At 61.2% G+C, this 55,779-nt stretch carries 54 protein-coding genes and 3 pseudogenes (2 of these 57 running past the window's edge); 21 read left to right on the forward strand and 36 right to left on the reverse strand.

The features are described 5' to 3' along the window. The 3 genes and pseudogenes from ACQ4MJ_RS25610 to ACQ4MJ_RS25620 all read right to left on the reverse strand — a co-directional run. On the reverse strand, positions 1-724 hold the 5' portion of the coding sequence (locus ACQ4MJ_RS25610; RefSeq protein WP_431153397.1) for an IS91 family transposase. The gene continues 443 nt to the left of window position 1, outside the view; the window shows 724 of its 1,167 coding nt (coding positions 1-724); its start codon is at positions 722-724; the stop codon falls past the left edge of the window. Then, a complete protein-coding gene (locus ACQ4MJ_RS25615) occupies positions 721-1,113 on the reverse strand; it encodes a tyrosine-type recombinase/integrase (protein ID WP_431173720.1) in 393 nt (130 codons plus the stop codon). Before ACQ4MJ_RS25615 ends, ACQ4MJ_RS25610 begins: the two co-directional genes overlap by 4 nt. Before the next feature lie 72 nt (positions 1,114-1,185). Beyond that, positions 1,186-1,482, reverse strand: a pseudogene (locus ACQ4MJ_RS25620) (helix-turn-helix domain-containing protein); the annotation flags it as partial. Between the two features lie 38 nt (positions 1,483-1,520). On the opposite strand from ACQ4MJ_RS25620, the gene ACQ4MJ_RS25625 reads away from it, so the two are divergent. The 10 genes from ACQ4MJ_RS25625 (at position 1,521) to ACQ4MJ_RS25670 (ending at position 12,851) form a co-directional block, all read left to right on the forward strand. Next, positions 1,521-2,339, forward strand: coding sequence for a hypothetical protein (locus ACQ4MJ_RS25625; RefSeq protein WP_431153395.1), 819 nt, complete (start codon positions 1,521-1,523; stop codon positions 2,337-2,339). Positions 2,340-2,679: 340 nt separating this feature from the next. Continuing rightward, complete coding sequence (locus ACQ4MJ_RS25630) at positions 2,680-4,563, forward strand: ATP-binding protein (RefSeq protein WP_431153394.1); 1,884 nt, start codon at positions 2,680-2,682, stop codon at positions 4,561-4,563. A gap of 4 nt (positions 4,564-4,567) precedes the next feature. Further along, positions 4,568-5,911, forward strand: a complete 1,344-nt coding sequence (locus ACQ4MJ_RS25635; RefSeq protein ID WP_431153393.1) for a hypothetical protein — start codon at positions 4,568-4,570, stop codon at positions 5,909-5,911. A gap of 874 nt (positions 5,912-6,785) precedes the next feature. Then, positions 6,786-7,271, forward strand: a complete 486-nt coding sequence (locus ACQ4MJ_RS25640; RefSeq protein WP_431153392.1) for a hypothetical protein — start codon at positions 6,786-6,788, stop codon at positions 7,269-7,271. Further along, a complete protein-coding gene (locus tag ACQ4MJ_RS25645; protein WP_431153391.1) occupies positions 7,264-8,355 on the forward strand; it encodes a hypothetical protein in 1,092 nt (363 codons plus the stop codon). The genes ACQ4MJ_RS25640 and ACQ4MJ_RS25645 overlap by 8 nt, the downstream gene beginning before the upstream one ends. Further along, complete coding sequence (locus ACQ4MJ_RS25650) at positions 8,345-9,028, forward strand: YkgJ family cysteine cluster protein (protein ID WP_431153390.1); 684 nt, start codon at positions 8,345-8,347, stop codon at positions 9,026-9,028. Before ACQ4MJ_RS25645 ends, ACQ4MJ_RS25650 begins: the two co-directional genes overlap by 11 nt. A gap of 8 nt (positions 9,029-9,036) precedes the next feature. After that, complete coding sequence (locus ACQ4MJ_RS25655) at positions 9,037-9,240, forward strand: hypothetical protein (protein WP_431153389.1); 204 nt, start codon at positions 9,037-9,039, stop codon at positions 9,238-9,240. Next, complete coding sequence (locus ACQ4MJ_RS25660) at positions 9,237-10,274, forward strand: SMEK domain-containing protein (RefSeq protein ID WP_431153388.1); 1,038 nt, start codon at positions 9,237-9,239, stop codon at positions 10,272-10,274. The genes ACQ4MJ_RS25655 and ACQ4MJ_RS25660 overlap by 4 nt, the downstream gene beginning before the upstream one ends. Positions 10,275-10,283: 9 nt before the next feature. Further along, complete coding sequence (locus ACQ4MJ_RS25665; protein WP_431153387.1) at positions 10,284-10,709, forward strand: DUF6283 family protein; 426 nt, start codon at positions 10,284-10,286, stop codon at positions 10,707-10,709. A gap of 12 nt (positions 10,710-10,721) precedes the next feature. Next, positions 10,722-12,851, forward strand: a complete 2,130-nt coding sequence (locus ACQ4MJ_RS25670) for a tyrosine-type recombinase/integrase (RefSeq protein ID WP_431153386.1) — start codon at positions 10,722-10,724, stop codon at positions 12,849-12,851. A 20-nt stretch (positions 12,852-12,871) separates the two neighbouring features. On the opposite strand, the gene ACQ4MJ_RS25675 is transcribed toward ACQ4MJ_RS25670, so the two are convergent. The 6 genes from ACQ4MJ_RS25675 to ACQ4MJ_RS25700 form a co-directional block, all read right to left on the reverse strand. Beyond that, the gene (locus ACQ4MJ_RS25675) at positions 12,872-13,183 is read right to left on the reverse strand and encodes a hypothetical protein (RefSeq protein WP_431153385.1); all 312 of its coding nucleotides are present in this window, start codon (positions 13,181-13,183) and stop codon (positions 12,872-12,874) included. A gap of 467 nt (positions 13,184-13,650) precedes the next feature. Then, the gene (locus tag ACQ4MJ_RS25680; protein WP_431173719.1) at positions 13,651-14,352 is read right to left on the reverse strand and encodes a hypothetical protein; all 702 of its coding nucleotides are present in this window, start codon (positions 14,350-14,352) and stop codon (positions 13,651-13,653) included. Between the two features lie 37 nt (positions 14,353-14,389). Then, on the reverse strand, positions 14,390-14,941 hold the full coding sequence (locus ACQ4MJ_RS25685; protein ID WP_431153383.1) for a hypothetical protein: 552 nt from the start codon (positions 14,939-14,941) through the stop codon (positions 14,390-14,392). Positions 14,942-14,995: 54 nt separating this feature from the next. Next, entirely contained in the window at positions 14,996-15,229 is a 234-nt protein-coding gene (locus ACQ4MJ_RS25690; RefSeq protein ID WP_431153382.1) for a hypothetical protein, read from the reverse strand. A gap of 200 nt (positions 15,230-15,429) precedes the next feature. After that, positions 15,430-16,233 carry a hypothetical protein gene (locus ACQ4MJ_RS25695; RefSeq protein ID WP_431153381.1) on the reverse strand — a complete coding sequence of 268 codons (804 nt, stop codon included), beginning with the start codon at positions 16,231-16,233 and terminating at the stop codon, positions 15,430-15,432. A gap of 1,083 nt (positions 16,234-17,316) precedes the next feature. After that, entirely contained in the window at positions 17,317-20,181 is a 2,865-nt protein-coding gene (locus ACQ4MJ_RS25700) for a Tn3-like element IS1071 family transposase (protein ID WP_236749979.1), read from the reverse strand. Here ACQ4MJ_RS25700 and ACQ4MJ_RS25705 point away from each other — a divergent pair. Further along, positions 20,077-20,334 (forward strand): hypothetical protein, encoded by a 258-nt coding sequence (locus ACQ4MJ_RS25705; protein WP_040214134.1) that lies wholly within the window; start codon positions 20,077-20,079, stop codon positions 20,332-20,334. The two genes, ACQ4MJ_RS25700 and ACQ4MJ_RS25705, sit on opposite strands and share 105 nt — an antisense overlap. Here the strand turns inward: ACQ4MJ_RS25705 and ACQ4MJ_RS25710 are convergent. Continuing rightward, the gene (locus ACQ4MJ_RS25710) at positions 20,331-21,239 is read right to left on the reverse strand and encodes a TetR family transcriptional regulator (protein WP_031942798.1); all 909 of its coding nucleotides are present in this window, start codon (positions 21,237-21,239) and stop codon (positions 20,331-20,333) included. The two genes, ACQ4MJ_RS25705 and ACQ4MJ_RS25710, sit on opposite strands and share 4 nt — an antisense overlap. Before the next feature lie 215 nt (positions 21,240-21,454). On the opposite strand from ACQ4MJ_RS25710, the gene ACQ4MJ_RS25715 reads away from it, so the two are divergent. Genes ACQ4MJ_RS25715 through ugpC form a run of 5 tightly spaced genes read left to right on the forward strand, consistent with a single transcriptional unit; the run spans position 21,455 to position 27,082 of the window. Then, positions 21,455-22,735 carry a hypothetical protein gene (locus tag ACQ4MJ_RS25715; protein WP_066784141.1) on the forward strand — a complete coding sequence of 427 codons (1,281 nt, stop codon included), beginning with the start codon at positions 21,455-21,457 and terminating at the stop codon, positions 22,733-22,735. 37 nt (positions 22,736-22,772) lie between these two features. Then, positions 22,773-24,074: an ABC transporter substrate-binding protein gene (locus tag ACQ4MJ_RS25720; protein WP_121423154.1), complete on the forward strand. Its 1,302-nt coding sequence runs from the start codon at positions 22,773-22,775 to the stop codon at positions 24,072-24,074. Between the two features lie 44 nt (positions 24,075-24,118). Next, positions 24,119-25,051: a carbohydrate ABC transporter permease gene (locus ACQ4MJ_RS25725; RefSeq protein ID WP_121423153.1), complete on the forward strand. Its 933-nt coding sequence runs from the start codon at positions 24,119-24,121 to the stop codon at positions 25,049-25,051. A gap of 1 nt (position 25,052) precedes the next feature. Beyond that, positions 25,053-25,928: a carbohydrate ABC transporter permease gene (locus ACQ4MJ_RS25730; protein WP_121423152.1), complete on the forward strand. Its 876-nt coding sequence runs from the start codon at positions 25,053-25,055 to the stop codon at positions 25,926-25,928. Positions 25,929-25,966: 38 nt separating this feature from the next. Beyond that, entirely contained in the window at positions 25,967-27,082 is a 1,116-nt protein-coding gene (gene ugpC, locus ACQ4MJ_RS25735; protein WP_121423151.1) for a sn-glycerol-3-phosphate ABC transporter ATP-binding protein UgpC, read from the forward strand. Between the two features lie 101 nt (positions 27,083-27,183). Here ugpC and ACQ4MJ_RS25740 read toward each other — a convergent pair whose 3' ends face one another. Further along, positions 27,184-28,920 (reverse strand): hypothetical protein, encoded by a 1,737-nt coding sequence (locus tag ACQ4MJ_RS25740; RefSeq protein ID WP_121423150.1) that lies wholly within the window; start codon positions 28,918-28,920, stop codon positions 27,184-27,186. A gap of 152 nt (positions 28,921-29,072) precedes the next feature. On the opposite strand from ACQ4MJ_RS25740, the pseudogene ACQ4MJ_RS25745 reads away from it, so the two are divergent. Continuing rightward, a pseudogene (locus ACQ4MJ_RS25745) lies at positions 29,073-29,273 on the forward strand (class II glutamine amidotransferase); the annotation flags it as partial. Positions 29,274-29,417: 144 nt separating this feature from the next. On the opposite strand, the gene ACQ4MJ_RS25750 reads toward ACQ4MJ_RS25745, so the two are convergent. From ACQ4MJ_RS25750 to ACQ4MJ_RS25810, 13 genes and pseudogenes are all read right to left on the reverse strand, one after another. Continuing rightward, complete coding sequence (locus ACQ4MJ_RS25750; protein WP_008344252.1) at positions 29,418-32,120, reverse strand: Tn3 family transposase; 2,703 nt, start codon at positions 32,118-32,120, stop codon at positions 29,418-29,420. 159 nt (positions 32,121-32,279) lie between these two features. Continuing rightward, a pseudogene (locus tag ACQ4MJ_RS25755) lies at positions 32,280-32,561 on the reverse strand (IS21 family transposase); the annotation flags it as partial. A 514-nt stretch (positions 32,562-33,075) separates the two neighbouring features. Next, on the reverse strand, positions 33,076-33,804 hold the full coding sequence (locus ACQ4MJ_RS25760) for a class I SAM-dependent methyltransferase (protein WP_031942805.1): 729 nt from the start codon (positions 33,802-33,804) through the stop codon (positions 33,076-33,078). Positions 33,805-34,504: 700 nt separating this feature from the next. Then, positions 34,505-35,296, reverse strand: a complete 792-nt coding sequence (locus tag ACQ4MJ_RS25765) for a phosphodiesterase (protein ID WP_431153380.1) — start codon at positions 35,294-35,296, stop codon at positions 34,505-34,507. Between the two features lie 15 nt (positions 35,297-35,311). After that, positions 35,312-36,574, reverse strand: coding sequence for an ABC transporter substrate-binding protein (locus tag ACQ4MJ_RS25770; RefSeq protein ID WP_431153379.1), 1,263 nt, complete (start codon positions 36,572-36,574; stop codon positions 35,312-35,314). A gap of 18 nt (positions 36,575-36,592) precedes the next feature. Beyond that, on the reverse strand, positions 36,593-37,426 hold the full coding sequence (locus tag ACQ4MJ_RS25775) for a carbohydrate ABC transporter permease (RefSeq protein ID WP_121423147.1): 834 nt from the start codon (positions 37,424-37,426) through the stop codon (positions 36,593-36,595). After that, entirely contained in the window at positions 37,423-38,295 is an 873-nt protein-coding gene (locus tag ACQ4MJ_RS25780) for a carbohydrate ABC transporter permease (protein WP_278535074.1), read from the reverse strand. The genes ACQ4MJ_RS25775 and ACQ4MJ_RS25780 overlap by 4 nt, the downstream gene beginning before the upstream one ends. A 9-nt stretch (positions 38,296-38,304) precedes the next feature. Next, positions 38,305-39,447 (reverse strand): ABC transporter ATP-binding protein, encoded by a 1,143-nt coding sequence (locus ACQ4MJ_RS25785; protein ID WP_029309264.1) that lies wholly within the window; start codon positions 39,445-39,447, stop codon positions 38,305-38,307. Beyond that, the gene (locus ACQ4MJ_RS25790; protein ID WP_051723375.1) at positions 39,440-40,153 is read right to left on the reverse strand and encodes an HAD family hydrolase; all 714 of its coding nucleotides are present in this window, start codon (positions 40,151-40,153) and stop codon (positions 39,440-39,442) included. The genes ACQ4MJ_RS25785 and ACQ4MJ_RS25790 overlap by 8 nt, the downstream gene beginning before the upstream one ends. Before the next feature lie 346 nt (positions 40,154-40,499). Next, positions 40,500-43,202: a Tn3 family transposase gene (locus tag ACQ4MJ_RS25795; protein ID WP_008344252.1), complete on the reverse strand. Its 2,703-nt coding sequence runs from the start codon at positions 43,200-43,202 to the stop codon at positions 40,500-40,502. A 114-nt stretch (positions 43,203-43,316) separates the two neighbouring features. Continuing rightward, positions 43,317-43,631: a DNA-binding protein gene (locus ACQ4MJ_RS25800; protein ID WP_431153378.1), complete on the reverse strand. Its 315-nt coding sequence runs from the start codon at positions 43,629-43,631 to the stop codon at positions 43,317-43,319. After that, positions 43,628-43,981, reverse strand: coding sequence for a type II toxin-antitoxin system RelE/ParE family toxin (locus tag ACQ4MJ_RS25805; protein WP_431153377.1), 354 nt, complete (start codon positions 43,979-43,981; stop codon positions 43,628-43,630). Before ACQ4MJ_RS25805 ends, ACQ4MJ_RS25800 begins: the two co-directional genes overlap by 4 nt. Further along, positions 43,978-44,364 carry a hypothetical protein gene (locus tag ACQ4MJ_RS25810; protein ID WP_431153376.1) on the reverse strand — a complete coding sequence of 129 codons (387 nt, stop codon included), beginning with the start codon at positions 44,362-44,364 and terminating at the stop codon, positions 43,978-43,980. Before ACQ4MJ_RS25810 ends, ACQ4MJ_RS25805 begins: the two co-directional genes overlap by 4 nt. A gap of 194 nt (positions 44,365-44,558) precedes the next feature. On the opposite strand from ACQ4MJ_RS25810, the gene ACQ4MJ_RS25815 reads away from it, so the two are divergent. After that, positions 44,559-45,134: an antitoxin Xre/MbcA/ParS toxin-binding domain-containing protein gene (locus tag ACQ4MJ_RS25815; protein WP_431153375.1), complete on the forward strand. Its 576-nt coding sequence runs from the start codon at positions 44,559-44,561 to the stop codon at positions 45,132-45,134. After that, positions 45,131-45,607, forward strand: a complete 477-nt coding sequence (locus ACQ4MJ_RS25820; protein WP_431153374.1) for an RES family NAD+ phosphorylase — start codon at positions 45,131-45,133, stop codon at positions 45,605-45,607. The genes ACQ4MJ_RS25815 and ACQ4MJ_RS25820 overlap by 4 nt, the downstream gene beginning before the upstream one ends. Positions 45,608-45,762: 155 nt before the next feature. Here ACQ4MJ_RS25820 and ACQ4MJ_RS25825 read toward each other — a convergent pair whose 3' ends face one another. The 9 genes from ACQ4MJ_RS25825 to ACQ4MJ_RS25865 all read right to left on the reverse strand — a co-directional run bounded on the left by ACQ4MJ_RS25825 (position 45,763) and on the right by ACQ4MJ_RS25865 (position 50,454). Further along, on the reverse strand, positions 45,763-46,227 hold the full coding sequence (locus ACQ4MJ_RS25825) for a hypothetical protein (protein WP_431153373.1): 465 nt from the start codon (positions 46,225-46,227) through the stop codon (positions 45,763-45,765). A gap of 4 nt (positions 46,228-46,231) precedes the next feature. Continuing rightward, positions 46,232-47,059, reverse strand: coding sequence for a DUF932 domain-containing protein (locus tag ACQ4MJ_RS25830; RefSeq protein WP_431153372.1), 828 nt, complete (start codon positions 47,057-47,059; stop codon positions 46,232-46,234). Positions 47,060-47,264: 205 nt separating this feature from the next. Beyond that, a complete protein-coding gene (locus tag ACQ4MJ_RS25835) occupies positions 47,265-47,459 on the reverse strand; it encodes a hypothetical protein (protein WP_431153371.1) in 195 nt (64 codons plus the stop codon). A 170-nt stretch (positions 47,460-47,629) separates the two neighbouring features. Then, positions 47,630-47,809, reverse strand: a complete 180-nt coding sequence (locus ACQ4MJ_RS25840) for a hypothetical protein (protein ID WP_431153370.1) — start codon at positions 47,807-47,809, stop codon at positions 47,630-47,632. A 36-nt stretch (positions 47,810-47,845) separates the two neighbouring features. Further along, positions 47,846-48,094, reverse strand: coding sequence for a hypothetical protein (locus ACQ4MJ_RS25845; RefSeq protein ID WP_431153369.1), 249 nt, complete (start codon positions 48,092-48,094; stop codon positions 47,846-47,848). 181 nt (positions 48,095-48,275) lie between these two features. Further along, the gene (locus tag ACQ4MJ_RS25850) at positions 48,276-48,569 is read right to left on the reverse strand and encodes an H-NS family nucleoid-associated regulatory protein (protein WP_431153368.1); all 294 of its coding nucleotides are present in this window, start codon (positions 48,567-48,569) and stop codon (positions 48,276-48,278) included. A 271-nt stretch (positions 48,570-48,840) separates the two neighbouring features. Further along, positions 48,841-49,194 (reverse strand): hypothetical protein, encoded by a 354-nt coding sequence (locus ACQ4MJ_RS25855; RefSeq protein ID WP_431153367.1) that lies wholly within the window; start codon positions 49,192-49,194, stop codon positions 48,841-48,843. Beyond that, positions 49,191-50,123 (reverse strand): recombination-associated protein RdgC, encoded by a 933-nt coding sequence (locus tag ACQ4MJ_RS25860; RefSeq protein ID WP_431173715.1) that lies wholly within the window; start codon positions 50,121-50,123, stop codon positions 49,191-49,193. Before ACQ4MJ_RS25860 ends, ACQ4MJ_RS25855 begins: the two co-directional genes overlap by 4 nt. Positions 50,124-50,256: 133 nt before the next feature. After that, entirely contained in the window at positions 50,257-50,454 is a 198-nt protein-coding gene (locus ACQ4MJ_RS25865) for a hypothetical protein (protein ID WP_431153365.1), read from the reverse strand. A 199-nt stretch (positions 50,455-50,653) separates the two neighbouring features. Between ACQ4MJ_RS25865 and ACQ4MJ_RS25870 the strand changes: the two genes are divergently transcribed. Together ACQ4MJ_RS25870 and ACQ4MJ_RS25875 are read left to right on the forward strand one after the other, a co-directional pair. Next, on the forward strand, positions 50,654-53,116 hold the full coding sequence (locus ACQ4MJ_RS25870; RefSeq protein WP_431153363.1) for a DNA topoisomerase: 2,463 nt from the start codon (positions 50,654-50,656) through the stop codon (positions 53,114-53,116). A gap of 231 nt (positions 53,117-53,347) precedes the next feature. Next, positions 53,348-54,685 carry a DUF1071 domain-containing protein gene (locus ACQ4MJ_RS25875; RefSeq protein WP_431153362.1) on the forward strand — a complete coding sequence of 446 codons (1,338 nt, stop codon included), beginning with the start codon at positions 53,348-53,350 and terminating at the stop codon, positions 54,683-54,685. Positions 54,686-54,822: 137 nt separating this feature from the next. Here ACQ4MJ_RS25875 and ACQ4MJ_RS25880 read toward each other — a convergent pair whose 3' ends face one another. The 3 genes from ACQ4MJ_RS25880 to ACQ4MJ_RS25890 all read right to left on the reverse strand — a co-directional run. Continuing rightward, positions 54,823-55,149: a hypothetical protein gene (locus ACQ4MJ_RS25880; RefSeq protein ID WP_431153361.1), complete on the reverse strand. Its 327-nt coding sequence runs from the start codon at positions 55,147-55,149 to the stop codon at positions 54,823-54,825. Positions 55,150-55,157: 8 nt separating this feature from the next. Next, the gene (locus ACQ4MJ_RS25885; RefSeq protein ID WP_431153360.1) at positions 55,158-55,550 is read right to left on the reverse strand and encodes a hypothetical protein; all 393 of its coding nucleotides are present in this window, start codon (positions 55,548-55,550) and stop codon (positions 55,158-55,160) included. A gap of 160 nt (positions 55,551-55,710) precedes the next feature. Then, positions 55,711-55,779, reverse strand: the end of a protein-coding gene (locus ACQ4MJ_RS25890) for a hypothetical protein (protein WP_431153358.1). It continues 3,651 nt past the right edge of the window; the window shows 69 of its 3,720 coding nt (coding positions 3,652-3,720); its start codon lies beyond the right edge, outside the window; its stop codon occupies positions 55,711-55,713.

Raw genomic sequence — 55,779 nt, forward strand, 5'->3', positions numbered from 1 at the left:
GCGCGGCCTGCCCGTCGCCCACGGCCTTGCAGTCCACCACCCAGCGCTCGGGCACGTCAGGCGGCAGCGTGAGACCTGCCTCAGCCAGCGCCGCACGCACCTTGGCCGCAAACACCTTGCCCAGCGCCTTGTGGCTGAACAGGTAGCCACCGCGTGCGGGCTGTGCGCTGCCCGGCGTCTTGCCCAGCTCCACCTTGGAGCGCCACAGCCGCTCTTTGGCGTTGAGCGCTGCTGCGGGCATACACACATGCACATGCGGATGGAACCCGAGTTGGCGGTTGTGCGTGTGCAGCACCGCCAGTGCGCCGGGCGTGCCCGCGAGCTTGGGGTCGTTCTGGCTGAAGGTGTTGAGGGTGTCCCAGGCGGCGCCCATCAAAGCCTCGTAGACCACACGCTGGTGCGACCAGGCCAGGGTGCGAAGCTGGGCGGGCAGCGTGAAGGTGACGAGGAAGTAGGTGGCGGGCACCAGGGCTTTGAGTTGGCGCTGCAGCCACGCCTGGCTCTCAAAGTGTTGGCAGTGCGGGCAGGCGCGGGGGCCGCAGGAGTGCGGCAGGCAGGCCTGGGTGTGGCAGCCCGCGCAGGCCGCGAGCATGTGGGGCGCAAAGCGGGTGCGGCAGGTGCCCAGCGCGCTCAATGCCTGGCGGTGGCTGGGCAGCAGCCGATGGGCGTAGCGCTGCAGCAGCTCGGGCTCGAACTGTTTGATCAGCTCGGCCAGGCGCATCATGGCTGCGCTCCTGGCTGCGCTCCCTTTGCTGCACTCGTTGCCGATGGCCAGCCAATCCGGTAACCATTCATCAATGCGTTCAGGCGCTCGCTGCAAGCGTCAGCGGTGTGGCTGGTGAGGTGGGTGTAACGCGCGGTGGTCAGGATGCTGTGGTGGCCCAGGATCTGTTGCACCTGCAGCAGATCGACCCCGGCCTCGATTAGGTGCGTGGCGTAGCTGTGGCGCAGGCTGTGGGGAGAAATCTTTTTTTGAGGCCGAGTTCGCGGGTGACGCGCGCGAGGGTGCGCTGCACGCCGCCGCGGTCCAGCGGGCTGCTGGCGCGGTGGGCCCCGGAGAGCCCGGCGGCGCGGTTGGGGAACAGCAGCGTGGGGTGGCGGTGGCAGGCCCAGAAGCGACGCAGCAGTGCCAGCGTGGCCTCAGGCAGGGGCACCAGGCGGTCGCGGTTGCCCTTGGCGTTGCGCACCCACGCGCTTGAGCGTCCACAGTTCGGTGCCAAAGCCGTGCTCCGTCGGTTTTTGCAGGAGCGCACGTCCCAGCGATTGCAGCTGCTGCTCATTCAAGCGCGCCGGTCGGCCCCGCGTGGGCATTGCCCGCAGGGCGTGCATGCCACCTTCATCGAGCACCGCCTTCCACGTGTACGCGGTTTGCCGTGCCACACCCACCGCTTGTGCCGCTTGCGCCGGTGTCTTTCCTGCCAGCAACATTCGGCCTGCTTGCAATCGCTTGCGAACCGCCTCGTCCAATCGCTTTGTCACCATGTCTTGTGCCCGATACCCTTTCAGTATCTGTACAACGCATGAGCAGCTCTGCGGTTGTCATCATTTACGGAAGTCTCAATAAACGGTTGTTCTATCGTACGGGACTGGACATCGTCGCCATTGTCCAAGGCCGTGAGGAAGGGTCACCTCTGGAGATGCTGACGCCTTCACCATGGCTTGAGCGGGTCACATCTGAGAAGGGGGGAGGAACGGCGGCGCAATGGGTGGCGCACTCGGTATTCGGCGGCATGTTCGCGGAGTTCGGTCTCTCAGAACATGGCGCGCCTTCGACGGCCAAAAAGCGGCCGCTGCGTACCTTGGATCCGACGCTCTCTCAGGAAATCAATACGTTTGCTACGCTGGTGTGTGACGACGGCGGCCAGGAGCAGGCAGATTTCATGTGCATGGGTGAATCGCCAAGGCGCGTGGTCTTCATTCACGCAAAGGTCAACAACCGCCAGATGAGCGTCAGCGCCATGCAGATCGTTGGCCGGCAAGCCATGGCATCCCTCGCATTTATGGCCCGAGGCGCACGACTTATGGACCGAACCGCCTGGTGGCAATCGCCATGGTCCACAGATGATCACCAGCAAGTTCCTCATCGCCTACTGAAATCTGCGACCCCTGACCTCGCGACCACATGGAACGAGATCAAGCGCGGAATCCAATCTGCTCAATACGCCAAGGAAATCTGGATCTTCGCGGGCCGCACCCTCAGCAAAGCAGAGCTCGTAAGGCAGCTCACCCGCCCAAGCGGCCCAACACCCCTATCTCTGCAGATGGTGTACTTCCTGGGAGCGCTTCAAACGTCGGCAGCGAGAGCGAACGTTGCTATGCGGATCTTCTGCTCCAACTAATGGCTGGCAGCCAGCAGGTCGAGGGGGCCAAGGGCGACGACCGCAAATGATCGAAGCAACCCTTCCTGTAGTGAGCTAAGACAGACGGCTCCCACCCTGGGGCGGTCTTCTGCGAAGCCGGCTTTACATGCGTTCCGACCCCTTGCAGCCAAGCTGTTCTTTGCACGATACACTCGGTCGAGTGCGCAAGCTGCGCAATACCTTTATGCATGCTACGGAATGCGGCGAAGACGTTGATTCGGCAGCGCTTACCTCGACTCTGTTTAGCCACCGTAGCAAAGGCAATGATGTCACCATGCGGGGCTTTGTGATCGAGTGACGGACCCAACGGAGGAAAGCATTGGATATTGAAACCGCTGGGGCCATCAGGCTTTTTTTCCCCAACCCATCGTTGACCTTGGTTTATTTCGAGGCGCTAGCCAATGCGCTGGATGCGGGTGCGACCGAAGTGTCCATCGATATTGATGTACAGGCGTTCGATAAGCCGAACACGCTAAAAATCGCGGTTTCAGACAATGGCGATGGGTTCACAGACGAAAATTTCGAACGTTTCAGGAAGCTATTAAGACCCAGGGACAAGTTCCACAAAGGCATTGGGCGCCTGGTATTCCTCAACTACTTCAGTCGGGTAGAGGTCACCAGCACCCGCGATAAATGGCGCAGGAGCTTTATCTTTAAAGATGGTTTCGATGGCAATGCACCACTCGAAAATTTGCAAGATGAGCAGCCAGCCAAAACAACGCTGGCATTCAATGGTTTTGCAAAAGATCGCATCAAATCCTATGACGATTTGAAGCCCGACGCACTCAAACTACTCTTGATTGAGCAATTCCTGCCGACACTGGATGCGCGCAAGCGTGATGGCGCAGTATTCAACATTTCGATCAAGCTGAAGACCATAGAAAGCAACGCACAAAAAGAGTTTTTTCCACACGAAACGCTCATTACAGCCGATGACTTGCCTTCAATGACAAAGATAACCTTCCAGGATGATTCTCTGGATGCGTTTTCGACCATTGACATGTACTACCACGTCGAACCGGTGTCGGGAAAAGGAAGCCTACTTGTTGCCTTCAGTATTGATGGTCGGACGATTCCAGTTAACTTGATACCGACATCGTCTTTCCCACCTGGGCACATGGGTGTGTTCCTGTTTGAGTCGGAGATGTTTCACTCCAATGCTGACAGTTCGCGTCAAAAGCTAATACTGCCGGAAGGCCTCCAAGAGGCGCGTCTTTATCGCGTCTTGCGCCGGGAAGTTGGCAAGGTGTTGGCAGAAAAAATTCCGAAGATCACGGAGAAGAATGAAGAGGTAAAGGGAAAATTTGAGGAGCAATTCCCACATCTTCTTGGCTACTTCGAAAACGATACCGTTGGCTTGATTGATCGTGATGATGCTCTGGATATAGCGCAGCAGAAATTCTTCCGCGCTCAGAAGCAGGTGCTGCAATGCGAGACACTGACCGAAGCAGCATATGAGAAATCTCTGGAGTTGTCATCGCGCACGTTGACCGAATACATCTTGTACCGCGACAAGATCATCGGCCGCATGAAGGAAATGACGGCCGACAATGCCGAATCCGAAATACACAATCTCATCGTCCCGAGATTCAAGGAATTCTCGAAAGAAGCCATGCCTTCGGAGGTTTACCAGAACAACGCCTGGTTGCTGGATGACAAGTTCATGGTGTTTCGTACCATTTTGAGCGAGCAGCGGATGGATACCGTCGTCAATGCCATACGGCTCGACGAGGAATGCGAGAAAGATGCGGGCAGGCCGGACATTGCCATGATCTTCTCCGCCGATCCAAAAGATACCAGCGCAGTGGACGTGGTCGTCATCGAAATCAAGAAAAAAACGGACGACGAAAAAGAAAATCAGTATGCCATCAATCAACTGCTTGATCGTGCGGTGAAACTGGCGTCGCATTGCCCCAATATCCAGAGAATCTGGTACTACGCCGTCATCCAGATCAGCGACACGATGGGAACCCGGCTGCGTCAGCAAAACTGGGCACCACTGTTCTCCATGGGGAAACTTTACTACCAGGAATTTCGAACCGAACGACCGGATGGAACGGTGGTCCCGACTCCGACTTTCGTCGTGTCATTTGATGCCATCGTGGCAGATGCCGAAAGCAGAAACCACACATTCCTCGAAATCTTGCGCAATGGCATGAGGGAATACGCCGCACAACAGGCGACCGGCCAGGCAGGCAGCTAGTCAAATGGCCAAGGCAAACGGCTTTGCCGTACTCCTCGCGAAAGAACGAGTGGACACATTCCTTGGATGTGTGGCCGAAGAGCGGACGTTTGCTGAGCCTGTCGCTGACTTTCAACACAGCCGAACCGCACCACTGGTTTGCTTTGTGGTTAATGCTGGGAAGTTGACGCACATTGGTCTGGGTCGTCGCGGCGTGCGCGCCGGGACAGGCTTGAGCCGATTGAACATCGACAAAGCTGAAGAACTCTCGGAGCCAATATCAATTCGGAAGCTGCTCAACCGCTTGCCGAAGCGTAACGCAGCATCCATCTGCAAGCGGTTCCAGTCGGGCGGCTTGTTGACCGAGAAAGGCTTCTCCGCTGTTGTCGAAACTCTCCGACAGCTTGCACCCCAAGCCAGCACCTTGCTGGATCGGTTCAGTGAAACCAGAACTGCCCGCATCCGGCGATTGCCCGACAAGGCAAGGCAGAACCTGGCACAGCAGAAAGAAGCTGTGCTGACGGCGCTGTCGATTGCAGGACTTAGCCGTGACCCCGTTCAGGAATGGGCGCCCTCGGATGAAACGCCGGTCTCCTTTCTGGACGGCTTGCCCAGCGTTCGGCTGCGCGAAGACCCGATGGTGGTCAACGACCTGCAAAACCTGCCGGGGTTTGAGGTAGTCAAGAGCTACCCCTATGGCGCAGCGGTATTCGAGTCGGAGGAAACGTCAGAACGCCTCACCGTCATCCTTGCCAATCGTCTTCCGCTCGAAGAGCAAACCGGCACCGATCTCATCTACTTCAACGAAACCTACCATAGCTTTGTGATGGTTCAGTACAAGGCGATGGAGCGTGAAGATAGGCGCAACAGGCCAGCCGAAGCCGTCTATCGGTTGCCCGACGCGCAGTTGAAAGAAGAAATCGACCGTATGGATGCCGTGCTCGGCACGTTGAAGGCATGTGCGCCCAACACCGACATTGGCGGCTACCGGCTGACCGAAAACCCGTTCTTCCTCAAGCTCTGCTCCCGGCTTGTATTCAACCCGGATGACGTAGGCTTGGTGCCCGGCATGTACCTGCCGCTGGATTATTGGAAGCTGTTGGAGAACGACCCTGGCATCCAGGGGCCGAGGGGTGGTCTGCGGATCACCTACGAAAACGCAAAGCGCCATTTCGACAACACCGCATTTACAACCGTGGTTTCCAAGGCGTGGGTTGGTACGACCCCCAGTCAGTCGATGGTGCTTCAGGATGTCATCCGAGCAACCCTAGAAACGGGTAAGGCAGTCGCTATTGCCATCAAACCGAAGAAGTCTGCCGAACACCGAGCGGAAAGTGAAGAAGCAGGCGAGGAAGCACTTGATGTCTGACATATTTTTCGCGAGCGCAGCCTTGTTATCTATTCGCCCCGACAATGCCTCGGCCAGACCTTTGTCTGCGACGACGCGTACAGCGAGCATTTACTCGCGCTGTTAGCGCAAAGGCTGAAAGATCCGGTATTCCGCAAACAGGAAGGTTTTCCGCAGGGAGCGGGCGAAACGATCCTCCCTTGAAGTACGTGCTGCATCCATCCGTTTAGATAGGCGTATATGCCGACATCGGAGCGCTATTAGCCTTGTCGCAGTCGACAGAAATTCGAGTCGGTTCCCATTGAATCGTGCAGTCGAGCAGCCGATTCCAAAGGGTGCGGCTACGCGGCGCTCAATGTCTGGTGTTCGCAGTTGCTGCTGTTCAGGAGCCGAACTTTGAATGACTGAGATCAGCCTGTAGCTGACCTTGAAATGCGACCGCAGTGGTCCGATAAACAGTGTGTTATTGCTCACTTCCAGTTCAATCCTTTATCGCTGGCGCTCAGCTAGCTGGCGTTGATACGAGGTGCTCCCCACGTTCACAGTCGCGGGGCGCCAAAATCTAAAGTTGAATGGCGGAACAACGAAAGTAGAGTGGCGTTCCGCAGCAGCGGGTCTTGTCGCGGACTGGCCCATTGAGGGGGGTGTTTCTTGTCGGGCAGAACACGTGGTTACGATGACGCATTCCTAGGGACGGGAATTATTTGTCACGCATGCTAATAGCCCTTATGATGCGTGCGTTTGGACTAAAAAAATTGAAGCTTGCCTGTCGGGCGTGGCCTCCACCGGCTGCCCACGGCAGCTTTTTGAAAATTTTGCGCTCGCTGGCGCGCTGGATCAAGATGGATAAATGATCAGGTCCAGCTGGCGGCCGCAGACCTCTGGGACATGAGCCATGGCGCGCATGCGCTACTTCTGCGATCTGGGGCCCGGCCCCGAGCCGGTCCCGCTTCAGGGCGGGTGGCCCATGGCCAAGCCGGAGTTCGCGCAGCGCTTTCCTGGGGTAGCCGGGCTGCGCGCCGACGGCTACTCGCTCTGGGTCGGCTATCCGCTGGAAGGCCCTGGCGGCCCGCTGCCCGTGACGCGGCAGATCGACTACAAGGCCCAGCCTTCACGGCACGACTGCGACGCCAAGTGCCTGCATGGCAAGGCCACCGTGACGTGCGAGTGCCAGTGTGGGGGGAGCAACCATGGGCGCGGCGTGCTTTCGCGCCTGGTGAGCCCACCAGCGCAGCAGTCCGCGTCGGGTGCCACGGCCCACCGCGATGTGGCGCGCCCTATCGCCCAGGCGGGTGCCATGAAGAATCAACTTTTTATGCAAAATTTAGGTCTCCGGCTGGACGCAGCCACGGACCTTGCGATGGAGCCGCGACATGACTGAATACCTGCACGACATTCCAGGCCTCGCCGAGGCCATTGCCAGCGTGCCTGCCGATGGGCGCGACCCGCGCCACAAGGCACTGCTCAAAGTCCTGCGCGCAGTGCCCGGCCTGGAAGCCGTCGAGTTCGCCACCAGCCGCGGGAACTGCTACCTGGCCCAGCGCCGGGTTTTCACGGCGGCGGGCGCGCTCGTGCACGAGGACCTGGCGGCCTGGCTCTCGCAGGAGTTCGTGAACGACGGCGCGCGGGCCAGCGTCACCCACCAGCGCTTGCTCGCGGCCGACCTGCGGCTGAGCACCACGGAAATCACCTCGCTGTACCTGGTGGTCGACCGTGGCGGCGACGAGTCCAACTTCCTGCAGATCGAGGTCGAGCTTTCGAGCGAACGTCTGGAGAATCGGCTGATGCAGGACTATGGCTCGCCTCCGCGCGACGCCCGGGAGCTACTTTCCGAAGCCCAGGGGCAAGAGCTGCCGCCCAAGGAACAAACGCCCCTGGGGACGCCGCGCTACCGGCTGCGCCGGGTCGTCGATATGGCCCGGTTCATGGAATTGATAGACGCGGACGAGGAACTGCAGCGCGCCCGGGTGCGTGCCCTGCGGTTCACGGTGTCGGATCCCCAGTCCGAACAAGCGCCGCGTGTCGTTGGCTACAAAGAGATCGATCCCGGGCTCGACAAATACCCCGCCAAGGGCCGCCGCCTGTTCAAGGACTGGGCCGCGAGCAGTGCCGGGCAATCGGGCCAGCGGCTGTGCCGCCACTGGGTGATGCAGATCAGCGACTCGAAGGACAAAACCACGAACCGCCGCTGGGTGTCGCTGGTGCCGATGTGGACCTTCGACAAGAAGCTCGCCGAGGTGGAGTCGCGCAAGGGCAGCGTGCACGCGCTCTATGACAAGCTGTGCGCCATCGACCGGCGCACGGGTGCCCCGTTTGCCTGGTTCTTCTATCTGCTGCACGGCAACCGCGTGCACGACGGGGCTGGCCACCGAGTTCTGGAGGCGGCCGAGGCCGGCCAGATCGACCTCCCCGAAAACGACTACCAGGTCCTGCGCCGCTGGCGTGACCGTGTGTATGGCTTCTAAAGCAGGCCCGGCCATCCGCTGGGACACCTCGGACCGCGCTGCGCACCTGCACCGCGTGCGGCAGCGCGAAGGCGAGATCCTGGGGCCCGAAGGTCGCGCGCGCATCGACGGGCGTGCCAGGGCCGTGCTCGCGCCCGCCAACGCGGACCGTATGCGCCTCGTCAATGAGGCGATCGGGGCGCCTACGCGCGCGAAGGCCATCGTGTGGCTGCACCGTGCTGCCGACCGGCTCAGTCAGGCCGTGGCGCGCGAGGTCGCCTGCCGCCGGGGTTGCGATGCGTGTTGCCACCAAGACGTGGTGGTGTCCCAGGCCGAGGCTGAACTCATTGGACGGGCCATCGGCCGCCGGCCTGCGGCCGCTCCCCCCGGCGCCGTGTCCGTGGGGCGTGACCTGCACGAACCGCCCCCGATGGCGGCACGGCACACCGGCCAGCCATGCACCTTCCTTGACGCGGGCGAATGCGGGATCTTTAGGCACCGCCCGCTCGTGTGCCGTCTGCACGCGAACTTTGACGAGGACGCATTGCTGTGCCACATCGTGCCAGGGGAGTCGATTTCCGTGCCGTATGTGGACACGTCCATCGAAAAAGCGGTCTACCACGTCAGTGTGGCCGCAGGAGGCCTGGTGGCGGACATCCGCGACTGGTTTCGGTCAGAAATCGGGGAGCAATAGTTGTGGACATGGATGCGATGAAGGTCCTGCACCAGCAGCTCGCGCCGGACGTGCGCTGTGTCGCTTGGAGCAGCAAGTGTGCCGGCGAGGTGTTCGCCCACGGTGGCTTGGCCGACGGCCTGCGCATCGGGCACTTCCAAGGGGACGCGGAGCTGGCCACGTTTGTCGTCGCGGCGCATGACGCCTGCCGAGCACAGGAGATGGGGAAATGATCACCAGAGGGCACTTCATCGGTGAGATCGTGGATGCGTTCACGGGCATCTCCGAGCGGGTCGAGACCCGCAACCGCTTGGGCATCACCGACATGAGCGTCTTCACGGAGGCCTTTGTGGGCGAGCTGCTGAACGCGGTGCTGGGTACGGACTTGCACTCTCTCAACGATGAGCGTCCCAACGAACCCGGTCTCGACCTTGGCGACACAGGCGGCCGGTACGGAATCCAGGTAACCGCCACGGCTTCAAGCCAGAAGGTGCGCCACACCCTCGACGCCCTGACCGCCGAGCAGGCGAAGGCCTACGAGCGCATCGTGGTGTTCTGCCTGGGCAAGAAGCAAACCAGCTACAGCGTCGAGGGGCCATTCAAGCATGGTGTGACCTTCGATCCCGAGAAAGATATCTGGGACTTCACGGAGATAGCCCGCATGGTGCTGGCCTTGCCGCTCGACAAGCTGCAGGCAGTCCACCAGGTCGTGCGCCGGAACACAGTCCAGCTGCTGGTGGAGCTGGAGGTCCCCGACGGGAAAGGCCGCTACCCCACAAATGGCTATGACAAGTGGGAGGCACGGCCGCCGCTGAAATGCGGTGACGGCAAGGCCTTCCTGAAGTTTTACGAAAAGAAGTTCGACGAGCTCGAAGACGAAACCAAGGTCGAAATCGCGAAGGCATTGCCGACCCTGGCCAAAAAGCTGCGCCGATTGCCGCGAGTGACCCGGGAATTCCTGGCCATGCTGATCGAACGCCGCGAGCATCGCGAGCCAAGGCGCAATTCCCGCGACGCTGCGATTCACGCGGAGTTAAACAAGGTGCTGCGCGAGTGCGGCGGCAAGGTCAAGGAAGAGCTGGACCTATTGATCTATGAGGGCCTGGTTGATGTCGATGGCGAAGATCCGCACGAATCTGGCGCCCCTGAGATCTTCATGGACCTCACCGATTGCATTCCGTTGCGTGAGGGTCTGGTCGATTTCATCAAGAGCCGTGGCCTGACGGTGCGCCAGGTGATCGGTGGCGCCGACCTTTCCGCGTTTTAAGGACTGGCCATGCACAGGGAAACGTTCGAAGAAGGCCCGAGCTGCCAAGGCGGTGCCGATCAAACCTGGAAGCTGCTTCCTCAGCCCTGCCCCAGCTGCCCGTGGCGCCTGGACCAGACTGCCAAGGACATCCCAGGGTTTTCTGTAGCGAAGGCGCGCGACCTGGCGGACACCTGCCCGGATGCGCGTGGACACGGACCGGACTTTGCCGCGAAGGTGTTCGCGTGCCACCAGTCGAGGGTTGGCGAGGAATTCGCCTGTGCCGGCTGGCTGGCGACCGTCGGCCACTGCCACCCCAAGGTGCGGCTGGCCTGTGTCCAGGGCCGGGTGCCGGAGGCCTCGCTGGCGCTTGGCCGAGACTGGCCTGCCCTACACGCGAACTATGGCGCTGTGTTGCGCAAGCTGGAGGAGTCCGCCGATGACAGCGCAGCTTAGCTCGGGGGCGCCATGACTGACACCGCAGGACGCGCTCTGGGCGGCACCCCGGTTGTCGATGACCATGGCCACGCGCTCGAGGCGCCCGAAGCCGCCGCGCTGCGGCGCCGGCGCGGGCGTCCGACTGGCGCGCGGGCGAAGACCACGGAGCGGCCCATCACCGCGGATGACGTCGCCTTCCTTCGCGCCACCGTGCAGGGCGTGGATGCGCGCGTAGCCGCTGAGCAGTATCTATCCTACCTGGGCGTGGCGATCGAGCGCAAAGCGGCCGACAGCTACGGCGATCAGCTGCGCGGGCGCGTCCTTGCGATGGCCTCGACCTGGCCAGAGCTTGCCGAGCAGGCGGCCATCGTGTGGCCGGAGGGCGCTGACCCCGCGGTGAGGGGGGCGGATCAAGCTCCCGCGCCCCCGGCCCCGGGCGAGTCGGCGGCGGATACCCGCCCTAGTTTGCAGGAATTCGCGGGGCGGTTCGACGCCGACATGTACTCTGAAGCCGAGCTCATTGAGCTGTATGAGGAGGAGTTTGGTGCGGCTGCGTCGCACACCGAAGTCACACGCCCTGCCCCGGCGGCAAGCCCGGCAAATGCCCAGGCTGGCGCAGGCGACTTCCGCCGCAAGCTGCACGCGCTGGACTGGATGGACCGACGCCTCGCGGTGCGGCCGCAGCGAGAGGATGCGGTCGCGCAATGGCTCCAACTAACACCGGCGCAGACGCAGGCACTGCGCGATGCCGGGGTGGTCAACCTGGGCAACTTGCGCGACTGGATGGCGCTCAAAGGCGTGCGCTGGTGGAATTCGATACCCCGGTACGGGCGGGTGCGCGGGCGCAGACTGCAAGGATGGCTGGACCAAAGCGGCATCCTGCCCGACAAAGGCCTGGAGTATCCGATGCGCGCCCCGGCCGGTGAGATCCAGGAATACCGCGGCCAGCTCGTGCCCTTCGGAGAAATGATATGGCCGCCGGCGTTGCGGGGCGCGGTTGGCGGCTTTCGCGGAACGATGAATACGCTGGGTGCTCAAGACGACCTGCAGGCGATACAGCGGTGGTTCGACACCTTGCGCGACAACAGCCCGGCGACACAAGAGGCCTACAGGCGCGCGATCGAGCGGCTGGCGCTGTGGGCGATCACCGAGCGCGGCCGAGCGATCTCGGCACTGGAGTCACCTGACCTGCAGATGTTCTTCGATTTCTTGCGAGCGCCGCCTGCCCACTGGGTCCAGGTGCGCGTCCGCACGCGGGCAGCCTCCGACTGGCGTCCCCTTAGAGGCCCACTCAGCGCAGCGAGCATGCTGCAGACCAGCGCGGCGGTGCGTCAGATGCTCACCTACTGGTATGGCACGGGCTACCTGGCACTCAACCCGGCGGTGGGCATGCGGGGGCCCAAGCGCACCGAGGTCAAGATGGACGTCATGCGCTCGTTCAGCGCCCAAGACAAGGAAGTCATCCGCACTGTGGTGACCAGCATGGACGATGGACCGCGCAAGCGCCGGCTCATTGCGATGATCCGGCTGCTGCAGACAGCAGGCCTGCGCCGCGACGAGGCTGCCAGAATGACCTGGTCGCATCTCGAGCGCATGCGCATCGATGGCGAGGCCTCCGACAGCTGGGCGCTGCGTTTCGAGGGGAAGGGCAAGCGGGAGCGGATCGTTCCGCTGCAGGATGCAACGATCGAAGCGCTGCAGGCACACCGTGCCGACCGTATCGCGCTCGCCGAGTCGGGTGACTTGAATGTGTTCAAGAACCTGGAGCCCTCAACGATGCCGCTGCTGGGCATTCTCGATGAGCGGCTAGCCGGAAAGAGCGAAGGAAGCGACGGCGACATGCCCCACAACGCACGGCGAGAAGGGAATGCCGACGGCGGATTGAGCGCGGCGCGCATCTACGGGCTGCTCAAGGAGTTCTTTAGGAAATGCGCGAAGATCGCGGGTCCGAAGAGCTCGGATTTTCTGGCGGCCTCCACGCACTGGATGCGCCACACCTTTGCGCATGACACGATTGCGGCCAGCGATGGGCAGGATGGCGCACTGTCGGTGGCGCAGGCGCTGCTGGGCCATGCTGACATCAACACCACGATGATCTATGTGAAGGCAGAGCTGTCGTCGCGCAAGGAGACCGTGGACAAGATCCAGTCCATTGTTTGAGTCATGCACTTTGCACTTCCTCAGGTCTTGAAGTTTCCTTTGGCGGTGAAGATGTAGAAGTAGCCGATGCCGGTTCCGCCTGGTGTCGACAAACTGCAGTCACTATCAACACTAAGGCGATCCCACGACACGAGGCCTTTAGTGCCAGCCTTCACTGCCTTGTCCTCGGCGTCTCGCTTTGCCCTATTGCACCCTTCGACGGGATTCGGAGGATTGATTGAGCCCGCTGCAATTGCGGCGGTGCCTTCAATCTTCTTAGTTTGGGCGTGTGCGACGCAGCAAGCCGCCATTCCAACGCAGACGACTAGAAATGACCTGTTCAGGCGTTTCATGAGGACTCCTTTGATGGTGTTCAAGCCTTCGATATATGCCGACGCAGGCGCCCGCCGCCAGTCACGTAGGGCCGCTTCAAACGCTATGCATTGAACAACTGGATGCTGCTCACGACAAGCGCAACCAGGGCCACCACGAGAGCAGCGGCCGCGACCAACAGGTTTGCAGTGGCGCTAACTCGCGCGAAGTGGAAGCTCCGCATCTGACTGATCGCTTTTTGAGGGTCGGCAGGGATTTATGCAAAAAACCGCAGAAACGAGCTTAATTTATTGTCTCTATTGGGGTTTTTCTTCCTTAGTAGTTGGCTGCTCGCCCCTTCGTCTGAGTCAATCGTCGCCCGATCTGCGCCTACAGTCACTGAACTGACTCGCTCCAGCATGCGGGCAAGAACCTGCTCTTGAGCCGTGACCGATGACCGAGCACCACGTATGTGTCATCGATCTCGCTGCAGCCCACTTCCCGAAAACTACTGAGGCAAGTTGATGAACTTGTCATTGCAGTAGATGGCTTCAAGCTTTGCGTATCGCCTGATCTCCTCCGAGCTATCGTTGCTATACACAGCGGATACCACCCTGTTGTAGAAGAACCGCTTGTAGCCGACGTACCCACCGTACGAGTTCTTTGAGTTCAACTCGCCACACAAAGTAGGCACGGTCTTGTTGCTGATGTACATGTCCCGGTATCGCACAGAATCGGGATCTTTGAACGCGTCGGAAACGACACGCTTGGCCGACCGAACAAAGACCTCATGGTTGCCATTCCGAATTTGTGCCGCGTCGGCCTCCGCCAGCGCCAACCTACGCTTGTAGGAGGTATCGGCCAATCTGTAATCTGCCAGCGTGTAAGTCCGACCATCAGCCCAGATACGATCAATCTCTGAGCTGACGATACTCACTGAGCACACGATTTCCTGGCCATTGTTTGCGAGCGCAACATTAACCGCGCCCTGGGCGCTCAAGTGCGCCCCGCCATCATCCCTGAGATCCGTTCCCAGTGGAAACTCTCTCGCGCAGGTGTCTCGATACTTGCCAAACGACTCTGCCGCCGCGCGGCGCGATGCTTCGACCTCGCGCATGATCTGAAGCTGCTGCTCTGTGGTCATCGTGCCATTGTTGGCACAGCCAGACAGCACGCAAAGCGCGAGCACTGTATACCCTACGGTCTTCATCTCTCTCTCCTTCTTGAGCTTCGTCGGCTGCATTTTTTCAACTCAGCTTCTTGAGTGAGCTACTTGAAAGCTCTTCGAGCAGATCATGGCAAGCGGATACTTCGGGTTGACCTACTCGCGCCCTGTGCGTGTTGTGTTCTCGCTCAATGGCAACCATCTGGCGCACTCGTTTTTCTACACCTGAAAACTCATCACTCAGATCCTCGAGTGCATTGCGAATTCGCCCAAGTCTGATAGTGGCGCGTTTCGCCATGTCCTCAATTTCTACCCAAGCCGCTATCTCCTGTGACTCATAGTGGTCACAGATCACCTTAAGGCGCTTGCGAAAAACTTTAATCTCGGAATCGATTTTCAGTCGATGGCTTTGTTGGTTTCCGAGAGCTAGGAGCCCTAGCTCAAGAAGTCGATCCAAGTAGTACGGGGGAATGTCTCGCGGCACCTGAGTCAGTACCAGTTCACCATCGCTCGTGAAAATATCCGCAGGGGCGGATTCATTCTTTTGATCCCCGAGAGAGTGCATCCCTCTTTGGTCAAGGATGGCTTCACATTCTGGCGACAGCGCTTCGACGTGACGTTCGTTTTTTCCCATTCTCTTCCCCTGTCTTGCTTGTTGCGTAAATTGCTCGGGTACATGTGCCCTATGTTAAGGCGTTTTTATGTGGAGCCTGAAGTTCTTTTCAGCATGAGCCAGTAGCTCATCCTTGAGGGGGCGAAACTTGGATGAATCCTGACGTACCAAAAATGCCTTGAACGTGTTTATTGAATATGCAGCAGGCCCAAGCCCAAGGTTAAAAACAGCGAGTGCTGCGGGCTGGCTCAAGCCGCTGGCATCCACCAATTCGCGTAGACGGTCGTTGTTTGTTTTGGCAGGGTTCATGTACCCATTGTGCCAATGCTATGCAGGGTCCGCAAACATGGCGTTCGAGGGCGCATCGCTCACATCGACCTGCCGTTGCGAGCAGTCGATGCTGGAGGGCACCTGGAGGTGCGCCGCGGCGCCCATGTTGCTCGTGGTGGCCTGCACCCTGCTCGCGAAGGCCGGCACCAGAACTGAGTGAGCCGGAGTGGAGGCGGCGATCAACGCGTCTCAGGAAGAGGATCTGGCATGTGTGCTTGGTCATGCTGTCCAGCAGGCCGTAGCTGAACCAGCGGGCGGGCCTCTGCGGCAAAGTTTGCGAACTGGACGATGTGCTGCTTGGCCGCTTCGTCGGCACGGTCAAATAGACGCAGTAGTTCAGCATGGCGCTCGGTCACGCGATAAACGGTGCCCTTTGGCTTAGGCTTTGGCGGTCCGACGAATGGTGTAGGAACTCTGGGCCTTAGGAATCCCGTCGCCCTCCATCTGGCCAAGTCCACTCGTTTCCAGCGTTGTCGTCGCGCGTGAAGTTCCAGTTCAAGCAGGTGGACGATGAAGTGTCGGGTGTCTGAAGATGCACCGATTGCGGTGCTCTGGGCGATAGCCTCTATGACCTCGGGATCAATCTCTACTCTTAAGTGGTCCTGCGCGAACTGGATGGCCAATTGAGGTGGGATGCGCAGCGGGTAGGGATGCTCAGATCGCTCAATGTAGTGGTTGGCAAGAGCAGCAAACGCTGCGTGTCTGCCGCGCAAAGCCGCTAGCAGTTCTGCAGACGGGAAGTCAATGTTCAGTAGACCAGTGCAAACGTAGAGAATCTTTCCAAGCGGTGCTGTAGGGAAAAGTCGCCGATGCTTCTTGTGCCCACGTCCTTGCTTTCCCTGCAGCTGGACCGAGGTAAAGGCCTCTCGGCCTTCTCTTGAGATATCCATTTCGCACCGTTGGGCCAGGCGGTGAGTCGTGTAGGGCTTTCCAGAGTAGTCGCAAGCGCGCCTTAGGTACCGGTCTATCAGCGACGTTTCCATTCCCATAATGCGTTCCTTTCCAGCAGGCTTTTTCGTTTACCGATGTCAGTGTGGTGCACTCCGATGAGTAGCTCAAGGATGACTTTCGCTCAGCGAAAGTGAGTTTTCTGTGGTGAAAGTCGCGTCGCGCGGCCGCCACACATCCTGCACGCTTTTGATAGGTCGGGAGCAGCGAGTTGGATGAGAGGCACTCGCGGGCCTGCGACTCGTTCAGTGTTCCAGGCCTTCATATGGAGCGTCCCTGCGGAGTTCTTCACGAAGCGAGTGCATCCTCGGGCGGGCGAATGTCGGGCACGCCATATGATCGAGGGACAACATGTTGCCGACCGTACACATGCGCATTTTCCTCCGCTTGGTGCTCACCGCAGGTCTTCTCAATGTGGGGATCGGCTATGCCGGCATCGTGTCCACCGCAAAGCTACTCTGAGGCGGTAGCCACGTGATCTTCGACCTGTACGATGAACCGCCGCTGCTGCCGGAATGCTCTGGCCTCAGCGATTTAGGGGCAGCAGCCAGGTCAGAAGTGAATGGCTAGGCGGTGCCCTACGGCACAGGCTGTTGTATCGCTAGACAGGAGCCACTGAACCGACCGCGATCGGCGCTGGTTTGGAAGTTGGAGCCACAGACGTCCAAGCTCGGCTCTCAAACGGCGCGCCAACGATGGGCGTGGTCGGCTGGATTTTTGAAGGATAGGCGGTGACTCGATGAAGCTAAACAAGGCTTGGTGGGAGCATCTGGCGCCGAAGTCGATGATTGGACGGCGGCGCGAGGTTGAGCAGCTGCTTGAAGACTTCGTGCGGTCCTCCGACTACGGGCGGGAATGGGCGCGGGTGGCTGCGAATCCCCACGGCGTGTTTCGGCTCAGGACAGGCCAAGTGATACCCGTGGTGCGCATAATTTTCATGGGCAACCGTCCGGGGTTCATCTCTCCGTTCCGGAAGGGGTCTCCTCGTTTTCAGTGCAATAAGTGACGGTACGAAAAGCTAGCACTGGCGCGGAGGTGGTGTTGGTAGATCGTTGATTTCATTGACTTTCCTGTTCACTTTCAAATCTGCGATTCGTGGCGTCAAACCGTGGTCGGTTTCATCCATTGGTGCCAGTTATCGATGCATTTGGCCGCGAAGGCAGGATTTGGTCAGCATAGCGGTCAACCGGGAAGCGAAACACACCCCGCAAGTTGATGCTCTCCAGCCTGGTGGGCGCAATCTTCCCGATCAGTTCCGGTGGAATGACCTGGCGGCGGTTCGACCAGCGATCCAGGACCGCCTGCATCTGTGAGGTATTCCACGCCATCACGATGTTGGCCATCAGGCTCAACGCATCGGCCACAGCCTGCATTTCATCGACACGTTTGGCCTGCGCCGGGCTGATCCGGCCGGTATAAATGGCGCGCTTGAGGGCGTTAACAGCCTCGCCCCGATTGAGCACCCGGCGCAACTCGTTCCTGAAAGCGTCCTTGACAAAGTAGTCAGCCAAAAACGCCGTACGCAGCAACCGCCCCAATTGCACGCCAGCCTCATAGATTGGATCGCCCTGGGCGGCAGAACCGAACCGCGCAAGAGCTGCCACCGCACTGGCATGTCCGCTCATGACCGAGGCTGCCAGGTGCACCAGACTATCCCAATGCTTTTCGATCAAAGCGACGTCGACATTGGCTTCGCACACCGCAGCGATTTCTGCGGGCACTTTGGTGCCGCGTGGCACAAAGAGGTGGCGCTGTTTGAGTTCCTTCAACCGCGGGCAAAGATCAAAACCAAGCAAACGGGCATGTGACATGGCAAAGTCGGTGTAGCCATGGGTATCCACAGCAAGCTGGCTGGTCTCCAGCTTTTCTTGGCGGATGACACCTTCAATGGCCACGCCCGCCTGGCGCTCATTGAGCACAAAGGGCTGCGCATGGAAGATGCCCCACCGGTCTTTTACATGGGAGTAGATTCCAATGGAAGGTGTGTTGCGCCGAGGATCAAGCCGGGCTTGCCACACCCGTTTGGTGGTCTCCATGGTCATCATGTCAGAAGATGCCAAATCGGACCGCCCCCAGGTGGCGGCAATCGGGTGTCGCTGCATGAATTCCAGCACAGCCTGGCAGGCCTGGCTCAGACGCCGTTCGTCCCGCGCCCAGCGCATGGCCTGGCGAATGCTGGTGGCAGACAATTGCGGAATCATGCGCGCGCATTCGACCGCAGTCAGACTGGTGCCGTGGGCCATGATGCCGGCATAGACCATCAGCAGCTCGTCGGTAGAGCGCGGCTCACGTCCGAGCATGATCCAGCTAAAGCGCACCTGGGCGTCAACGGCCAGAATCACTTCCGGCAATTGAACCTCACCGATGCGGTGATCCAAAGCCGCGCGCAGCTTGGTCACTTCTGGGTCTTCGTCCTCTGCGGGCAATGGCGACAAATGGAGTTCATCATCCACGCGCAGTACGCCACTGCGGGCTGCAGCGGCCACCGCATCGACACCGGCAGTTACTCTGGCCAGCAAAGGCTTCAAGAAAGTGGCAGCCTTGCTGGGTAACGATAGACGGGCATAGTGTTTCTTGGACTCTGCCTGCCAACGCTCGTCCGTGAAGAACAAGCGCGCACGACCCCGAAAGCTCAGGCTGTGCTCAATCCAGACCGAGCCATTGCGCACCGCGCGGCGCAGGGCAAACAGGGTGGCCACCTCCAACGCCTGAAACGCCCGTTCCCGGTCTGGGCTGGAGATCGAAACCTGCCAGATCATTCCCAGACTTGGTGCCACCACTTCAACTGGCAGCTTTCTGGATCCTTTGAGATATAAAGCTTGCAGCTTGGCAAGGTACTCGATGGCAGGATGCTCGCCGGTGGCCTGCCAGGGCAGCTTTGCAATGGCGACGAGCAACGACCGCACGGGGCGAATTCCATCAATCAATCCCTCGCGGACCAGGGAGGCCCTGCTCGGTGGTTTGCGTTTCTGGGTTTCGGTGATCAAGGCTTCAAGACGGGCACGCAACTCAGCATCTGGCACCGCACCTTGCGCGCTCAAGGCAACAAGTTCGCCGAGCAGCGTTTTGTACATTGCGGCCCAATTGACGGTAGCGGGGACATCGGCGGCAGCCTGACGCCACAGATCGGCGATCCGGCGCTGCACCATAAGGATCAACTGGTCTGTGGTGGTGAACAGGCAATACCGAAGAAAGCATGCGACCTCCACGGTGCGCGCTGGCTCTTTGATCTTGGCTCCGGCTGAGGGCGGCCTGGAGACAAGTCGGCGCGCGTAGCGGCGCAAGATGAGATCGGGGATGTCTGCCAGGTGCTTATGAACGTCCAGCGTGTAAAGCAGGTCGATGCGCTCCAGTACCTCGCTGATTTGGCGGGTTGAGTGTTTCGCCGGTGCAGCCCATAGCCAACTCTGCTGGGTTTGTCCATCTGGGCGCAGCTCTGAAACTGAGGCTCGCCAGCGATCAAGTGTTGCTGGATCAACGCTGGCGGCGATGGCGGTGCCTGTTTCAACTTCAAGCTGGGCAAGTGCCGCCGCAATCAGTGTCCGAATTGCCCGCTCGTGCACGATCACCAGCTTGTTCTTGTACAGCCATTGACGCGCCCGCACGAGTAGCTGATCGCGGTCGGCGCAGCGCGCCACTTCGTCGCGCAGTTCACGTACCAGTGAGCGGCGCTGGTGCTCGCTCATCCACTGGAATCCAAGGACCGTGCAGGCTACTTGTTGGTGATCGAATAGCGTGCGCCCGCGTTCATACATGGCTCTCAGCGAGGCGACTTCTGGTGCTGCAATGCCAAGCTCGTTGCCAAGGTGGCGCCACAAGGCTACTGGAATTACCCGAAAGGCACCGAGCAAACGCCCACTCATGCGCAGGAAACCAATATGGAGCGCCAGACCAAGCTTGTGGGAATCACCTCGGCGTGCATTGATTGCGTCGCGCTCGGCACCATCGAAGGTGAAAAATGCCTTCATCTCGAAGTCGCTGATATCGCGGGGGAGCCCACGCATCCCCAAAAACGTTGTGTGCCAACCCTGCATCGTGAACCTCAAAAGTGGGAGGCCACCATACCCGTTTACAAAGCGAACAGGAAAGTCAATGAAATCAACGGTCTACCCAGACCACCCCCGCGCCAGTGCTAGCTTTGCGTACCGTCACTTATTGCACTGAAAACGAGGAGACCCCGTCTCTGGCTGCGCAGGCGGCGGCAGTGCTCGGCGAATGCCGCTGTGATCAGGTCGTGCTTGGTCCGGAAGAAGTAGGTGACCGCCGCCAGTGACACCTCGGCACGCGCCGCGATCTCCCGCTGCACCACGCGGTCCGCGCCCTTGCGGGCAATGGTCGAGAGCGTGGCGTCAAGGATGCGCAGCGCAGTCTCATTGGTCTGCGCCCGCTCGCGAGCGAAGGCGTCGATGCTGGCCCGGGCATCCGCCTTGCGCGTGACCGACGGCACGATGGGCTGCCGGCCCAGGCGGGCATGCAGCCGCGCGGTTGGCGTCGTGATCCAGGCGGAGCGGGCCGCCGGATCGGTCTCGCACAGCAGCAGGCCCGTCAGCCCCAGGGCAAGATCGGCCCAGGCTTCTGCCGCCACGGGGCCGGCGTCGAACTGGCGCGCGAGCCCGCACCAGAACTGCCGCTCCTGCGCGACCTCCTGCTCGGCCGCTGGCCGCAGCTGCGGTTCGCGCCCCGTGCTCACCTCGAGCTCCAGTTCGTCCCGCAGGGCCAGGATCTTGCGCTGCTCGCCCAGCCGCATCTGCAGCAGGGCGGCGACCATATCGGGCAGCTCCACCCAGGCGGGCATCTGCTCGAGGCAGCGCGCCAGCGCGTCGGCGCGTGCGGCCTCCATCCTGCGGCCCAGCTCCGCGTGGACGGCGAGCAGCAGCTGCTCGCGGCCGCCGAAATGGTAGTTGATCGCGGACGGGCTGCCCCCGGTCCGGGCGGCCAGGGACCGCGCGCTCAGCTCGGCGAATCCCTGCTCGCAGGCCAGTTCGAAGGCGGCTTCCGTCAGCCGGTCGGCATGGGCCGCGGTCGGCATCTCCGTGAACACCTGACGTCTCCTATTTTCGTTTGTTCGCTGCCCCTTGGACAGTACATCCGTTCCAATTCTATCCAAAGTACCCATTCAACTTGCCATGAATTGGCCCATAAAACCATTACAAGTCATCAATCCGTCATGGGGTGACCTTACTGTACATACGTTCTAAACACAGTGCGAAGTGCCGGCGTGGGGTCGGTTTCGCCCTTTCTGTCAAAGGTGCCGCCATGCAAGAGTCCGCCCGTTCCCATTCCCGCTTCACCGTCGCCGTCGTGCCCGACACGCAGAACTATGTGAGCTACCGCAACCAGCGCGCGGCGGGCTTCCCGTTCAACGCGCGCGAGCTGCTCTGGGACATGATGCACTTCATCGCCCGCAACGCGGTGGGCAATGGCGGTGAGATCGCTTTCGCCACCGCGCTGGGCGACATGTGGCAGCACCAGATGAGCGCGGACGTGGACGCAGCTCATGCGCGGCGCGGCCACCGGTCCATCGTCAGCCCCTTGCTCGCAGACCACGTGGCGCCTGCGCCGGAGCAGGTGCTGAACATCGAGATCCCCGCCGTCAGGACGGCCTACGAGATCCTCGCCGGCCAGTTGCCCTTCTCCGTGGTCCCGGGCAACCATGACCACGATCACATGTGGGCCGACGCCGACTACCCCCCGCAGCCCGGCGCGATCGACTTGCACCGCCTGGACCTGGCCAGCGTGGGCAGCATCCATTGCGGCTCGCTGGAGAACTGGACGCGCAACTTCGGCGCCCAGACGCCTTTCTTCAAGAACCAGCCCTGGTATGTTTCCTCGTTCCGGCAGGGCGCCAACAGCGCCCAGATCTTCACCGGCGGCACCCACCGCTTCCTGCACCTGGGCCTGGAGATGTCGCCCGACGGCGAGGTGGTCGACTGGGCCGAGTCGGTTCTGCAGGCCTTTCCCGGGGTGCCGACCATCGTGTCCATCCACGAGTTCCTCAATCCCCGGGGTGAGCGCCAAGCCGCGGAATGCCTGGACCTGTCCCGCCTGGACCCCGAGCGCCACACCCCCGACCGGCTCTGGGACAGCCTGATTTCCCGCCATGACCAGATCCTGGCGGTGCTGAACGGCCATTTCCATGGCGTGCGCCACCGCGTCGACCCGAACCAGCACGGCAACCAGGTGTTCCAGTTCCTCAGCGACTACCAGGGCCGCAAGCAGTCGCTTCGCGGCACTTTCCCCGACGCCACAGTGATCGACGGCATCGGCGACGGCTGGCTGCGCCTGATGGAGTTCGATCTCGACGCGCAACGGCCGCGCCTGCGCCTGCGGGCCTACTCGACCTACTTCAAGGCCTACGCGTCCGATCTGCCCCAGTACGCCGCTTGGTACGGCCACGAGCATCCCGAAATGTCGGAGGCCGAGTTCCGGGCACTCGACGACGTCGAGTTCGACCTGGTCGACTTCCACACCCGCTTCGAACGCGCCCGCGTCGACGGCGAAACCGCCAACGAGACGCAGATGGCCCAACGCGCTTGAGCGTTTCCCTGCTCCCCTTCTTTCCAAAGGCATCATCATGATCAGAAAGACTTTCCTTCTTGGCGCGGCCGCCCTGGCCGCCACCGTGTCGCTGCCCGGCCGCGCAGGCCCCGTCCCGGCGACCGTGGACAAGCCGGTGACCATCACCTTCTACAACTACAACCTGGCCACCGCGGGCCTGGGCGCCGATGGCACCCGCAAGCTGCTGCAGGAGTTCATGGCGGCCAACCCCAACGTCAAGGTGAACGCGGTCGGCGTGAACGTCGCGCAGCTGATGCCCCGCTTGCAGGCCGACGTGGCTGCGCAGCGCCCGCTCGACGTGGCGCAGGTCGCATTCGGTGACCTCGACTTCGTGGCGCACAACCTCGGCGCCCAGCCGATCGAGAGCATCGTCCCCGTCAGCGAGCTGGCCGCCAACAACGTGGGCATGGCGCCGAAGGCGTTGAAGCTGGGCGTACTCGACGGCAAGACCTACGCGCTCCCGTACACCATTTCGACGCCGATTCTTTTCTACAACGCCGACCTGTTCAAGGCGGCGGGGCTCGATCCCCAGCGCCCGCCGCAGACCTGGTCCGAGGTCAAGGCCGCGGCGCTGGCGATCCGCAAGAACACAGGCAAGGCCGGTTTCGTGGCCAGCCTGTTCGGCCCGAGCGCCTACGACTGGATCCTGCAGGGTGTGGTCCGCTCGAACGGCGGCGAGGTGATCTCGCGCGACCGCAAGACCCTGCGCTTCGCCGAACCGGAGTCGGTGGCCGCCATTTCGATGCTGCGGGACCTGAACGACAGCGGCGCGATGGAGAAGATCAACTCCTCCGCGGCGATGGAAGCGATGACGGCAGGGACCCTGGGCATGTACCTGGAGTCGAGCGCCGTGCAGGGCTACCTGCTCGCGGGCGCCAAGGACAAGTTCGATCTGCGCGCCACCACCATGCCGGCCTTCGGTGCCAAGCCCCCGCGGCCGAACAATTCGGGCAGTGCGCTGGTGATCCTGACGCGCGATCCGCTCAAGCAGCGGGCGGCCTGGGAGCTGACGAAGTTCCTCACCTCCAAGCGAGGCTACACGGTGATCACCTCGGAGATCGGCTACCTGCCGCTGCGCCCCGAGATCGTCGACGATCCCCAGTACCTCGCCGCCTGGGCCAAGGAGCACCCGATGGTGCGTCCCAACCTGAAGCAACTCGCGGTGCTCGAGCCCTGGGATCCGATGCCCGGCGCCAACTACCGGCAGATCGGCAAGATGATGATGGACGCCGTCGAGCAGGCCGTGCGCGGCCAGGGTGACGTACGCCAGACGCTGAAGGCGGCGCAGGATACGGCCCAGGCTCTGATGCCAAGGTAAGCGCGCGCCGCGCCCTGTGACCTCCCGCAAAGGACTCGCGATCCATGAGTGAGCTGACCCTGGCCTCGCCGATGAGCAGGCCCCGCGTCCGAGTCCAGCGCGCGCACCGTATCGCGCCCTGGCTCTACATCCTGCCGGCGACGGCCGCCTTCGTGGTCTGGGTCTACGAACCGCTGCTGCGCGCGTTCGAACTCAGCTTCTACAGCTGGAACATGCTGCCCACCTCCCCGCGGACCTTCGTGGGCTGGGACAACTACGTCCATATCCTGAGCCTCGACAAGCTCTGGCAGGCCGTCGGCAACACCGGCATCTCCACCCTGGGGCTGTGGCCGATCTCGGTGCTGCTGCCGCTGGCGGTGGCCATCTACACCGAGGACCTGCCGGCCCGCTCGCGCAATGTCTACCGCGCGCTGATCTTCGTGCCGATGATCATCGCGCCGGTGGTGGCGGCCACCGTCTGGCGCTGGCTGCTGGACCCGGGGCACGGCGTGCTCAACCTGCTGCTGCAGCGCGTGGGCTTCGCGCCGATCGATTTCCTCGCCGATCCGCGCTTCGCCCTCTGGACCATCGTCGTCATCACCGGGTGGAAGCTGACCGGCTTCTCGACGCTGATCCTCGCCGCGGCCAACGCCAACATCAATCCCTCGCTGATCGAGGCCGCGCGCATGGACGGCGCGAGCCGCTGGGCGATCGTGCGCGACATCCGCCTGCCGCTGCTGTCCTCCAGCGTGCTGTTCCTGACGATGATGACCATCCTGCTGGGGGCGCAATGGAGCTTCGCCTACATCAACGTGCTGACCCAGGGCGGCCCGCTGGGGTCCACCACCAACATCTACTACCTGTTGTGGGACTTCGGTTTTTCCAGCCTGTCCGTGGGCTGGTCCTCGGCGTCTGCGGTTGTGCTGTTCGCGGCCTTCGGCGCGATCGCCTTCCTGCTGCTGCGCCTGATCGACAGGTTTTCCTTCCATGACAACTGAGATGTCCACCCTCCCCGGGGCCGCGTTGGCGCGCCGCCCTGCGCGCGGTACCCGGCGCGTGGCGCGGGCCGATCACTTCTCCGGCCCGGTCGGCCATGGGGTAATGGTCGTGCTGTCCCTGGTGTGCGTGTTCCCGATCTACTGGATGCTGGTGAGTTCGCTGCGGCCGGCCAACGAGATCTTCGAGATGTCGCTGTGGCCCTCCAGCCTGTCCCTGGGCAACTACGTCCGCGCGCTCGACACGATCCCGGTGCTGCAGATGCTGGCGAACACCCTGGTGGTGTCGGTCGCAGTGACGCTGATCCAGCTGCTGACCGGCCTGCTGGCCGCCTACGGCTTCGTGCGCTGGCGCTTCCGGTTCGACAAGCTGATCTACAGCCTGATCGCGCTGACCTGGCTGGTGCCCTTCCAGGTGGTGATGATCCCCAACTACCTGCTGGTGGCGCGGCTGGGCCTGCTCGACAGCCTGGCGGCGCTGATCCTGTCACACCTGGCGTCGGCCTTCGCCATCATGCTGCTCACTCAGACGATGCGGGCCTTCCCGCGCGAGGTCATTGAGGCCGCACGCATGGATGGCGCGGGCCACTGGCGCATCCTGTGGCAGGTCATCGCGCCCAACCTGCGCGGCACGCTGGCCTCGTTGAGCATCCTGGTCTTCATCTCCACCTGGAACGAGTACTTCTGGCCGCTGCTGCTCTCGCGCACGCCGGAGAACAGCGTCATCCAGATCGGCATCCAGATGTTCATGACCACCGAGGGCACGCTGTGGGGGCCGTTGATGGCGGCATCGACCATGGCCAGCCTGCCGGTGCTGCTGATCTACCTGGTGCTGCAGCGCCAGGTCGTCCAATCCTTCATGAAGTCCGGCATCCGTTGACGCCGGGCCGATTTCTCTCAGCCTCTTCCGGAGTCCACATGACGACACTCGCCCTGCGCGGCCTCAAGAAGGCCTACGACGGCAAACAGGTGCTGCACGGCATCAACCTGGATATTCACGACGGCGAGTTCGTCGTGCTGGTCGGCCCGTCCGGCTGCGGCAAGTCCACCCTGATCCGCATGGTCGCGGGCCTGGAGGACATCAGCGAGGGCCAGCTCAGCATCGACGGCCAGTCGATGAACGATGTGGACCCCAGCGAGCGCGGCTGCGCCATGGTGTTCCAGAACTATGCGCTCTATCCGCACATGACCGTGCGCGAGAACATCGCCTATCCGTTGAAGATCGCGGGACTGTCCAGGGCGGAGGTCGCCCGGCGGGTGGCCGAGGCCGCGCGCGTGCTCGACCTCGAGGCCTACCTCGACCGCCGGCCCGCCCAGCTGTCGGGCGGACAGCGCCAGCGCGTCGCCATGGGCCGCGCCATCGTGCGCGAGCCGGCCGTGTTTCTCTTCGACGAGCCGCTGTCCAACCTGGATGCGAAGCTGCGGGTCCAGATGCGTATCGAGATCCGGCGCCTGCACAAGCGCCTGAAGGCCACCAGTCTGTTCGTGACCCACGACCAAGTCGAAGCCATGACGCTGGCGGACAAGCTGGTCGTGATGCAAGCCGGCCAGCTCGAGCAGGTGGGCACGCCCGCTGAAGTCTATGGCCGGCCCGCCTCGACCTTCGTGGCTACTTTCCTGGGCGCGCCGCCCATGAACCTGCTGCCGGCCAGCGTGATCTCGGCCACCCAGGTCCGGCTCGATGCCGCGCCGCAGCACCCCATCGCCTGTCCGCCAATTGCCCTGCCGGTCGGCGCACGCTTGACCCTGGGCATTCGCCCGGAGAGCGTTCAACTGGCTGGCGCTGGCGTCCCGGCACTGGCCGCCAGCGTGGAGTTCGTCGAGGAGTTGGGTGGCAGCCATGTAGCCTATTGCTGGATAGGCGATGTCCAGCTCGCCTTGGTTCTGCCGCGCGAGCAGAAGGTCAGCGAAGGCATGCGGCTACCCCTCAGCCTGCCGGCCCAGGCCCTGCATGCCTTTGATGCGCAGCACGGGCGGCGCATCGAGTTCTTGCGCCGGCCGGAGCACGCGCCGGACGCGCTCGCTCTGGCCTAGTTTCATTAGGGCCTGTTCACACTATTTTTACAAGTGCGAACGAGGTGAAAATAGTGTGAACAGGCCCTAGCCGCTCTAAGCCACCAAGTCCCACTTGTTCCTTAGCGGAAGTTAATCATCGTGACGGCGGCGTTGCGCAGCAGCGTGGCCGCGAAATTCTGGTCGGTCATCTGCGTCAGGTACTTGCCCGCCGCGTCGTCGCGAGGCCGCAACGGGCGCATCGGCTTGCCGTCGGTGGTGGGCCTGAGGTAGGCGTTCAGGTCGTCGTCCTGAATGCCCCAGGCATGCAGTTCCGCCAGGAGCTCGGGGTTCAGGGATGTCGTCTCGGAATGCTGGCTGCGGACCTTGTGCATCTCCGCGTCGAAAACCTCCCAGGCTCGATGTTCTGCCTCGGCCCGCAGGCGGGCGCCGACGCGGCTGGCCACGGTTTCCGCCACCCAGCCCATCACCGCCGAGCTCAGGCCCGGGGCGACCTTCTTGACGAATAGACCGAGAACCACCGGCGCCGCGGCGGCACCGCTGGCCAGGCTGGCGCCCATCTGGACGCCGGCGTTCAGCAGAGTCAGCATCTTCGCGCCCTTGGCGGCTTGCGTGCGCGCGGCCTCGCGATCGTCCGGGCCACGGAATTGGCGCTTGTGTTCGATGCCCCGGAACCAGGCGTTGGCGGCCGCGCTCGACCCGACCGGCAAGGCCGCGTCACCACGCTTGAGGCTGCGGTAATTCTTGGCGGCGCACTTGAGGTTGGCCGCGGCCGTCCAGGCGCCCAGGGCCGTCAGCCCAAGCATCACGAAGCCCAGGGGCGGCATCACCGCCGTGACGGCCATGGAGGCGATCACCATGCTCGACAGGCCGACACTGGTGGTGATGAACCGGCCCATCTGGTTGATCACCAGGGCGGTCATGCGGGCGGTGCGCTTGGGCACGTCCGTGGCCTCGCGGTGCCGCTTGAGGCGCTCCTGCGGCGGGAGCTTCGGGTGGTCCTGGACCTGGGCCAGCCGGCGCATGGTCGCCGGTGCAACGGGGACAGGAGCCGTCACCGGGGACGCGGAGCGCGGGCGGGGCGACTCCAGTCCCAGAGCCTCCGGCAGCTGCACCAGGCGCAGCACATTGAAAAGCACGCGGCCGAAGCCCAACATGGATTCACCCAGGCGCTCCACGGAATAGTCCAGCACGGGCTTGGCCTCGCCCAGGGTCACGACAGTCGCCAAGCTCGCCAGCGCGAAGTTGACGATGCGAAAAGGCAGGTAGATCGTGTCCTTCAGCGCCTGTACGCCCTTGCTGCGCCGGGGCTGGGGGACCGGTGCGGGCGACGGCGGCAGCGGCTGTGCGGCGCTTTTCACCGCCGGAGCTGTGAGCGGCAGGTCCTTGGCACGAGGCGGCTCAGCATGCCGGCGTACAGGCGCGGCCTTTTGCGGGTCGGCTTCCTTGTTCGGGCCAGCGTTTCTGGACGGCACTTTGATCGTCTTGGGTTTGCCGTCCTTCGCAGGGCGCTGTACGGTCGGCGTCTCCACGGATTCATGCGCATGCAGGGGCTGCGTGAAGGCGACCTTTTCAACCGGGTTGCTGACAGGAGGCGCCGCGTCCTCGGTCACGCGGGTGTCCTTGCCCTTCACCGACCGGTTCGTGATCCGCACCTCCTGCCGCCCCAGCTCCTTGACCGGGTACTTGCGCAGGTTCCGGTAGAACCACCCGGTATCCAGGGGCTCGTGCGAGTACAGGGGTGGCCGCTGGGTTTCCGGACGAGGCCTGCCCGCCCGGTCCTTGGCCACGGGCTGGGGGCGCGTGGTGTTCGCGTCGACGCTTGCAATGGGCTGCTTTGCAACTGGGCGAGGGGCCATGAGCTACTCCGTGCCAGGCCAAGAGGTGGTCCGGATGAGCGATGAGTGGCAACTGAGCAGAAAACGTTGCTGTCGCCGCGCTGATAGGCGGCACCGAAACAATGCTGCTTTGCAGCAGCCATCGGGTAGGCGCGAGAGGCCACAATGGCCCCATGTGCCAACTCCTCGGGATGAACTGCAACACGCCCACGGACGTGACCTTCAGCTTCACGGGTTTCGCCCAGCGCGGCGGACGCACCGACCACCACAAGGATGGCTGGGGCATTGCCTTCTTCGAGGGCTTGGGGCTGCGCCACTTCGTGGACCATCTGCCCGCCTCCGACTCGCCGGTGGCCGACCTGATCCAGCGCTATCGGGGTCTCCTCGTTTTCAGTGCAATAAGTGACGGTACGAAAAGCTAGCACTGGCGCGGAGGTGGTGTTGGTAGATCGTTGATTTCATTGACTTTCCTGTTCACTTTCAAATCTGCGATTCGTGGCGTCAAACCGTGGTCGGTTTCATCCATTGGTGCCAGTTATCGATGCATTTGGCCGCGAAGGCAGGATTTGGTCAGCATAGCGGTCAACCGGGAAGCGAAACACACCCCGCAAGTTGATGCTCTCCAGCCTGGTGGGCGCAATCTTCCCGATCAGTTCCGGTGGAATGACCTGGCGGCGGTTCGACCAGCGATCCAGGACCGCCTGCATCTGTGAGGTATTCCACGCCATCACGATGTTGGCCATCAGGCTCAACGCATCGGCCACAGCCTGCATTTCATCGACACGTTTGGCCTGCGCCGGGCTGATCCGGCCGGTATAAATGGCGCGCTTGAGGGCGTTAACAGCCTCGCCCCGATTGAGCACCCGGCGCAACTCGTTCCTGAAAGCGTCCTTGACAAAGTAGTCAGCCAAAAACGCCGTACGCAGCAACCGCCCCAATTGCACGCCAGCCTCATAGATTGGATCGCCCTGGGCGGCAGAACCGAACCGCGCAAGAGCTGCCACCGCACTGGCATGTCCGCTCATGACCGAGGCTGCCAGGTGCACCAGACTATCCCAATGCTTTTCGATCAAAGCGACGTCGACATTGGCTTCGCACACCGCAGCGATTTCTGCGGGCACTTTGGTGCCGCGTGGCACAAAGAGGTGGCGCTGTTTGAGTTCCTTCAACCGCGGGCAAAGATCAAAACCAAGCAAACGGGCATGTGACATGGCAAAGTCGGTGTAGCCATGGGTATCCACAGCAAGCTGGCTGGTCTCCAGCTTTTCTTGGCGGATGACACCTTCAATGGCCACGCCCGCCTGGCGCTCATTGAGCACAAAGGGCTGCGCATGGAAGATGCCCCACCGGTCTTTTACATGGGAGTAGATTCCAATGGAAGGTGTGTTGCGCCGAGGATCAAGCCGGGCTTGCCACACCCGTTTGGTGGTCTCCATGGTCATCATGTCAGAAGATGCCAAATCGGACCGCCCCCAGGTGGCGGCAATCGGGTGTCGCTGCATGAATTCCAGCACAGCCTGGCAGGCCTGGCTCAGACGCCGTTCGTCCCGCGCCCAGCGCATGGCCTGGCGAATGCTGGTGGCAGACAATTGCGGAATCATGCGCGCGCATTCGACCGCAGTCAGACTGGTGCCGTGGGCCATGATGCCGGCATAGACCATCAGCAGCTCGTCGGTAGAGCGCGGCTCACGTCCGAGCATGATCCAGCTAAAGCGCACCTGGGCGTCAACGGCCAGAATCACTTCCGGCAATTGAACCTCACCGATGCGGTGATCCAAAGCCGCGCGCAGCTTGGTCACTTCTGGGTCTTCGTCCTCTGCGGGCAATGGCGACAAATGGAGTTCATCATCCACGCGCAGTACGCCACTGCGGGCTGCAGCGGCCACCGCATCGACACCGGCAGTTACTCTGGCCAGCAAAGGCTTCAAGAAAGTGGCAGCCTTGCTGGGTAACGATAGACGGGCATAGTGTTTCTTGGACTCTGCCTGCCAACGCTCGTCCGTGAAGAACAAGCGCGCACGACCCCGAAAGCTCAGGCTGTGCTCAATCCAGACCGAGCCATTGCGCACCGCGCGGCGCAGGGCAAACAGGGTGGCCACCTCCAACGCCTGAAACGCCCGTTCCCGGTCTGGGCTGGAGATCGAAACCTGCCAGATCATTCCCAGACTTGGTGCCACCACTTCAACTGGCAGCTTTCTGGATCCTTTGAGATATAAAGCTTGCAGCTTGGCAAGGTACTCGATGGCAGGATGCTCGCCGGTGGCCTGCCAGGGCAGCTTTGCAATGGCGACGAGCAACGACCGCACGGGGCGAATTCCATCAATCAATCCCTCGCGGACCAGGGAGGCCCTGCTCGGTGGTTTGCGTTTCTGGGTTTCGGTGATCAAGGCTTCAAGACGGGCACGCAACTCAGCATCTGGCACCGCACCTTGCGCGCTCAAGGCAACAAGTTCGCCGAGCAGCGTTTTGTACATTGCGGCCCAATTGACGGTAGCGGGGACATCGGCGGCAGCCTGACGCCACAGATCGGCGATCCGGCGCTGCACCATAAGGATCAACTGGTCTGTGGTGGTGAACAGGCAATACCGAAGAAAGCATGCGACCTCCACGGTGCGCGCTGGCTCTTTGATCTTGGCTCCGGCTGAGGGCGGCCTGGAGACAAGTCGGCGCGCGTAGCGGCGCAAGATGAGATCGGGGATGTCTGCCAGGTGCTTATGAACGTCCAGCGTGTAAAGCAGGTCGATGCGCTCCAGTACCTCGCTGATTTGGCGGGTTGAGTGTTTCGCCGGTGCAGCCCATAGCCAACTCTGCTGGGTTTGTCCATCTGGGCGCAGCTCTGAAACTGAGGCTCGCCAGCGATCAAGTGTTGCTGGATCAACGCTGGCGGCGATGGCGGTGCCTGTTTCAACTTCAAGCTGGGCAAGTGCCGCCGCAATCAGTGTCCGAATTGCCCGCTCGTGCACGATCACCAGCTTGTTCTTGTACAGCCATTGACGCGCCCGCACGAGTACTGGAATTACCCGAAAGGCACCGAGCAAACGCCCACTCATGCGCAGGAAACCAATATGGAGCGCCAGACCAAGCTTGTGGGAATCACCTCGGCGTGCATTGATTGCGTCGCGCTCGGCACCATCGAAGGTGAAAAATGCCTTCATCTCGAAGTCGCTGATATCGCGGGGGAGCCCACGCATCCCCAAAAACGTTGTGTGCCAACCCTGCATCGTGAACCTCAAAAGTGGGAGGCCACCATACCCGTTTACAAAGCGAACAGGAAAGTCAATGAAATCAACGGTCTACCCAGACCACCCCCGCGCCAGTGCTAGCTTTGCGTACCGTCACTTATTGCACTGAAAACGAGGAGACCCCAACCAGCGCGTGCCCACGTTGAATTGGCTGTGTTCGGGATGGCGGATCTCGTTCCACAGGGCGCGGCAGCGCTCACTCAGCCAGGCATTGAGTTCGACAAAGGAACTGAAGCGATGTCGGGCCGCCTCGATCCAGATGCGCCGACGGCTGTACTGCACGTTCTTCTCCACGCGCCCCTTCTCCCAGCCCGCCGCGACGTTGCAGAAGTCAGGGTCGTACAGGTAGTGCGCGCACATCACCGAGAAGCGCGCGTTGACAGTGCGGCCCTTGCCCTTGTGGACCTTGTCGACGGCGGTAAGCCCCGCTGCTTCAGGCCGCCCCACGAAGACGCAGACAAGTCGACTTAAAGGCAGCTTCAGACTGATGGCAGAAGTTTTAGGCCGCCGCGCTACTCGTTTGTACCAAAGCTGAAAGCATGCATCCGCGACATTGATAGGTCAGGCGACCGTGCCGGCACTTGCAAACCTCGACGGCGGCGATGTATTTGGCCCCATAAACTGACTGCTGAAAGTCGGCAATCAGGATGACGACAGGGGTACCGCATAGATCCTCAAGTGGCGAGCGGCGGCTGCCGTACGCACATGGCGCAAAGCGCCTTTGTGCGCAGCATCTAGGTTTCTCTGAACGTCGATGACATCAAGCCGGCAGGTTTCGTCTTGACGATGGCGGCGTTTAATCAAGCATTGGATCCGCCTGGATCCGCCGTCATTTGGCTCGTCGACGACCTAAATGCGCGTTTGGTGCTCGATCCGACGAACTGAAGATTACCCGCCAAGGCCAAGAAGCTTGCACTCGCCAAAGCTCTGCAGTTCAGGATTTCTTTCGGAAAATGACGACGTGCTGCCACGGCAGCCTCGCGTCTGTACGCACCCACTGCAACGGCAGGATTTCCGCTTCCCGGCGGATCTGCCTTTCCGTCATCTTGTGCAGCTGCTTGATCTGTACTGCGGGATCTTCCGCCTTGTACTCCACGAAAACGACCCGCCCGCCGGGCGCGAGCGACTGCACCACACTCCTGAGCATCTCATACGGAGCAGACAGCTCGTGATACACGTCGACCATGATCGCCAGGTCGACGGACCCCGGCGCCAGACGGGCATCGTTTTCAGTACCCAATGAAGGCGTGATATTGCGCATGCCTTCGGCTTCCGCAGCCTGGCGCAAAAGCGCGACCATCTCGGGTTGCACATCGACCGCCAGGACTCTGCCGGAAGGGGCGACCAGGCGCGCCATGCGACGGGACAGGTAGCCGGTACCAGCGCCGATGTCGGCAACCACCATGCCTGGCTTCAACTCCAGCGCATCCAGGAGAAGGTCGGTACGTTCTTCCTTCTCCCGTTCCTGGCGTTCGAGCCATGGCGCTCCTTGCCACCCCATGACCTGTGCGATCTCGCGACCCAGGTAGCGTTTGCCGATGCCGTCGGCGCTGGGCACTCCAGCGACGTACGCTAGCTCTTGCGCTTGCGCCGGAAAGCTGCCGGCACCAAGCAGCGATCCCAAAACCCCAGCTAAAACTGCAACGTTCCGAAAGAGTGTCATGTCAATCCAGTCAATCTCAGACAGGCATTTCGAAGTGGCCTGAATCTGCAGGTCAAGCCCTGCCGTCGCATTTGTCGCTGCAATGAAATGGGAACAACAGGGAGACTTATTTGACCCAGGTAGCAATCAACCAGTTTCAAATTTCGAAGACCCGCAGTTGGCCGTTTGGAGTCATGGCCCTCACAGATCTGGAACACAAAAGCACGTTAGCACCGCTTTCGCAAGGTAAAGCGCTTCGATTCTGCTCGGAGAGTGCCATTAGGCCAGCAGCAGGTTTCGCCCGCGGCTCACGTGTAAAGCCCGTGTAATCATGCCGCGAATACTTCACATAAAAGGGGAACCTGCGAGAACAGTTCAGTAGCCTCAATCAACCGCAAACTCGCATGGATGCTGGATTTTTCCAACTTTTTGAGATTCTTTAGAAATCGAGGTAGCGAAGACTCTTAATTCGTAGGTCGAGTTGTTGGCGCCGACTGGAGAGTGAGCCAACGGGGGTGCGGCACCGACAGCTATTTCCTCGGGTCGAAGCCTTTCGTGCAGCGTGCGCAGCGCTCGCGGCGCACGCTGGGCGTGCCCGTCCGGCAGGTGCACTACGATTTCTTAGGGCCCGCTTCGGCCCTTGATTGAGGCTTGAATCGCCTGCAGAGTCGGCAGGATCGACTTCACGGCACTGGACCAAGGGCCGCCTCTGCATCCGCGCCTACGCGCCTAGCCAGAATCTCTCGCTGCGATCGAGAAAGTCATGCAGGTGCACGATCACCGAATCGTCGTCGAGCAGGACGACGGCGTACTGTGGTGGCTCGAAGCTTCCCGGGATGTCTTCGGATTCCCGGAGATGCAGCGCCACTTGATGGTTAGTGCCGCGTAATGTCGAGAACGGGATGCCGCGCCAGGTGCCCGAGATGGGCCGGTGGATGTGGCCGAAAAACAGGTGCTTGACGCGATGCGCGTGGCCCTTCAGTGCTGTCAGCAACCATTCGTTGTCGACCAATCCGATTCGATCCACGACCGGGATGCCAAGGTGGAATGCCGGATGATGCATGAACAGGAGCACCGGTGAATCATCCTCCGCCAAGCGCTGGGAAAGCCAGTTTGCCCGTTGCTCGCAGAAGACGCCGCAATGCGTTCCCGGTTCGTTGGTATCCAGAAACAGACCCCTGAACCTCCCGATGGCCTGCTCGTACTGGACGAACCCATTGCTGTCCACCGGCACCTGTGGGAAGCGCTCGCGGAAGTTGGTCCGGCTGTCGTGGTTGCCGAGAATCAGATGAACCGGCATTGGCAACCGCGCGCATTGCTCCGACAGCTGGCGGTAGGCGTCAGGGTGGCCGACATGTGCGAGGTCGCCCGTGATCACGCAGAACGCCGCGTCCGCGTGTTCGGCGATCACGCTGTCGATGCAGCGCTCGAACCGTTTGCCGGGGTCATGCCCGTAAAGGGCACGACCCTGCTCGACAAGATGAATGTCCGTGATGTGGATGAACTTGTGCATGGTCGTGCCTTGCACTCAGCGCGGCAGCAATGCCTGGACGGCCTTGCTCATCTCGCTAAGGGCAACGGCGGGTTGCACCTCTTGCGAAAGCACGGTCTGGAGGTGATCCTTGATTACGTCGGTAATCTTGAAGCCGTTGTCACTCGGAAACGCGTACATGCCGGTGAGTACCGGCATCTGCGCGATGGCGGTCAGATGATTGGGGTTTGCCTTGTAGAAGGGCGCAAGCAGGTTCGGGTCGGTCGCTGGCAACGTGTTGGCCGGGAAGTAGCCGGTTGCCTTGACCATGGTCGTCGCGCCCAGCGGGCCGGTGGCGAACTTGATGTATTCCCAAGCAGCGGCCTGCTTGGCAGGATCCTTGGAAAACATCATCGCTGCATTGCCGCCGGCCGGCAGTCGGCCGTCCTTGGCAACGGGCATGCGGGCGGTACGAATCTCGAACTTGCCTCCCACCTGCTTCGTGATGCTGCCCAGGCGCGCAGTGGATGTCGCCAGTACCGCGAGCTTGCCGCTCACGAAGTCCTGCAAGGCGGCCGAAGAGGAGATGTTGCGCATCTCACCCTGCTTGACGAGCTGCTCGAGGGTCAGCATGGCGGCCTTGCCTGCGGGGCCGTCGAAGGCCACCTTCTTCTCGTCGGCGGTCAACATGGTGCCGCCGTTGCTGAAGACCAGCGCCTGCCACATCCAGTTGCCCGTGATGTCCCACTCGACGTGAAGGCTCTCGGTGCCGGGCGTTGCCGCCTTCGACTTTTTGGCCGCGTTCATGATGGCATCCCAGTTCATGGGAAAGCGATCGGGCTCCACGCCCGCCTTGCGCATCAGGTCGGCGTTGTAGTAGATGACGGGGAGACTCAGCGCGAAGCCGATGCCGACCTGCTGACCCTTGACTTGCCCCAGTGAAAGCAACGCTTGGTCGTAACCCATCCCCGCCCAGCCCTTCTCCGCCTTGATGAAGGGCGTCAGGTCGACAGCGAGCCCACGGTCGGCAAACACGCGCTGACGATTGAGGGCCTGATAAGACACATCGGGGAGCTGGCCCGTGACGGCCTGGCGCAGAACCTGTTGTGCCGCGACCTCGTAGTCAGACGTGGGCGCACGGAACGTGACCTTGTACTGGGGGAACTTCGCCATGAAGTCTTTTGCGATTGATTCATGGACCTCTTTGAAGAGATCAGCGTACACGTAGTCGATCACGATCTCAGTCGGTTGCTGAGCCTGTGCCAGGCCGGTGGTCATTAACACGGCCAGTGCGGCGGTTTTCTTAAACAGTTGTTTCATTGCTTGATTCCTTGCGGTTTAACCTTTGACGCCGGTGAGCGTCACACCTTCGATGAAGCGCTTTTGCGCGACGACGAACAACAGCACCAGCGGCGCCGTGATCAGCACCGTGCCGGCCATCAGCGGACCGAACGCGCTGCCTGCTTCCTCATTGCGGAAGAACATGGTTCCCAACGGCGGCGTCGCCAGATGGGGTGAATTGATGACCAGCAGTGGCCAGAAGTAGTCGTTCCAATGCCAGACCACCGAGAAGATCGAGAACGCCAGCAAGGCAGGCATGGCCGTGGGCAGCATCACGCGCCAGACGATCTCCAACTCACCCATGCCGTCGAGCCGCGCGGCGTGGATCAGGTCGTCGGGCACGGTGCGAAAGAACTGCCGCATCAGGAAGATGCCGAACGCGGACACGCTGAAAGGCAGGATGAGCGCGGCCATCGAGTCGAGCAGACCGGCGTGATACAGCATTACGTAGAGGGGGATGGCCGTGGCTTGGTATGGCACCATGAGCGCCAGCATCACCAAGCGCCAAGCCCACGGCTTGCCACGGAACGACAGCTTGGCAAAGGCGTAGGCGGCAGGCAGTGCCACCAGGATCTGCAGCACCAGGATGCCCGCGCAGACGAGCACGCCATTCCACAGGTAGCGCAGCAAGGGGACCTTGGTTAGCGCGAGGGTGTAGTTCTCCACTGCAGCGAAGCGCGTCGGAAAAAGATGAATCTCGCTGCCGAAGATTTCGTCGGCAGGCTTGAGCGAGGTCAGCACCATCCAGATGAACGGCATCAGGAAGACCAGGGCCACGACCATCAGCACCACGTGGCGAAGAATCCGAAAGGAAGGGGAAAGACGTTTCATGCGTAGTGCGTCCTGCGCTCCAGCGCGGCGTGCTGGATCTGGGTCAAGAGGAAGATGCCGGCGATGAAGACCACCGTCATGGCGCTGGCGTAACCCATGCGGAAGAAGCTGAACCCCTCCGCATAGATGGTGTGCAGCAGCACTTCGGTGGCCTTGTTCGGCCCGCCCTTGGTGAGCACGTGAACGGTGTCGAAGACTTGCAGGGCGCGGATGGCGCAGACAGTGATGACGAACAAGGTGGTAGGGCCCAGCAACGGCCAGGTGACGAAGCGGAATCGATCGAAGGGGCGCTCGATGCCGTCGAGTTCCGCCGCATCGCGCACGTCGCGGGGGATTCCTTGCAGCCCGGCCAGGAAGAACACCAGGGCAAGCCCCGACATCTGCCAGATGCCGATCGCGGCGAGCGAGTACAGCGCGAGGTGGCGGTCGTTGAGCCAGTTCTGGGGTGCGACGCCGACCTGCTGGAGCAGGTGATTGACGAGCCCGGCGCTCGGATGCAGCAGGAACTCCCACACGACCGCCATTGCGATCAGCGTCGATGCGGCCGGCATGAAAAAGGCTGTGCGGTAGAAGCCGCGTCCCGATCGATCGGATTCGATCAACAAGGCGAGGCTCAGGCCCAGCGTGATCGATCCCCCGGTGACCAGGACGAGGTAGACAAGGGTGTTGGCCACAGACTTGCGGAACACCGCGTCCGACCAGAGTTCGGCGTAGTTCTGCAGGCCGACCCAGTTCAGGGTGGTGGCGCCGAACTGCCAATCGGTCAGCGACATCAGAAATACGGCAAGGACGGGTATGAACAGCAGAAGCGTCGCAAGAAGGCCCGCGGGCGCGAGAAGTGAAACGGTGGAAAGAGGATGGGCGCGCATGCTCGGCTTTCAGGCCACTCGCTTCAGGGTGTCGCATCGACCGATCGACATGCGCTGGCCGCCGGCGTCGAAGACATGCAGGGCTTCCCACGGGACCGTGACCTCGAACTCGGCCCCTGCGTGCGCTGCCGTGCCAGCCGGGAGGCAGACGATGCAGGCTTCCCCCTGGCTCGGCAGGGTCAGCGTGGCCATCAATTCGGCACCCGCGTATTCCACATGGCCAACCACGCCGCGCACGGTGAGGCCCGGCGCCTTTGCCAAGGTGACAGCCTGCGGCCGGAAGGCGACACGGCAGGGCCCGCCGTTCCCCGCGGTATCTGCGATGCGTTGCGCCAGGCAATGGATCTCGCCATTGGCGAGGATGTCGCCCGGCACGACGTTGATCCGCGGTGCGCCGACGAATCGAGCCACCTCGAGGCTTTGTGGCCGCATGTACAGATCTTCGGGTGGCGCCACCTGAAGGATGCGGCCTTCGCGCATGACCGCCACACGGTCCGACATGGACATGGCTTCGTGCTGATCGTGCGTGACGTAGATGAACGTCACGCCCAACTGGTCGTGAAGCTGCCGGATCTCGGCACGCAGCGCATGGCGAAGGTTGGCGTCCAGATTAGAAAGGGGCTCGTCGAACAGGAACACGGAGGGGTGGCGAACCATCGCGCGCGCCAGGGCGACGCGTTGGCGCTGGCCGCCCGACAGGTGCGCCGGCTTACGATCGAGTAACCCGTCGATGGCGAGTCGCCGGGCCACTTCATGTGCGCTGGCATGGATGTCGGCGAGCCGGCGGCGCACCCCGGGGGATACCAGGCGTGCCCCCGGCAGGCGACCCCAGAACCCCAGGCCGCGCATCACCAGCGGCATCGAGATGTTCTCGCGCACGGTCATGTGCGGGTACAGCGCATAGGACTGGAACACCATCGCGCAGTCCCGTGCGCTGGGTGACAGGGCGAGCAGGTCGCGGTCTCCCATGCGGATCGTGCCGGTGTCGGGCGTGTCCAGGCCGGCGATCAGCTTCAGCAAGGTGGACTTGCCGCAACCGGACGCGCCCAGCAGGGTGAGGAATTCGCCGTCGCGCACTGTCAGGTCGAGTTCCTGAAGAACGGCAGCGTTGCCGAAGCGTTTGGTCAGGCCGGAAATCTGGATGTCAGACATGGTCGTTCGTCTCCGCCGTTGACTGAGTCGATGTCCGGGCGGCCATCCAGCTGTGAAACTCTGCGTAGCCCGAAAACGCCACGGTGCACGGGCGCAAGTCGTCGGGCGCCGCGGCGTAGCCGCCGAGATGGGCCGCCAGCCGTACGCCAGCCGCCTGGGCACACGCTGCGTCAATGCCGGAGTCCCCGACGAACAGCGCTGTCCGCGGCGTCCCGCCCAACTGGGTCAGTGCGAGGTGCAACGGCGCGGCGTCCGGCTTGGGATGCTCGGTGTCGCCCAGGCCCACGATCGCGTCGAAGAAGCCGGTCAGCGCTGCCTTGTCCAGAAGCGTGCGTGTGGAGCCTTGATCGCGGTTCGTGCAAATGCCCAGTGCGATGCGCTGCGAACGAAGCATCGACAGCAGATCGAGAGCGCCGTCGTATGCCACAGTTTTGTGCAGCCAGTGCGATGCGTAGCGGTGCGCGAAGGCATCTTCGAGTCGCGACCCCAACGCGAGCGGCACAGACGCGGCCTGAAGCCGGAGCGCGCTCTGGAAGAGGGCGGTGATGCCCTGGCTCAAGGCAGGACGAAGATGCTGCGGCTCGACGGCCTGCAATCCGGCGAGCACAAGCACCTCATTGGCCGCGGCTGCGAGGGTGGGCAAGGTGTCGAAAAGGGTTCCATCGACATCAAAGACGACTGTTCGTATTTGATCGTTAGTGTTCATGTCCTGAATGCTACGAACATGATGAGTCAAACTCATGACAAATACGGGCGGTACAGTTTCCGCATCGATCCCGTGCGCGCGTGGCGCGTCAACCGTCCTGAAATGCAAGAAAACAGATGCTCAAAGCAGCTCGCCAGAAAGAAATCGTCGCCCTTTTGCAAGGGGGCGGCGTCGTCGAAGTCAGCGTGCTGGCGGAGCGTTTTGGGGTCTCCTCGTTTTCAGTGCAATAAGTGACGGTACGAAAAGCTAGCACTGGCGCGGAGGTGGTGTTGGTAGATCGTTGATTTCATTGACTTTCCTGTTCACTTTCAAATCTGCGATTCGTGGCGTCAAACCGTGGTCGGTTTCATCCATTGGTGCCAGTTATCGATGCATTTGGCCGCGAAGGCAGGATTTGGTCAGCATAGCGGTCAACCGGGAAGCGAAACACACCCCGCAAGTTGATGCTCTCCAGCCTGGTGGGCGCAATCTTCCCGATCAGTTCCGGTGGAATGACCTGGCGGCGGTTCGACCAGCGATCCAGGACCGCCTGCATCTGTGAGGTATTCCACGCCATCACGATGTTGGCCATCAGGCTCAACGCATCGGCCACAGCCTGCATTTCATCGACACGTTTGGCCTGCGCCGGGCTGATCCGGCCGGTATAAATGGCGCGCTTGAGGGCGTTAACAGCCTCGCCCCGATTGAGCACCCGGCGCAACTCGTTCCTGAAAGCGTCCTTGACAAAGTAGTCAGCCAAAAACGCCGTACGCAGCAACCGCCCCAATTGCACGCCAGCCTCATAGATTGGATCGCCCTGGGCGGCAGAACCGAACCGCGCAAGAGCTGCCACCGCACTGGCATGTCCGCTCATGACCGAGGCTGCCAGGTGCACCAGACTATCCCAATGCTTTTCGATCAAAGCGACGTCGACATTGGCTTCGCACACCGCAGCGATTTCTGCGGGCACTTTGGTGCCGCGTGGCACAAAGAGGTGGCGCTGTTTGAGTTCCTTCAACCGCGGGCAAAGATCAAAACCAAGCAAACGGGCATGTGACATGGCAAAGTCGGTGTAGCCATGGGTATCCACAGCAAGCTGGCTGGTCTCCAGCTTTTCTTGGCGGATGACACCTTCAATGGCCACGCCCGCCTGGCGCTCATTGAGCACAAAGGGCTGCGCATGGAAGATGCCCCACCGGTCTTTTACATGGGAGTAGATTCCAATGGAAGGTGTGTTGCGCCGAGGATCAAGCCGGGCTTGCCACACCCGTTTGGTGGTCTCCATGGTCATCATGTCAGAAGATGCCAAATCGGACCGCCCCCAGGTGGCGGCAATCGGGTGTCGCTGCATGAATTCCAGCACAGCCTGGCAGGCCTGGCTCAGACGCCGTTCGTCCCGCGCCCAGCGCATGGCCTGGCGAATGCTGGTGGCAGACAATTGCGGAATCATGCGCGCGCATTCGACCGCAGTCAGACTGGTGCCGTGGGCCATGATGCCGGCATAGACCATCAGCAGCTCGTCGGTAGAGCGCGGCTCACGTCCGAGCATGATCCAGCTAAAGCGCACCTGGGCGTCAACGGCCAGAATCACTTCCGGCAATTGAACCTCACCGATGCGGTGATCCAAAGCCGCGCGCAGCTTGGTCACTTCTGGGTCTTCGTCCTCTGCGGGCAATGGCGACAAATGGAGTTCATCATCCACGCGCAGTACGCCACTGCGGGCTGCAGCGGCCACCGCATCGACACCGGCAGTTACTCTGGCCAGCAAAGGCTTCAAGAAAGTGGCAGCCTTGCTGGGTAACGATAGACGGGCATAGTGTTTCTTGGACTCTGCCTGCCAACGCTCGTCCGTGAAGAACAAGCGCGCACGACCCCGAAAGCTCAGGCTGTGCTCAATCCAGACCGAGCCATTGCGCACCGCGCGGCGCAGGGCAAACAGGGTGGCCACCTCCAACGCCTGAAACGCCCGTTCCCGGTCTGGGCTGGAGATCGAAACCTGCCAGATCATTCCCAGACTTGGTGCCACCACTTCAACTGGCAGCTTTCTGGATCCTTTGAGATATAAAGCTTGCAGCTTGGCAAGGTACTCGATGGCAGGATGCTCGCCGGTGGCCTGCCAGGGCAGCTTTGCAATGGCGACGAGCAACGACCGCACGGGGCGAATTCCATCAATCAATCCCTCGCGGACCAGGGAGGCCCTGCTCGGTGGTTTGCGTTTCTGGGTTTCGGTGATCAAGGCTTCAAGACGGGCACGCAACTCAGCATCTGGCACCGCACCTTGCGCGCTCAAGGCAACAAGTTCGCCGAGCAGCGTTTTGTACATTGCGGCCCAATTGACGGTAGCGGGGACATCGGCGGCAGCCTGACGCCACAGATCGGCGATCCGGCGCTGCACCATAAGGATCAACTGGTCTGTGGTGGTGAACAGGCAATACCGAAGAAAGCATGCGACCTCCACGGTGCGCGCTGGCTCTTTGATCTTGGCTCCGGCTGAGGGCGGCCTGGAGACAAGTCGGCGCGCGTAGCGGCGCAAGATGAGATCGGGGATGTCTGCCAGGTGCTTATGAACGTCCAGCGTGTAAAGCAGGTCGATGCGCTCCAGTACCTCGCTGATTTGGCGGGTTGAGTGTTTCGCCGGTGCAGCCCATAGCCAACTCTGCTGGGTTTGTCCATCTGGGCGCAGCTCTGAAACTGAGGCTCGCCAGCGATCAAGTGTTGCTGGATCAACGCTGGCGGCGATGGCGGTGCCTGTTTCAACTTCAAGCTGGGCAAGTGCCGCCGCAATCAGTGTCCGAATTGCCCGCTCGTGCACGATCACCAGCTTGTTCTTGTACAGCCATTGACGCGCCCGCACGAGTACTGGAATTACCCGAAAGGCACCGAGCAAACGCCCACTCATGCGCAGGAAACCAATATGGAGCGCCAGACCAAGCTTGTGGGAATCACCTCGGCGTGCATTGATTGCGTCGCGCTCGGCACCATCGAAGGTGAAAAATGCCTTCATCTCGAAGTCGCTGATATCGCGGGGGAGCCCACGCATCCCCAAAAACGTTGTGTGCCAACCCTGCATCGTGAACCTCAAAAGTGGGAGGCCACCATACCCGTTTACAAAGCGAACAGGAAAGTCAATGAAATCAACGGTCTACCCAGACCACCCCCGCGCCAGTGCTAGCTTTGCGTACCGTCACTTATTGCACTGAAAACGAGGAGACCCCAGACCGGTCCGTACCGCGCCAAAAATCGCAGCAAGATTGTCCATGCTCGGATTCCCCCGCGGGGAGAGCATCCGATGCAGGCTTTTGCTGGGCTTTTTTGTCGCTGTGGCGAGCTGCTCGAAACCAACCGTCGCGTTGACCAGATCCCGAAGGACCAGGCGCGCCGTATCGGTTTCGCCGTTGAGGAAAAGCGTCGCCGCCTCATCCAACAGCGCTCTTGCAAACTCCGGCTCGCGCTGAACGCGCTCAACTACCGTTTGCTTGAAATCTCGGGTGAGAGTCATCGCGATGAACCTTTCTTAGTTTGGGTCTGGGCCTTCTTCCTGGCCTTGTATTCCTCATGCAGCGCTACCGCCCGGTCAATTGCGCGCTGCTGGTCCTTCTTAGAACTGCCTCCAAAAAGCACCACCAGGGATTCACCATCTTTCGCGAGATAGATCCGGTAGCCAGGGCCCCAATTGATCTTGTACTCGCCGATGCCCCGAAACCACTCCACGTTCGAAGTGTTCCCGAGCTCAAGGCGCGCTTTCGCGATAGTCACCTTGGTTGCGGCCTGGAGGTCTAGGCTGTCGAACCACTCCTTGTACGGATTCGAGCCGTCCTCGCGCACGTATTCCTCAAGGCGCGCGATCATGCTGCCATGGTAACGTTTAGGTTACTCAAATGCAACTGCAGAGCACCGACATCGAGCGGGTCCACGTCGCAAGCCGGGCAGAAGCCGAAGGCGCCGGCATCGACAAGCCGCTGGCGCCACATTTCCACGTTGGCGAGCGTGAGCGCACCCCAAACGTAGTCTTGGCCATAGGCGTTTGTGCCAACCAAGGCCTCATAGTCGTCGTCCCAACCGATTCCGTTGGCGTCAACCCGCAGCCAGGTGCCTGCGGCGAGTTTGCCGTAGAGCACAGAGGCCCCGGGTAGGTTTTGAATGCTGAAATTCTCGATCATCGTCGTAGGTCCAATTGCTGGGTTGATGTCAAAAAGCTCCAATCGCCATTGGCGTTCGAAGCGGCTACCCATTTACTTGTCCGACGACGGGCAGTAACAAGCTGTGCCGCCAAAGCCGCTCTGCCTCGCCTGAGCCCTGGATCGAAGGCGGAGGCGCTGTTCGCACAGATCGCCCTCGGCGTGGCCTGGAACAGGTAGTCTCACGGCTGTAGGGTGCATTTGCAACTAAGTGGCATTGCATATGCAAGTGTGATAACGTAGATGACATGAAGACCCATACCACTGCTATCGCAACTGGATCACGCGCTTCGCCGAAGCTGCAACCTGACGTGGCAGCTGACATGGCCAAGAAGTTTGAGCGCGTCTTTTTGGATGCCTTCTCGGTCAGCACTGCGAGTAAGACCCCAGAGGCCACGCTGATCTCTGGGAAGAAGCGCCTATTCGTGTTGCTGAAAAACCATGAGGCGCCCACGCTCAACCGCGATGCAGCCGCTTTTTGGGCTTCCCAGGGCCTGCCCGCAAGCACCCTTTCAGATTGGTTTCTCGCATCCGGCCTGGAAAGAAAAAAGGACATGTACGCGGCGCTGCAGGTGCGAGCCTCGACGCTATCGCGCGCCAAGCCGGACACATCGCTCGACGTCGCGGTCACCGAGCGCATGCTGCGCCAGAGCGAGTTGTTCCTACGCGCAGCGGAAGTATTCGGCAGCGAGGGGCCCACGTGGATGACAAAGGCGCATGACCTGCTTGATGGCAAGAGCCCGATGGAGTACGCCAGCAATGAGTTCGGTGGCGCAAAGGTCCGCCAGATCTTGAACGCCATCGAACATGGTGGTGTCGTTTGAGCATTTCCGTCTGGCGCATTGGTTTTAACAAAGCTCGCACGCTCCCCGCACTTGCCTATGGATCGACGCTGGAAGCCGGACGCTGGCACCGTACGCCGCCCGACGGCCACCCCGTCGTCTACGCAGGATCCAGCCGCGCGCTCTGCCAACTGGAGAAGCGCGTTCACTGCAACGGTGTGCAGCCACGAAACCAGATCTTGATCCGCCTGGACTTGCCGGACGGCGCTCCGCTGCTCGATATCCGTGCGCTGGGGAGCCTTCCGGCGAACTGGCGTGACGATGAGCCGTGGACGCAGAATGCCGGCGTGCAATGGCGTGCCACTGGTTCGTCCCTTGGGCTCTGGGTGCCCTCGGCCGTGGAGCCGGGTGAGTCGAACCTCATCCTCAACCCCGATCATCCGGAGTTCACGGCCATCGTGATGGAGATCGAGCGGGACCCGTTCGAGTTCGATGGCCGGATGTTCGGTCCCTGATCGCTCAGGGCTCTGTCTAGAGCGCCGGAGCAGCACCAGCCTAGCGCGTGTCGAAAGCAGCCAACGGCAAGGTCCATGCGAGAGCGATGCCCTGACGCACGCGGATCACGAAAAGAAAAACCCCCAGCCTTTCGGAGCTGGGGGTTTGGGTGGAGCTAGTCCAAAAGGATCTCCTGCTGAGCGGACCTGGTTGCCCGGGCCTGCAGCCTGCGCTGCTGTTCGGCAACCCGGAACCGCTCGCTTCGGGCTTCCATGACCCCCGTGTGGAGGTCGACCACGTACCTGAAGTACAACGACGTCGTCGGGCCTGTCCAATCGTTCCACGCGGAGCGGATCAGTTCTCGCTGCTCTTCAGTCGCACCAAAGTAGTCCCGGCGAGATTCGCGCCAAACGCGAGCATGAAGTGCTCGCATTCGTTGCTCGCTCTGGAGGCGCCTGTGGCACCGCTGCTCGGTCTCGCGAGCGAGGTCGAACGGCGGTGGCGTCTCCAGGACTTCGGCGATCAGCGGGTAGTCGCTGGCCACCTTCTGTGCCTGGCGCGCGGGCCGCTTCATTGCGAGTGTGAGCTTGCGCTGCGTCCACTCGAAAAGTTCGGCGCGGACTTGTCGGGAAAACCGCATTCGTTTACGCCTTGAGTTTGGCCATGCCGTCGGCGAGCAGCCAAAGCGCACGGTTGAGCTTGATGTCGTTGTCGATGCCCTGGATCCCGCGCGTTTGACGGCGCTGGCCCGTCGCGGTGCGACCACGCAGGCCTCCCTTGCTCACGTTCTCTTGGCAGACGTTCATCACCGACCAGAGGTCGGGTTTGGCGTCTGCGGCGCGCCGCGGCTGCAGCAGCTGGGCCTCGGTGATCGGCGCCGGTTTCACCTCTGTGTCGTACTTGAGCGCCAGGGCGGAACGGGCAAAGACCTCAGCCTCGTGCGTATCCAAGGTGATGGCACGCATCGAGTCGCGAGACTCGGCGACCCGGGTAAACCCGTCAAGGACCTCGTAGGCGCCTTCGATGACCTGAGACACAACGTCGCCCTTGTGCGGGATACGCACGTCGGCCACCGTGTCTCCGCAGACCAGGCCATTGGAACAAACAAATCTGAACATTCCAGCCAGCATTTGATAGCTGCTGGAGCCATCGTGTGCGTTCAAGACAATGATCTCGTTCGCCTCACTGCTGCTGATCTGACTGGCGTGGCGCACACGGATCATGTGCTTTGTGTACTCGCGGCGGTCCTCGCGGCGCACGCGGGTTTGCGTGACCATGAAGGGCTGAAAGCCCTCGCTGCGCAACTTGTTGAGTACCACCGAGGTGGGGATGTAGGTGTAGCGATCCGACCGGCTGTCGTGGGCTTCTTCAGCGAAGATCGAAGGGGCCACCAAGCGGATCTGGTCATCGCTCAGCGGCACTGGAGAACGCAGGACGGGGGAACGGGAAGCGAAACGAGAAGCGAGTTGCATAGTGAATCTCCAGGAGTGTTGTGGCAAGCGCAAGGCATATGCCGGTTACAAAAACGGTCTGAGGGCGTCTGCCTTGACCGAATACCCTCTTGAATGCCACGGCGCCGCTGATAACCTCCCGCAATTGAAAAAGCCCCCTGGTCAATGACCGAGGGGGCGGGGGTTTAGGTGGCCAACAAGCGGGGCCGTCTCTTTCGGGCGGGCGCTATCCTTGTGGCGAAGCCGCCTTCAGCACGGCTTCAGACGCGACCTCCGGGGAATCGCGACGGTCCCAGAGTTGCTTGAGCACGACTGGCTGACCTTCCACGACTGCCTGTGCGTCCGATCTGCAAAGCTCGGCGGTGTGCTCGATGAGCTCGATGATTTTTTCTTCCCACTCGAAGTAATTGGTGTAGTTCACTGATTGATCCTTATTGAAGCTGGTTACGTGCCTGGGCGGAAGCCAAGGACGCCGGAAATGCGATCCGTCGCGTGACGGTGCTACGCATGCAGGACCAATTGCGCTATCGCGTCAGATAACAAAAAACCCCCGCTGCTAAGGGCGGGGGTTGTCAGTGGCTCGCATGGCGATCAACCAATACGGAAGTACTCGATTTCTACCTGTTGAGCCAAGGTGTTCAAGAAGGCTGAGTCGAGTGCCTCTTGGGAGGCATCGCGGGGCACCATGAAATCCACCTGCAGGCGTTCGCCAGCGTGGGCCATGAAGCCGCTGTAGAAGGCCGACTGTGGGGTGGACAGCCATTCCTGCACCTCGTCGCGCGTGACGTGATGCCGGGGCCGAGAACCCTAGATCGACTTGAACAAGTCCGAATACCTTGTCCAAAGGTCGATATCGACACTGCAGCAATGAGCGGCAGGTCCCAGCAGGGTGACTAGCTGATCTACTGTGGTTGCATACGCGGTCATGGCTTCCACTCGCTGAGCCTCTTCGCCATCATCTGAGGTCAAGTCCGTGATACGTTCACTCGCAGCCCGCTGCGCCTGCTGCACATCCAAGACGGCTGAAAGGGACTGGTTACTCTGTGAGGTTTCCATTTGATTTCTCCTGTTGAGGGTAGCGCGGATTAAATTTCCGCATGGGTATCCACATCACTTGATGTATCCGAACTAATAACGGCAAGATGGCAGTCGGCAGAGGATTGCAGAATTCCGAAGCAGCGCCAGAAAAGCAAAAAGGCCCGAGCGGGCCTTTAATCTATCAAATCGGAGTGGTGATCTACGCGCGAATGAGGTACTCTTCGCGATTTACATCGGCGATCCACTTTGGCGGCTTACCTCGGCCGGTCCAGGTTTCGCCAGTCGATGGATTGCGGTACTTTGGTGCAACCTTGGTGCCGGCCCTCGAAGAAACCGCCTTGCGCTTCCCGAAAACATCTTCCGAAGTCAGTCCAAATTCGGCCACCAGTGCCCGGGCCTTAGCGGTCGCATCAGAGAGTTCGCGGTTGCGAGCCTCCTGAATCTGGGCATCCAGCGAATTCCGCTGCTGAAGCAGTTCTTTATAAGTGGTCATCTTTAAATTCAATGGTGGAATAGACTCGACCATCATATCTTCTATTCGGCGACAAGCAAAATACTACTCACTGCCATCTGCAAATTAATCACATAATTTACCGCTGCGAGCTTGTAGTGCGCGAGATTCACTTGCTGGAGACATAGGGATTTCATCGGGAACCTTACTCGACGAGGCTGGGGGAATCCAGAAATCAGAAATGAGTTTCCAAGCGATCTGTTTACTTTGAGCTCGTGTAAGACGTTTCCGTCCATAGTCGGCGGGCGGGCTGCTAATACTGGGGTTGGGCATCTGCTTTCCTAGAAACAACAAACCCCCGGGCCTCCAGAAAGCGAGCAGCCTCCTCTATGCGAGATTGCTCTTCCGGATTCGGCTCAGGGAGGATTTGGTATCGCCCGTCGACGAACTGCACCTTGCCTAGGCAAAGGTCCAGCTTGAGCAGGGCGCGCACCAGATTTGGGTTGTCCAGCCCGGCGGCCTGGGCCAGATCCTGTTCTGCAAGGGGACCCAGGTTTGACAGGAGCGTGCGCAGGAGGGACGGACTGGCGCACTGGGGAGGCAACTGTTCGCCCACCTTGAACGGCCACGGACGGGTCGGCTGGCTTGGCTGCAAGGTTGGTTTCATCGCAATGCCGACGCGAGCTCACCACCAAGTGCCTGCACAAGATCAGGAACAAGGCGCTCGATCTCCCCCGTCGCAATCGCGAAATCGGAGTCGAACACCCCTCGATCGCTGTCGCGGCCATCGAACACCATATCGAGGTAGTCCACCTTTCGCAGCTGCAGCTTGTCTGTGAGGACAAACGAGACTCGATCGTCCCATGTGATCGCGAGCCTGGTTGGCACCTTGCCCGCCTGGATATGGCCTTGAATCTCCGCGATATCTAGGGCGTGGCGTGCATAGCGCACGGCCGACTTCGAATCGTCAGGGGTCATTAGCTCGCACTCGCGGTCCACGGTGAACGACGATGGAGGCTCCTGAGTGCTGAGCCAACTCGACATTGCCGCGCCCGGCGCGAGATTGGTTGCCAGCTGCGCCACGGAAAGGCCTGGAACCAGCTCAACCAACAAAGTAACCAGGTCATCGACGCGTGACTGCGTTGAGGAGTCTATGTAGAGGTACCCAGCCTGCGGGGCGAGCCACACCCAGCAGCTGACCAGCTTGGGGATCGCGTACGGCAGCATCGACAGGCGGATCTCATCTTTGAGTTCCTTCAACTCCTTCTTCCCAGGCTTGCGACCTGTCTGCTGGAGGAGAGTCTCCACGCGCTCTTCGAGTTTTCTGGCGATGGCTGACGCTGGGACCGCTTTTGTCTCGACCATGGCCCGGAAAATCAATTGGCCATTGACGGCTTCCACAAGGGCTCCGTGCTTCTCACCCCTCGGGGGGACCCACCCTATCGAGCGTTCCTGGGTAGGGCCGCAAGGCTCGAAAGGCGACTTCGCGAGCGATGCCTCAATGGTAGAAAGCTCGAGGCGCGAGTCGCCTGACGCGATACGAAAAAGGACCAAGTTCTTGAACATACAGAAGGGATCCCGGTGTATTGCTGACATCGCAGCCGATCTTTGGGAATTGTTATTCTAATTGTTATTTGTTCGCCCGTGAAATTGAGCCCTGAGAACCGGGTCTTTGGTTCAGGCATGGAAGGGAGAGTTGTACCGCCCAACGGGGCAGTACAACTCTCACTCATATTTCGCGCATGCCCTTTTCGGAGAGGCGCAGGCGGACGTCGAGGCCTTGATTGGCCTGATACACGGTCGCATCCACGGATTCGTCGGGTGACATTTCCAGGAGGGCACCGAAGTCCCAGTTGATGGGGGTGATGGAGCGGGCTGTGTCAATTTCCAGCTCAAGAAGGACGTAGAAACGCTCAATGCTGCTCATATGGCTCCGTTGGGGTGATCAAGGCGCAAAAGCGATTGCTTTTTTGGACGCCCATTCAGTGCCATTTGCCGGAGCAGAACTGATAACCGCAGTCGCGACAATCCGTATCGACGATGGATAGAATTGTTACGCGCAGCAGCAAGGCTGGACTGCACTACTTGCATTGCCCGTACCAAATTAACCGACCTGAAAGGACGAAATGACCACGCTCGTCATCGCAGAGAAGAACTCTGTTGCTGCAGACATCGCAAAGGCCCTGGGCGGCTTCAACCGGCGAGGGTCGGTCTTCGAGCGCTCGGATGTCCTCATCACCGGCGCAGTCGGGCACCTGGTGGAGCTTCATGTCCCGGCGGCGTCAGAAGCACCGCGGGGATTCGCGGGCCTCCCCCTCCTGCCAGAGCGGTTCGACCTTCGGGTGATCGAAAAGACACAGGCGCAATTCGACGTGATTGCCAGCCTCATGAGGCGGTCGGATGTCACCAGTGTGGTGAACGCCTGCGACGCCGGCCGCGAAGGGGAGCTCATCTTCCGCCTGATCCTCGAAAAGGCGAACTGTCGAAAGCCGGTGATGCGCATGTGGTGCCAGTCGATGACCCAAGACGCGCTGCGCAGCGCCTTTCACGCCGCAAGACCTGCTGCAACGTTGGACAACCTTGCGGCCGCGGCGCGCAGCCGAAGCGAAGCCGACTGGCTGATCGGTATCAATGCCAGCCGGGCAGTGATGAGCACTCGGGAGCTCCAAAGTGGCATCCGCGAGTCCGCCTCGGCCGGGCGCGTGCAGACGCCAACGCTGGCCCTGGTGGTGGACCGCGAGCGGGAGATATCGCACTTCAAAGCACGTGATTTTTGGGAGCTTGTGGGCACCTTTGGCGCGCGAACCGGTTCTTACAAGGGCAAGTGGCGTGCCGCGGCGGCGGACAACACCCCTGAGGAGACGTCCATCGAAAAAGCCTCTGGCGAAAACAACGGATCGAGACTCTTTGACAAACGGGCTGCCGAGGCCATGCTGGCTCAATGCGCAGGTCGCCCAGTCGAGAAGGTCGATGAGGTGGTCAAGCCTGCTACACAGCATCCTCCACGGTTGTTTGACCTCACGACCCTGCAGCGGGAGGCCAACAAGCGCTTCAAGTTTCCCGTGCAGAAGACGCTGGACATCGCTCAAAGCCTGTACGAGCGCCACAAGATGACGACCTATCCTCGCACGGACAGCAGCGCGCTGCCCGAGGACTACCTGGATACCGCAAAAACGACCATGGAAGCACTGCGGGCCACCCCATGGGGACATCTGGCCGAGAAGGCGTTGACCGGAGGCATGGTCCGGTTCAACAAGCGGATCTTCGACAACACCAAGATCAGCGACCACTTCGCAATTGTTCCAACCGGAGTGATCTCGGATCAGCTCTCGGACGATGAGAAGCGCATCTACGAACTGGTGGCCAGACGCTTCATCGCGGCATTTTTCCCCTCGGCGCAGTTCGTCAACACCGTACGCACAACGCTGGTCGCCGGTCAAACGTTCATCAGCAAGGGCCGGGTGCTCCAGAGCGCCGGATGGCTTGAGGTCCTCGACGAGCTTGGCGACGACGGGAAACCTGTCCACGCGGGCGAGGCATCTCTCTGCGCACTCAGCGACGGCGAGATTCCACAGGTACAGGACCTCCAGCTCGTTGCTGGCAAGACAACCCCTCCCCTGCGCTACACCGAAGCCACTCTGCTCGGAGCCATGGAGACGGCGGGAAAGCTCGTCGACGAAGAGGAGCAGCGCGCGGCCATGAAGGACAAGGGCCTCGGGACGCCGGCGACACGCGCTGCGACCATCGAGGGATTGCTCGACGACGGGAAGAGCTATGGACGCACGAAGGAACCCTATCTCCTCAGGACGAAGGGCCACCTGGCTCCCACGGAGAAGGCATGCAGCCTCATCGACCTGTTGCGAGGGTGCGGTGCGGGGTTTCTGGCCTCGGCACAGACCACTGGCGAGTGGGAGCACCGGCTCGCACTGGTCGAGAGGGGCCAGCTGCAGCGCGAGGCATTCATGGCCGCCCTGCGGGAGAACGCGAGCAACCTCGTTGACAAGCTGCAGGGAGCGGCGGTGGCCATGCCTGCCAAGGATGCTCCTTCGCTGGCGGCGCCCTGCCCCCAGTGCCGCGCCCATGTGCTGGCGCTGCCGGGAGTCTTCCGGTGCGCCTCTGGATGCGGCTACGAGCAGCGCCGGGAGATCGCCACGCGACGTCTATCCGATGAGGAGATGTCCCGGCTGCTGAATGGAGAGGCCCTGGAACGGCTGCAAGGGTTCTACAGCCCGAAGAAGAAGGCGAATTTCATCGCTGGACTGAAGCTCGATGGCAAAGCACTCACGTTTGTTTTTGACGCCGACTCCGCGGGTGGCACGGCCACTTGCCGTTGCCTCAAGTGCGGTGGGACCGCCTACATCAAGCCAGCTCTCGCGCAATGCCCCGGCTGCGGCTTGAAGGTCTGGCGCGAGATCTGCGGACGCACCCTCACGGACAACATGCTCCGCCAGCTCCTGGAGAAAGGCAGCATTGCGGCCGTGCGGGGTTTCGTCTCGCCAAGAACGAAGAACAAGTTCGATGCTGGGTTGAAACTCGTGGCCGAAACAGGAAAGCTCGATTTTGTATGGCTCGATAAGAGCAAGGGATAGGCGCACAAGAACCTGCACGGCGATGGAACAGCACCGTGTTCCCTTCGCCGCATTGGATGAATGGATGCCTTGGCTTTCATGCCTTCCCAAATAACTCACCACGCAAACGTATTCGTCCACTCTCAGTAGGGCAAGCGTCCGCGCGCGGGGCCACCGCGCGGTTATCGGCGCCCAACTCGCAATTCCTGTCCATAGGGGGATGGTCCCTCAATTCATGGAAAGGTACGAAATATGAAGTTCTTCGAAGGCTTGAGCGTCCCGATCAAGGGACTCGTGGCTACGGTGGAAGGCAAGAACTATCTTCCCTGGCCAACCGGTCTTGCTCTCGCAGGCCGTCCCCGACACAAGATGGTCGCCTTCAATGGCTCCCCGTGGCTGAAATTCTTTGGCGGCGGGGTCGTTGCGGTGGAGGCTGACGGCCAGGTTGTGTACCTGCCGATCATGGATGCCAAGTATCGCGCAATACCTGCTGACCTGATCACCGCGCGTGACGTGAACGACTCGCAGAAGCGTGCGCTTGCCAAGACCCTGGCCATGTGCCACGGCATCGGCATGAGCCTCTACGGTGGTCACGGTGAAGACGTAGGTGCCTTCCTCGCGTCGCTCAACGTTCAACCCGGTAGCCACCTCGCAGCGGTCATGCCGCCGGTCGCGGAAAAGCCGGGGTCGAACAGCGAGTATGTGGAGTGGGCCGTCGCGTACTCTGCCGCCAGGATCGTGCATCCTGACTTTCGGTTCGAGGTGCTGTGTTCCGACGTTCCCAACCCGGAAAGCGGGGTGATCGAACGGCTGCCGTACACACGCATCAACAACACGTACTCGGTCGCTGTGCAGGTCAGCTACACAGATGGCGAGCACCCGGTGGAGCACGTCGAGTGGCTCCCCATCATGGGGGTCCAGATGGCCAAGGTAAAGGCCGGCGAGAAAAAGCTCGATCACCAGGCGCTCCTCGCGCCCACGGTGACGGACTGGAATCGCTCGATCATGCGCTGCCTCACCCGAGCCATTGCCGAGACCACCGGGTATGGCCTGGCGGTGTACGCACAGGAGGACCTCGAGGCGCTGCACGGCAACGCAGAAGGCTCGGCCGGAGCGCGTACTGCGAAGCGGGGAAGTGCCAAATCGGCACCACCCGCCCAACAGGAAGCTCGGACACCGGATGTGGCCTCCACATCTCGCAGCACGTCACCACACCAAACGGCATCCGCCGCTAGTCCCAGGGTGGGCAAACTTGCACAAGAAGTGATCGAGGCTATCCGACGCGCTGGCCGCGACTCTGATGCGGACAATCGCAAGCTGCTTGTTTGGCTGGGCGAACCTGAAGACACGGACATTTCGTCCCTGTCCGAAGTGCAACACCAGCGAATCCTGAAGGTCGTTGCAAGGCAAGCCGAAGAAGCCGCGCGCAAGGTTCTGGCGAAGCTCAAGGAGACCGGAAAGGACAAGCCTGCCGACCGCCAGAAGCTGATGCAATGGTTGGGTGAAGATCCCACGGCCGACCTCGCCACAGTGCCAATCCCAAAGCTCGAGAAAGCGCTCAAGGCGCTCGATCCCACCCCGGTGCAGTGATGCACGTGCGTGAGGAGCAACCAGAAGCCCAGCCATTCATTTGGCTGGGTTTTTTTTGCCCGCACGCTCATCAGCTAGCCCGGACGAAAAAAACCCGGCCATCGTCAGATGAACCGGGTTTGGGATGTGGCGTAGCGCTAGTGTGTCCAGCGTGATCTGCCGTACTTGCGGCCGAGGATGGTGATCCTGTCCTTCGCATCGATAGGCACCCGCTCAAGGCCGCCGCCGAAAATGAGCACATTGCAATGCCCACCGCCATCGCGTGCCCGAGCCGAGAAGCTCGACACATAGAACGTCCACTGCCCTACCCCGCCCTCGCGAGCTTGGTGAAAGCCATGAAAGCTACGCACCTGCCAATTCCCTTTCCAGACCGGGTCGCTGATGCCATCGGTACCGACCTGGCGCACCAGTTGAATCGGCGGCGCATCCAGGCCCAAAGACAGCTGGAACGTTGAGCTACCCATGGTGCACCTCACTCCTGGTCACGCCCCTCTGCTGTAGTCCCATCGTGTCCTCGTCCTTGCGTACCAATCTTGATGATGAATCCCAACGCGTCGAAGTCATCAAGGCTCCTTATTCGCAGGTACAGCTCCTGTGGAAGCAGCGACCTCGCGTTCACCATGAACCGGGTGTGCAATCTGACGGCCGAGATCCCAGTGATCCACGTGTAGGCCATCAACATGGCTGCAAAGAGAAGCACCGGGTCGCGAACCTGGCCAAGATCCAGTGAGAGTGCAAATACCGCCAGGCCAAGGCCGCCCGCAGTGCGAGCGACAGCTCTGCGCAGCGCAAGGCGCAGGCGCCGGCGCGCCGTCGCGTAGATGAAGAGAACCTCGACCTTCGCCTGCGCAGAACTGGGGACCATTTACCGACGCTCGTGTTCGGTTGAGTTGCTGTTGTTCAAAAGACATTTCAAAGTTACCTCCAGGGCAATCCGACATTGGATTCGTCCTGATTTGCCGCTTCACGGGTGGTAACAACGAAAAAGGCGGGCCGAAGCCCGCCATCCTTCCTTCAAGTCCCCCCTACTGACCAGCCGGTGGAACGGCCACCGGCGCCGGTTGGGTGAGCTGCGCGGTGGCTCCCAGGGTCGA

The sequence above is a fragment of the Acidovorax facilis genome (assembly GCF_050626955.1).
Lineage (GTDB): Bacteria > Pseudomonadota > Gammaproteobacteria > Burkholderiales > Burkholderiaceae_C > Acidovorax > Acidovorax facilis.

Bases quoted from the DNA above. Each gene is read 5' to 3' on its own strand.
- ACQ4MJ_RS25675 (WP_431153385.1), bottom strand. From the start codon at position 13,183: ATGAAACGCCTGAACAGGTCATTTCTAGTCGTCTGCGTTGGAATGGCG.
- ACQ4MJ_RS25750 (WP_008344252.1), bottom strand. From the start codon at position 32,120: ATGCAGGGTTGGCACACAACGTTTTTGGGGATGCGTGGGCTCCCCCGC.
- ACQ4MJ_RS25685 (WP_431153383.1), bottom strand. From the start codon at position 14,941: ATGGGAAAAAACGAACGTCACGTCGAAGCGCTGTCGCCAGAATGTGAA.
- ACQ4MJ_RS25880 (WP_431153361.1), bottom strand. From the start codon at position 55,149: ATGGGTAGCTCAACGTTCCAGCTGTCTTTGGGCCTGGATGCGCCGCCG.
- ACQ4MJ_RS25825 (WP_431153373.1), bottom strand. From the start codon at position 46,227: ATGCGGTTTTCCCGACAAGTCCGCGCCGAACTTTTCGAGTGGACGCAG.
- ACQ4MJ_RS25865 (WP_431153365.1), bottom strand. From the start codon at position 50,454: ATGAGCAGCATTGAGCGTTTCTACGTCCTTCTTGAGCTGGAAATTGAC.
- ACQ4MJ_RS25665 (WP_431153387.1), top strand. From the start codon at position 10,284: ATGCACAGGGAAACGTTCGAAGAAGGCCCGAGCTGCCAAGGCGGTGCC.
- ACQ4MJ_RS25720 (WP_121423154.1), top strand. From the start codon at position 22,773: ATGATCAGAAAGACTTTCCTTCTTGGCGCGGCCGCCCTGGCCGCCACC.
- ACQ4MJ_RS25795 (WP_008344252.1), bottom strand. From the start codon at position 43,202: ATGCAGGGTTGGCACACAACGTTTTTGGGGATGCGTGGGCTCCCCCGC.
- ACQ4MJ_RS25635 (WP_431153393.1), top strand. From the start codon at position 4,568: ATGGCCAAGGCAAACGGCTTTGCCGTACTCCTCGCGAAAGAACGAGTG.
- ACQ4MJ_RS25760 (WP_031942805.1), bottom strand. From the start codon at position 33,804: ATGACACTCTTTCGGAACGTTGCAGTTTTAGCTGGGGTTTTGGGATCG.
- ACQ4MJ_RS25740 (WP_121423150.1), bottom strand. From the start codon at position 28,920: ATGGCCCCTCGCCCAGTTGCAAAGCAGCCCATTGCAAGCGTCGACGCG.
- ACQ4MJ_RS25830 (WP_431153372.1), bottom strand. From the start codon at position 47,059: ATGCAACTCGCTTCTCGTTTCGCTTCCCGTTCCCCCGTCCTGCGTTCT.
- ACQ4MJ_RS25775 (WP_121423147.1), bottom strand. From the start codon at position 37,426: ATGAAACGTCTTTCCCCTTCCTTTCGGATTCTTCGCCACGTGGTGCTG.
- ACQ4MJ_RS25885 (WP_431153360.1), bottom strand. From the start codon at position 55,550: ATGGTCCCCAGTTCTGCGCAGGCGAAGGTCGAGGTTCTCTTCATCTAC.
- ACQ4MJ_RS25715 (WP_066784141.1), top strand. From the start codon at position 21,455: ATGCAAGAGTCCGCCCGTTCCCATTCCCGCTTCACCGTCGCCGTCGTG.
- ACQ4MJ_RS25810 (WP_431153376.1), bottom strand. From the start codon at position 44,364: ATGGGTAGCCGCTTCGAACGCCAATGGCGATTGGAGCTTTTTGACATC.
- ACQ4MJ_RS25845 (WP_431153369.1), bottom strand. From the start codon at position 48,094: ATGGAAACCTCACAGAGTAACCAGTCCCTTTCAGCCGTCTTGGATGTG.
- ACQ4MJ_RS25785 (WP_029309264.1), bottom strand. From the start codon at position 39,447: ATGTCTGACATCCAGATTTCCGGCCTGACCAAACGCTTCGGCAACGCT.
- ACQ4MJ_RS25670 (WP_431153386.1), top strand. From the start codon at position 10,722: ATGACTGACACCGCAGGACGCGCTCTGGGCGGCACCCCGGTTGTCGAT.
- ACQ4MJ_RS25690 (WP_431153382.1), bottom strand. From the start codon at position 15,229: ATGAACCCTGCCAAAACAAACAACGACCGTCTACGCGAATTGGTGGAT.
- ACQ4MJ_RS25875 (WP_431153362.1), top strand. From the start codon at position 53,348: ATGAAGTTCTTCGAAGGCTTGAGCGTCCCGATCAAGGGACTCGTGGCT.
- ACQ4MJ_RS25815 (WP_431153375.1), top strand. From the start codon at position 44,559: ATGAAGACCCATACCACTGCTATCGCAACTGGATCACGCGCTTCGCCG.
- ACQ4MJ_RS25790 (WP_051723375.1), bottom strand. From the start codon at position 40,153: ATGAACACTAACGATCAAATACGAACAGTCGTCTTTGATGTCGATGGA.
- ACQ4MJ_RS25705 (WP_040214134.1), top strand. From the start codon at position 20,077: ATGGAGCGCCAGACCAAGCTTGTGGGAATCACCTCGGCGTGCATTGAT.
- ACQ4MJ_RS25655 (WP_431153389.1), top strand. From the start codon at position 9,037: ATGGATGCGATGAAGGTCCTGCACCAGCAGCTCGCGCCGGACGTGCGC.
- ACQ4MJ_RS25805 (WP_431153377.1), bottom strand. From the start codon at position 43,981: ATGATCGCGCGCCTTGAGGAATACGTGCGCGAGGACGGCTCGAATCCG.
- ACQ4MJ_RS25645 (WP_431153391.1), top strand. From the start codon at position 7,264: ATGACTGAATACCTGCACGACATTCCAGGCCTCGCCGAGGCCATTGCC.
- ACQ4MJ_RS25650 (WP_431153390.1), top strand. From the start codon at position 8,345: ATGGCTTCTAAAGCAGGCCCGGCCATCCGCTGGGACACCTCGGACCGC.
- ACQ4MJ_RS25800 (WP_431153378.1), bottom strand. From the start codon at position 43,631: ATGACTCTCACCCGAGATTTCAAGCAAACGGTAGTTGAGCGCGTTCAG.
- ACQ4MJ_RS25680 (WP_431173719.1), bottom strand. From the start codon at position 14,352: ATGAAGACCGTAGGGTATACAGTGCTCGCGCTTTGCGTGCTGTCTGGC.
- ACQ4MJ_RS25860 (WP_431173715.1), bottom strand. From the start codon at position 50,123: ATGTCAGCAATACACCGGGATCCCTTCTGTATGTTCAAGAACTTGGTC.
- ACQ4MJ_RS25855 (WP_431153367.1), bottom strand. From the start codon at position 49,194: ATGAAACCAACCTTGCAGCCAAGCCAGCCGACCCGTCCGTGGCCGTTC.
- ACQ4MJ_RS25780 (WP_278535074.1), bottom strand. From the start codon at position 38,295: ATGCGCGCCCATCCTCTTTCCACCGTTTCACTTCTCGCGCCCGCGGGC.
- ACQ4MJ_RS25765 (WP_431153380.1), bottom strand. From the start codon at position 35,296: ATGCACAAGTTCATCCACATCACGGACATTCATCTTGTCGAGCAGGGT.
- ACQ4MJ_RS25640 (WP_431153392.1), top strand. From the start codon at position 6,786: ATGGCGCGCATGCGCTACTTCTGCGATCTGGGGCCCGGCCCCGAGCCG.
- ACQ4MJ_RS25625 (WP_431153395.1), top strand. From the start codon at position 1,521: ATGAGCAGCTCTGCGGTTGTCATCATTTACGGAAGTCTCAATAAACGG.
- ACQ4MJ_RS25725 (WP_121423153.1), top strand. From the start codon at position 24,119: ATGAGTGAGCTGACCCTGGCCTCGCCGATGAGCAGGCCCCGCGTCCGA.
- ACQ4MJ_RS25660 (WP_431153388.1), top strand. From the start codon at position 9,237: ATGATCACCAGAGGGCACTTCATCGGTGAGATCGTGGATGCGTTCACG.
- ACQ4MJ_RS25695 (WP_431153381.1), bottom strand. From the start codon at position 16,233: ATGGAAACGTCGCTGATAGACCGGTACCTAAGGCGCGCTTGCGACTAC.
- ACQ4MJ_RS25730 (WP_121423152.1), top strand. From the start codon at position 25,053: ATGTCCACCCTCCCCGGGGCCGCGTTGGCGCGCCGCCCTGCGCGCGGT.
- ACQ4MJ_RS25850 (WP_431153368.1), bottom strand. From the start codon at position 48,569: ATGACCACTTATAAAGAACTGCTTCAGCAGCGGAATTCGCTGGATGCC.
- ACQ4MJ_RS25770 (WP_431153379.1), bottom strand. From the start codon at position 36,574: ATGAAACAACTGTTTAAGAAAACCGCCGCACTGGCCGTGTTAATGACC.
- ACQ4MJ_RS25870 (WP_431153363.1), top strand. From the start codon at position 50,654: ATGACCACGCTCGTCATCGCAGAGAAGAACTCTGTTGCTGCAGACATC.
- ugpC (WP_121423151.1), top strand. From the start codon at position 25,967: ATGACGACACTCGCCCTGCGCGGCCTCAAGAAGGCCTACGACGGCAAA.